Here is a 57671-nt window from a genome sequence, read left to right as displayed (position 1 = left end):
ATTATCATTGAGATTATAGCGGTTATCACTTGGATGCTATACACAGTAAGGGCACAGCAATGCTGTGCCCCTAGGAATTGTCTGTATTATATGCAATTTAGAACTGCGAAAAACACTCTTTCAATTGCAATAGTACCTTCAAGGGTACTATTACTTTACTTACAAATGTATTATCATAATCTTTAAAGTATATTTAAAAACCCACAAAAGTAAAACTTTGCCGTTATGACTTAGGTTAAGGGCTACGAAAAATAAAGGTTTTAGCCAGATACTGAGATGCTTTGCTGTGGTAGGCGATGAGAGCAAAAGGCTTGTTTAAAATATTCTCTAAACGTCGAAAATAATTATTTTATTTAGCGGCTACAAATTATTGAGGATTAACTATGGAACCTATTTCTCTGATTATTGCGGCTTTGGGTGCTGGTGCGATCGCAGCTGCTAAGGATACCGCAGGAACAGCTGTGAAAGATGCCTATCAGGGGTTGAAAACCTTGATTAAGAAGAGGTTTGAAAGTGAACCAAAAGCACAAATGGTTCTGGAAGAACACGAAACAGACCCCGAAACCTATGAAGCACCACTTAAAAAGAAATTAGCTGAAGCTGGTGCTGATAAAGATGCAGAAATTATTAAGTTAGCGCAGGAGTTGCTGAAACAGTTAAAACCTGAAGAGTCAGCAGCAGGTAAATACAATACCGTGTTCCAAGGAGAAGTGAAGGGCGTTCAGGTTGGCGATAGCAACACCCAAACAAATACATTTAGCTAAAAGCCATTGGAGTACCTAGATGGCTGAAGATATTTCTAAATACCAATCTACCTTTGAAAATGAAGTAAAAGGTGCTGTAGTTGGTGATGGAAACATTATCTATAACTATTTCTACTACAGAGAAGAGGTAAAACCTACATCTGTTGATGTTGCTGATGAATCTCTCCCCTGTCCTTATCGGGGTTTGTTTCATTTTGGCCCCAATGATGCGGATGTTTTCTTTGGGCGGGGAATATTTATAGAAGAACTTTATAGTGCAACTAAAACCCATAATTTTATTCCGGTACTAGGTGCATCAGGAAGCGGTAAATCTTCGGTGGTATTAGCGGGATTAGTCCCGAAGTTACAAAAAGAAGGTCATTGGCAGTTTACTCACTTTCGTCCTGGTTCTGTACCGTTTTATGCTTTGGCTGAGGCACTTGTTCCTCTTTATGCACCAGAGTTAGATCGTACTGACCAAATTGCCCAAACACGAAAACTAGCTGGCTACTTGTTCAATAGCACTGTTTCTCTAGCTGATGTTTTCCGAACAATTCAACAAAATCACCCTAATAATCGGGTGCTACTGATTGCTGACCAATTTGAAGAAATTTATACTCTCTGTAACAATCCGGAAATTCGCCGTAAGTTTCTCGATTGCTTATTAGGTAGTTTAGAAACTCCGACTTCTCTGTCTGCATCAGCTAGGGTATTGGTAGCAACGATGCGAGCAGATTTTTTAGGAAATGCTCTCTCTTATCGTCCCTTTGCGGATGTCTTGCAAAATGCTGACTGGAAACTGGGGCCGATGAATCGGGAGGAACTAACACAAGTCATTGAAAAACCTGCTCAAAAATTAGGGGTGACATTTGAAACCGGACTGGTAGAACGCATTTTGAATGATGTAGAAAACCAACCGGGAAATTTACCTTTGTTAGAGTTTGCTTTGACTCAGTTGTGGAATAAGCGATCGCGTAAACAATTAAGTCATAAAATCTATGAAGAAATTGGTCGAGTAGAAGGCGCATTAGCTCGTCATGCGGATGAGAAATATGGCAACTTGACAGATGAGGAGAAGGAAAAAGTCCGGCGGATTTTTATTCAATTAGTGCTTCCGGGTGAGGGAGCAGAAGATACTCGACGAGTTGCCATGAAAACGGAATTGGGAGAGCAAAGCTGGTCTTTGGTCAAACAATTAGCTGATGCTCGGTTGGTAGTGACAAGTCGCAATCTTAGCGCTCAAGAAACAGTAGAAGTAGTCCATGAAGCTTTAATTCGCAATTGGACAGAACTGCGAGAATGGATGAATAAAGACCGCGTTTTTAGAGCTTGGCAAGAGCGACTACGAGCAGCAAAAGGACAATGGGAAGCAACGAATCAAGATTCTGGTTCATTGTTGCGGGGTGCAGCATTGGCCGAAGCAGAAGAACAACTCAAGGAACGCCCAGAAGACTTAATTAATGAGAAAGAATTTATTGATGCTAGTCTTAAGGAAAGTCAACGAATAGAACAGGAAAAGGAAGAACAACAGCACCGAGAATTGAAAGCAGCACAGGAATTAGCACAAGCTAACGACAAAGCCCTTCAAGAGTCAAAAAAACGAGAAGAAGAACAAAAAACAGCCAATAAAAAACTTCTTCAGGGGGGTATATTGTTGGGATTTCTCTTTCTTGCCGCTAGTGGTTTGGGTTTGACAGCATGGAATCAGACGCAACAGGCACAAATCAATCAAGCTGAATCTCTGAGTAGATATTCCTTATCTCTAAATAATGAAAATAAAGACTTAGAAGCTTCCGTCACAGCAATAAAAGCAGGAAAAATCCTACATAGCCAACACAAAACTCAACCAGAAGCTGTGAATGCTTTGCAGACAGTTCTTGTTGGCGCAAGAGAACGAAACCGCTTAGAAGGGCATCAGAGTTCTGTCAATAGTGTGAGTTTCAGCCCCGACGGCAAAACCATCGCCACCGCATCAGCTGACAAAACAGTGCGGTTGTGGAACTTACAGGGGCAACTGCTCCAGGAATTTCAAGCGCATCGCGGTATAGTCAATACTGTGAATTTCAGCCCCGACGGCAAAACTATCGCCACCGCATCAAAGGACAATACAGCGCGGTTGTGGAACTTGCAGGGCCAACTGCTCCAAGAATTTATTGGGCATCAGCGTGATGTTAATAGTGTGAGTTTCAGCCCTGACGGCAAAACCATCGCCACCGCATCAAATGACAATACAGCGCGGTTATGGAACTTGCAGGGGCAACTGCTCCAGGAATTTAAAGGACATCAGAATGCTGTTATGAGTGTGAATTTCAGCCCTGACGGCAAAACCATCGCCACCGCATCAAAGGACAATACAGCGCGGTTATGGAACTTGCAGGGGCAACTGCTCCAGGAATTTATTGGGCATCAGAATGCTGTTATGAGTGTGAGTTTTAGCCCCGACAGCAAAACCATCGCCACCGCATCAAAGGACAAAACCGCGCGGTTGTGGAACTTACAGGGGCAACTAATCCAAGAATTTAAAAGATATCAGAATGCTGTCAATAGTGTGAGTTTTAGTCCCGACGGCAAAACCATCGCTACGGCATCAGCTGACAAAACCGCGCGGTTGTGGAACTTGCAGGGGCAACTGCTCCAGGAATTTAGAGGGCATCAGCTTTCTGTTATGAGTGTGAGTTTTAGCCGCGACGGTAAAACCATCGCCACCGCATCAGCTGACAAAACCGCGCGGTTGTGGAACTTAGAGGGAGAACTGCCCCAGGAATTAAAAGGGCATCAACGTTCTGTCAATAGTGTGAGTTTCAGCCCCGACGGCAAAACCGTTGCTACAGCATCAGATGACAAAACGGCGCGGTTGTGGGACTTGCAGGGAAAACAGCTCCAGGAATTTATTGGGCATCGGGGTATAGTCAATATTGTGAGTTTTAGCCCTGATGGTAAAACTATCGCTACAGGAGCAAATGACAAAACAGCGCGGTTGTGGAATTTGCAGGGACAACAGATTCAGGAATTTATTGGACATCGGGGTACAGTCTTGAATGTGAGTTTCAGCCCCGACGGCAAAACCATCGCGACGGCATCATCTGACAAAACAGCGCGGTTGTGGAACTTGCAGGGAAAACAGCTCCAAGAATTTATTGGGCATCAGAATTCTGTCAGGAGTGTGAGTTTCAGCCCCGACGGTCAAACCATTGCTACGGCATCAGCTGACAATACAGTGCGGTTGTGGAACTTGCAGGGGCGACTGCTCCAGAAATTTAAAGGACATCAGGGTGATGTCAGGAGTGTGAGTTTCAGCCCCGACGGCAAAACTATTGCCACCGCATCTTATGACCATACAGCAAGGTTGTGGAACTTGCAGGGAGAATCATTCCAAGAATTTAAAGGGCATCAACTTCCAATCAATAGTGTGAGTTTCAGCCCTGACGGCAAAACCATCGTTACCGCATCAGCTGACAATACAGCGCGGTTGTGGAACTTGCAGGGGGAACTGCTCCAGGAATTTAAAGGGCATCAGGGTGATGTCAATAGTGTGAGTTTCAGCCTTGACGGCAAAACCATCGCCACCGCATCAGATGACAAAACTATTAAGCTCTGGGATATGGATTTAGACTCTTTAATGCAGCGCAATTGTGATTCGGTACGCAGTTATTTAACTTATAATCCTTTAAAAAATAATCCTGATGTCGGCGAGAGTGACAGGCAGTTATGCGACGGTATTAGCAGATTCAGATAGTTGCACTTTTGTCAAGATAAAAGTTTGGACTTCTCTGCCAGAGGCTGCGCCAACGACTCCGCTCAGCCCTCGACGCTCAGCAAGTGCGTTGATCTGAGATGAAACCCACGCTCCTAGATATCAGGTACTTTATTTCCATGCATTTTGGGCAAACATTAAAAAGATTTCCAGGCAAAATAGAGAAACAGCAAACATTGAGAAGGTAGCGATGGAAATTGCCCAATACATTACCGTAGATCCTGCCATCCACCACGGTACCCCAGTCATTAGCGGAACCCGTGTTCCCGTTTCTATCATCATCGGTTCTCTAGCTGGTGGTATGAGCAAAGAAGAAGTTATGCAAGAATACGAACTCAGTAAAACCCAAGTAGAAGCTGCTCTTAGCTACGCTACAGATCTGGTAAAACAAACTACAGTCACCGCCTTGGGAGCCTAAGCTTTGAACTTCCTCGTCGATGAAAATATGCCCCGCTCCCTTGCACCCCAAATCGCCGTCCTTGGATTTACGGCGCAAGATGTGCGTGACATCGGTTTACGTGGGCATCCTGATGTTGAAGTCATGGAAGCTGCCGTAGCTACGGATGCTATTATCATCACCCGCGACAGAGGACTTGCCGATCCCAGAAGCTGGCCTGAAGCCTTCACCGCCGGAGTCATTTTCATCAACCTTCCCGAGGACACCCCCGCCAGCACCGTCAACGCCAAAATTCTCGAATTGCTAGCCAACCGTTTACCTGTCTCTCTCTTAGGTGCCTTCACAACCCTTGAATCCCGTCGCGCCCTTTGTCGTCCCATTCGCCGTAGATCTTAGATATCTGCCATTGAGTGCCACCTGTAAATGTTCTAATGCGGTGCGATCGCACTATCGCTGCTTAACTTTGCCGTTACCAATCATCTTCTTGTGACTGACGCTCAATTTGCGCGATCGCTAATTTAGTCAAAACCCGCACTACCTCTTGTTGATCGTTGAGTAGTGGCTGTAATGGTTCTAAAGCAGTGCGATCGCCAATTTTACCCAAAGAATTGATTGCTGCTTTCCTCACGTCTAAATCGGAATCGTGAATTGCCAGAATTAAATGCGGCACAGATGGCGGATAATTTACTTGTCCCAATGCTGCTGCGGCTTCGGTGCGGATCAGTGCTTCTGGATCGGTCAAAGCAGAAACTAGCAGGTTGCAAGACTTTTCATCTGACTGTTCTTGCGCTACATGGCCAAGCGCCCCAATTACAGCGCATCGCACATCTAAAGAGGCGGCGTTCAAAGCTTTGTATAGATGCTCTGCTGCTTCTGAGCCAATAAACGCCAACGCCCAGGCTGCGTGACCTTTAATATCTTCTGGATGCTCGTTGGATGCTAAAATATCCAGCAACGCTGGTACAGACGCTTCTCCAGTTCTTGCCAATGCCCCAGCGGCTGAACTTCTGACTACTGTATCCTCATCATTGAGAAAAGCATGAAGCAAGTCTGGTACAGCACTTGGATCGGAGATGATGGTGAGTGTCTTGGCAGCAGCTCTTCGCACCACTACATTCGGATGATTTGCCAGTGCTTCCACCAGAAATGGCGTTGCAGGTTCACCAATTTCACCCAAGGTTTCAGCAAACCGCAGCCGTACCATTCCCCGTGTGTCTCCCAACCCCTCTACAAGTTGTTTGAGGACTGTATGATCACAAGAGTCAAAGGTTTCTAGGGAAATCTGCTCATTCACCCTTTGAACCAGATCATCATTTTCAGCTTGAATTCGCAGGATTGGATCTTCCAGCCCTGGAGTTTGGGAGTTGAGGGATTGACTCATGACAAATTCCTTATCACCGTTATTGTGCAATTATTTTAGTTACCAGCACTCAGAGCAGACTGCTGCACTCGGAGTGCTTCCAGGGTGGCATCAATCTGGATCAGCTGAGGTTCGAGACTAGCAAGTGCTTGTGCCTTCATGACTTTAGCCTTTTGCGCCATTGACAAGGTGTCGCTAACCAGGCGCTCCCGATATTCTTCTAATTCAGCGATCGCTACAGTCAGTTCTTCTGAGATGTCTTGAACATTTGAGGTGAGTTCTGGACTATCAGCCATATCCGTTGTGTTTCCTAAAAATAGATTTTAAATATCCATGTTTGATTTTCTCAGATTCAGTTACCAACAGACAAACCTTTTCGAGCATTTTGGGTAAGCAAATATGCTTATGGTTATTCATCTATGTCGCCAAAATACTCTCGCACACCAGCAATTTTGTCACCGTTGATATCGAAGGAAACGACATTCCGTCCTGTAAAAGGCTGGTTGCGAATAATTCCCTGACTTTCAAACTCAAATGTCACAGTGGTGTCATTACTGGTAACTAGATCAGGTGTACTGAAAATCAGGCGATCGCCCCTGTCTTTGCGCGCCTGTAGTCTAGCAATCAGCTGTTGCTTATCCTCATATCCAAAGGATGTATCTCGCTGCTGACCAACCGGTAGCCAGAACATCACCTCCAAAGCCAGCATATCAATGAAAGGCTGAAAGTTTCCTGTTGCCCATCCTTGACCAAGGTAGTCAAATGCTTGCTGAGCAGTCTGAATTTTTGTACCCTCCATTTGCTTTCCTATCTATATACTGCGCTATACTGCGCTCAATTTTGACACTCCCCGCTCTAAAGAGGCGGGGATTCTACATTCACCGACTCGCCATTAGACAACAGGCTTGCGCCAATTGCCCAAGAGGGCAAATCTCCTGTAGCGTAAGTTCCCGTGTGCCCCACGGTACTGAGTCCTAATCTCAAGATATTGATTGCCGCGTTGATATCTCTGTCTACTGTGTACCCGCAATGAGGGCATACATGAGTCCTAGTAGACAGAGACTTTTTCACGTTTTCGCCACAGCTAGAACAATTTTGGCTTGTGTTATGTGGGGGAACTGCAACAGTTACTTTCCCATATTTATGACCAAGATATTCTAACCATTGCCTGAAAGTGTACCAACCAGCATCACTAATGGATTTAGCCAGTTGTGGGTTCCTCACAAGCCCTTTGACATTTAAATCTTCATAGGCTACCAAGTCGTTAGATTGGATGACGGAGTATGCCAACTTTTTGCAATACTCTTTTCGCTGCCTACTTACTTTTAAATGCTTACGGGCATATAGATTTCTAGCTTTGTGGTAATTGTTAGATTGCTTTTGTTTGGCTTTTCTCTTTTCTGTGCTAAATTTTTTGGACTTCTTGCGATTAGCACGGTTTAACTGTTTTTCCGACTTGCGGTAGAACTGGGGTGATTGTTCCACATTGCCCTTATTGTCAGCAATGAAGTATTTCAAGCCTAAGTCAATACCTACAACCTGATTAGTAGGTTGACTTTCTATTTTGACATCAACATCAACTGCAAACTGGGCATAGTAACCGTCAGCGCGACGCACTAAACGGACACGCTTAAAGAGCTTTATATCGTAGTAGTTAAGGTCGTAGGTTCCTTTTAACTTCAGAGTTCCAATGCCTTTTTTATCTGAAAAAGTGATAGCTTTTCGGTTTGTTGAAAGTTTCCATCCTGTTGATTTATACTCAACCGAACGGCAGTTTTTCTTAAACCTTGGAAAACCTTTCTTTCCTTTGACCTTCCGCTTACAGTTGTCGTAAAACCTAGCTATTGCTGACCAAGAACGCTCAGCAGCAGATTGTCTTGCCATTGAATTAAGTTCATCAGCGAAGGGAAATTCCGCAGCCAGCACCGCACAATGTTTATTAAGGTCATATCTGCCAACCTCTTTGTTATCCATCCAATAACGCAAGCACTTATTTTGGATGAATTGAGATGTACGAATAGCCTCATCTATGGCGCGATATTGCCTGTCTTTTCCTTTAACTTTGAACTCGTAGACAATCATGGCATCGACCAATTAACCACAATCTTATGTTAGCACAAAATACATAAAACCGTCCTTCTAGGACGAGGTTTTAGACCCAATTTTTTGATAACGGTATTGGGCATTGGGCATGGGGCATTGGGCATTGGGAAGAGATGGGAAAAAAACTCCCCACACTCCCTCATCTTCCTTGTCCTCCTTGTCCTCCCTGCCCCCCTTCCCTAGTCTCCAGTCCCCAGCCCCTAGCCCCCATTTTCCAGCTAGGATAAACCCACCTTCACGATGAGGAATTTAATCGCTTTATTGTCACCTTATTAATGGGAGATTTCGCCGCAAACTGATAGGCTAAACCATACTTTTAAGAAACTGCTGATTTTTTATTACAGTTTGTAAAGTTTTTCAGAAAAAAAGAAATCAAAATCACATTTTTTCGGCGATTTTTGTGTTTTTCAAAACATTTTTTATGAGAGAATGTTGTTTCTTCATAAAAGAATGACTAAATGATGATATTTTTTTAATCAAAAAATGAATTATATTTATTTTCAGTTCATCGATTTAAAAAACATAAATTTTGCCTACAATCCTTTACAGGCAGAGCTTCAGGGTTTTCAGCTATAGATTTATACTTGCTTTTACACAGATTATTTTTTTTATAAATCAATTTATTTAAGTATAAATAAAAATGATTATACATATTAGAATAATTATGAAACATTTCTTAACAAAAAATTGGTTCTAGGCATTATAAAAATAATTTGTAAGGGTTTAGAGTAAAACAAAGTAAATGAAAACTCTAATTTGTTGAGCGTTCATTGCTTTGGGTTAATGATTGAAAAGCCTTCACAAAAGATGAAAGTTTTATCAGTCTTACCACTAATACTCATGTCGCAATAAAATCGAAGATTTGAATTTTTGAGGCATGATTATCTATTGGTAAAAAAGCAAAAGCTGAAGAATTCAACTTTTGATTTGAACCCTCATCAATAATTCTCAATTAATCAAAATTTAGGAGATTCACACTATGGTGCAGGATGCTTTTTCTAAGGTTGTTTCCCAAGCTGACGCGAGAGGAGAATATCTCAGTGATGGTCAGTTAGATGCTCTCATCGGTTTAGTTAAAGACGGTAACAAGCGCGTTGATGTTGTTAACCGGATTTCTAGCAATTCGTCTTCCATTGTTGCTAACGCGGTTCGTTCTTTGTTTGCTGAACAACCTCAATTAATTGCGCCTGGTGGGAATGCTTACACCAACCGTCGTGCTGCGGCTTGTATCCGGGATTTGGAAATTATCCTTCGCTATGTTACCTACGCAATTTTTGCAGGTGATGCTAGCGTTCTAGACGATCGGGCGCTGAATGGATTGCGGGAAACCTATCTGGCGCTGGGAACTCCTGGAGCATCTGTTGCAGTTGGTATTCAGAAGCTGAAAGAAGCTTCAATCGCCATTGCTAATGATCCTAACGGCGTTACCCGTGGAGATTGCAGCAGTCTGATTGCAGAAGTTTCATCTTATTTTGATCGTGCAGCAGCAGCAGTTGCTTAAACATCAAAACACCTACTATTAGGCCTCTTGCAGAGAAGCAAAATTGAGTTTAAAAATCAATTTTTGCAAGAAGTCTATTCAACAAATTTTTTGTAAAAGCAATTAGGAGAAAACGTTCAATGACTAAGACACCATTAACTGAAGCTGTTGCAGCTGCTGATTCCCAAGGTCGTTTTTTGGGTAGCACCGAAATCCAAACTGCATTTGGTCGTTTTCGCCAAGCAGCTGTTAGCTTAGAAGCAGCAAAAGCAATCTCTAAAAAAGCTCCTAGTCTTGCTGAAGCAGCTGCTAATGCTGTGTACCAAAAGTTCCCCTACACCACCACCACATCCGGCCCCAACTACGCTTCTACTCAAACTGGAAGAGACAAGTGCGTCCGTGATATTGGCTATTACCTGCGGATTGTTACTTACGGTTTAGTTGTGGGTGGTACAGGCCCAATCGATGATTATTTGATTGGTGGTTTGGCTGAAATCAACCGTACCTTTGAACTATCTCCTAGCTGGTACATTGAAGCTCTCAAATATATCAAAGCTAATCATGGTGTAACCGGTGACCCTGGTGTTGAAGCTAATTCCTACATTGATTACATCATCAATGCTCTGAGCTAATATAGCTTGGTTGATTTCCTGGATCAAATAGTAGCCATGAATTCTCACAAGCTTTTCAGTTTTGTGTAACACGGGTAAGAAAATAATTTGGTAATTTTGCAATCCCGATGAAACTGATTACCAGATAATTTTTGTGAGTATGTAATCCTGTTGCATAAAAACTGAATGTAAAGTTTGCAGCGGTAAAACGTTGCAAAATTGCAAAAGCGTCAAGCATTTGCGTAGTAAGTTTGGAAAGTTTTAAACTCTGACTTCATATTGTGTTAGTTAGTAGGGGCGGGTTCACAGATATGCTCCAATCATTCACGACTATCTGGCTCAACCCGCCCTTACTGACTCAAATACTTGTGTTGTCTGCGTATATAATTTTTCATCTTACTATGCAAGGCTTTTCTTAATGATGAATAAGGTTTATTAAATACTTCGTAGTCAGCACTATAATCCTGTAATTTGAAGCATGAAAATGCTTGCTACGAATTTGACCGTTTTTAGCTGTAACTTAAGAAATTTTTACGTTGAGTCTGATGCCGACAGATTTCTAGAAAATAAGGAACAGATAAGATTATGGCACCGTTAACAGAAGCGAGCCGATTGGGAATTCTTCCGTTTACAGACAGTGAAAAAGTTGAATTGCGCTTTGTGAAAACGGCAGAAGAAGTAAAGTCAGTTATTTGGGGTGCATATCGCCAAGTTTTGGGAAATGAGCATCTGTTTGAAAGTGAGCGACTGACTAGCGCAGAATCACTATTGCAACAGGCGCAGATTTCCGTGCGGGATTTTGTGCGAGCGATCGCGCAATCAGAACTGTATCGTCAAAAGTTCTTTTATTCCAACTCACAGGTTCGCTTTATTGAACTGAATTATAAGCATTTACTCGGTCGTGCGCCCTACGATGAGTCAGAAATTGCTTACCACGTTGATATCTATAATTCTCAAGGTTACGAAGCCGAGATTGATTCTTACATTAATTCTGTCGAGTATCAACAAAACTTTGGAGATGCTATAGTTCCTTACTATCGCGGCTACAAAACTACAGTTGGACAAAAAACCGCTGGATTTCCCCATTTCTTCCAGTTGTACCGAGGCTACGCCAATAGCGATCGCGCCCAAAACAAGCCCAAAGGACAATTAACCTGGGATTTAGCAAAGAATTTGGTATCTCCTATCTATCCTGCTAATGCTGGTTCTTTAACAGGTGTCTCAACGGGGAATCGTGGTGGTAATACCTATCGGATTCGTGTCATCCAAGCGGCTTCCCCTAACTCACCGCGCATTCGCCAAAGTATCACCGAAGTAGTTGTGCCATACGATCAGTTATCAAATCGCTTACAACAACTCAATCGCCAAGGGCGCAAGGTAATCAGCATTGCTCTTTCATGAAAATGGGGCATTGGGCATTGGACATAGGGCATTGTTCCCCACACTCTCCCACACTCCCCACACTCCCTCATCTTCCTAAGCGCTAGGGCGTGTTTTCAAACTACTCATTATTCCTAACATTCCTCTTCGATCCCCCTAAATCCCCCTTAAAAAGGGGGACTTTAAGACTCTCTTTGCCCCCCTTAAAAAGGGGGGTTGGGGGGATCTAAGACTTTGAAAACACGCCCTAGCCCATATTTTCAAATCAGAAGCTTCCTTCTGCCCTCTGCCTTTGTTTATAAAAGTTGTTTACCCAGGAGATTTTTAGATGGCTATTACAACAGCCGCATCCAGACTCGGAACCTCTGCGTTTAGTGACGCTGCTCCTATTGAATTACGTTCCAATGCTGGTAAAGCAGAGATTGCACAGGTAATTAGTGCTATTTATCGTCAGCTTTTAGGTAATGATTATTTGTTAGAATCTGAACGGTTAAAAGGTTTGGAATCGCTGCTGACTAATAAGAATATTACAGTCCAAGAATTTGTTAGGCAGTTAGCGAAATCAGAACTGTACAAATCTAAGTTTTTTTCTAATAACTTTCATAGCCGTGTTACAGAACTAAATTACAAACATTTGCTAGGACGCGCTCCTTATGATGAATCTGAGATAGCCTATCATTTGGATTTATACCAAACTAAAGGCTACGACGCTGACATTGATTCTTACATAGACTCACCAGAATATCAGAGCAATTTTGGGGATAATATTGTGCCCTTTTATCGGGGATTCAGCAATCAATTAGGACAAAAAACTGTCGGCTTTACCCGAATTTTTCAACTATATCGCGGTTATGCAACCAGCGATCGCTCCCAAATTCCTGGCAATTCTTCGCGTTTGGCTAGCGAATTGGCAAGAAATAGCGCCTCAACAGTGATTGCACCTGCGGGTAGTAATAATGGCTTTGCTTATCGTTCTTCCGTCAGAGGACAAACCCCCAGCACCGCATTTCAAGGTTCGCAAACCTTTGGTGGCGGAAGACTTTATCGTGTTGAAGTTGCCAGCATTTCTCAACCTGGTTATCCCAAAGTTCGCCGCATCAACAAGGCAGTAGTTATCCCCTACGAAGAGTTATCCAATTATTTGCAACAAGTTCAACGTCGCAATGGCAAAATTGCCAGCGTTACGCCACTTTAGGGGCTAGGGGTTAGGGGTTAGGGGCTAGGGACTAGGGAGACAAGCAGACGCGGGGACGCGGGGACGCGGAGAAATAATTAATAGACTTCTTGCAAAAGTCCTAATTTTCGCGTTCTTCTTTGCGTCTTTGCGGCTTTGCGTGAGCTTTTGAAACGAATACTCAACAACGCCAAAATATTTATGCAAGAAGTCTAATGAAAAATTGCCCAATACTTCGACTCCGATCAGTACAAGTGCCCAATGCCCACTTGCCCTGAGCGAAGTCGTTCGCGTAGCGTCTCGCAGAGAAGGGATGCCCAATGACAAATTTTCCTTAATAGGTAGGATATCAAATGGTTTATCAAAATCGGAGTTTTCAGGTTGAAGTGTCGGGATTGCAACAAAATGACGTTACAAGTCAAAATAATTACCCGATTCGCTCTAGTGCTAGTGTGTTCATTACAGTACCTTTTAGCCGTTTTAATGAAGAACTCCAGCGGATTAATCGTTTAGGGGGCAAAATTGTCAATATTCAACCGCTGACGTTGAAGATTGATGAAAATTAGTAGTCTAATTTGAAAATAGGGACGTTTGGGCTAGGAAGAGAGGTTTTCATTTTTGTTTGTGGGATTGTCCTGTGATTGACTGTCGTATGAATTTAATTTGAACAACAAATCAGCCCGGACACTACCTCAAGGAAGTTAGTGTGGAATAATTTTTGATTTCTACAAGCCGGCTATGACGCACTTAAAACCTGTTTAAGAGTGTTTATTAATTCCTGAATAGTGTATGGTTTGGATAAAAATGCTTGGACATTAATATTTTTAGCGTCTAAAAGCTGTTGGTTAGATCTGAGTCCGCTGATGACAATAATTTTGACAGAGGGATTAATTTGTTGAAGAACGCGAATAGCTTGTAATCCATCTAAAGAAGGGATTTGTATATCCATTAGCACCACACTAATTTCAGTTTTATGTTGGGCGTAGAGTAATAACGCCTCAATACCATCACTGGCAATCATCACTCTATAGTTGAACTCTTTTAGTGAAGTTTTGGCAACATCCTGAATAAATACTTCGTCATCCACAACCAAAATTAATTCGCCATTTCCTCTAGCTAATATTTGTGAGTCATCAGCTTCTTCTGTTGCCGATGTGTCAATGGCACTCAAGTACACCTGAAATTGGCTGCCGATTCCTAACTCGCTATGGACTTTGATAAAACCACTGTGATTTTTGATTATACCAATAACAGTTGAAAGTCCTAATCCCGTGCCTTTGCCTAGCTCTTTGGTGGTGAAAAAGGGGTCAAAAATTCGCTCTAATAACTCTTGTGGGATACCACATCCTGTATCAGACACAGTGATAACCACGTATTCACCAACTTTTGCCTCCAGATTCATCCTGGCATGGCTGGCATCAACGTGGAAATTATCGGCAGAAATAGTGAGAGTACCGCTATCAGGCATGGCATCAAGAGCATTTACACACAGGTTCATCAACACCTGATGTATTTGCGTGGGATCTGCCAAGATTGTAGAAAGATTTGCTGTTGCTAGATCAATGCAGATTTCAATTGATTTGGGAAATGTACTTTTGATCACCTGCTCAATTTCTTTGAGCAAGTGTCTTGGTTGTAGAGGAACGCGCTTACCTTCTGCTCCCCGTGCAAAGGCTGTAATTTGCTTGACTAGTTGGGCACCACGTTTAGAGTTTATTTCTAGGATTTTCAGTAGTCGCTGATTTTGCTCATTAATATTGGGAAACTTAAGTGGTAGCAGTTGAGCAACTGCCAGCATGGGTGTCAGTATGTTGTTTAAGTCATGGGCAATACCGCTTGCTAGGGTACCCAAGCTTTCTAAACGTTGTGCCCGATAAAACTGTTGCTCAATTTGTTTTTTATCAGTGATGTCGGTATTGACGACTAGAATTTTTTGGGGGTTTCCAGATTCATCGCGTAATAGAGTCCAACGTCCTGCCACGATGATTTTCCTGCCTGATCTGGTAACTTTACGAATCTCACCACGCCATTCGCCCTGCTCAAGCACCGTTTGGATAATTTCTGCGATCTGAGCGGCATCCTCCTGCCACAGTTCATTGGCTTTCTGACCCACTGCTTCTGATGCCAAATAGCCATACATCTGCTCAGCACCCTGATTCCAGTAAAGAATGTGGTGGTTTAAGTCGCGTACAAAAATCGCGTCGGAGACAATGTCCAACAGTTTTGCTTGCTCGCGGATTTTTTGTTCCGCTAGTTTGCGATCGGCTAGTTCAGTTTGGAGGTGGTGATACAGCTCAGCTTGTTGAATGGCAATGCTAACCTGGGTGGACAGGCGTCGCAGCATTGCAATTTCGCCAGGTTGCCATTGATGGGGAGCAGAACAATGCTGGGCAATTAATAACCCCCAAAGATTCTCTTCCTGCAAAATTGGCACGACCAGGTTAGCTTTCACCTGAAATGATTTTAGTAACTCAATGTAACAGGGTTTGAGATCTGCGCGATCGATGTCATCCATCGTGGTAATGCGCCCCTGCCGATATGGTTCGATGTAGCGATCGCTAAAACACGGATCGAAAATGGTAGTAGATAAAATGGGTGTCCACTCTGCCCCAACTGATTCTTTAATTACGTCTCCTTGCCAGTCGGGGCGAAAACGAAAAATAATGACGCGATCCGTGTTGAGAAATTGCCTCACCCGTTGAACAGTGCTGGACAACACCTCATTGAGATCGAGCGATCGCCGAATATCCTGAGCAATATCACTAAGCAAATGTTCTTGTCGAATTTGTTGCTTTAATGTAAATTCAGCTTGTTTGCGAGCGCTAACATCCTCTGTAATTCCCATCAGCGATACAAAAACACCATCCTCTCCCAGTTCGGAGATGATGTGGGAAATGAAGTGTTTGTCAGCTATGCTATATTCTACCTGCGTCACCTCTTTGCTGGCGATCGCTTGATGACATGCTGCCTCAAACATATCACAGACATCTGCGGGTAATCCCAACTCTCGTCCAGTCTTGCCCAAAAATTGCTGTGTGGTGATGCCGAATTCATCCATCACTGAGGAACTGATATACATATGGCGCAGGTCGCGATCCAGCTGGAAAATTACATTAGGTGAGTTCTCCACCAAGGTAGAGAATTGCTGTTCCCGACGATGTAAATCTTCTGCCAGTTGCTTGCTTTGCGTGATATCTTGAAAAACACAAATAAAATATTCTGGTTCACCAGATGCTTTGCGAACTAGGGAGACGGTCAGATTAATCCAGACTTGCTTATTATCTTGACAAATATAACGTTTCTCTACGGAATAAGTTTGAATTTTACCAACCAACATCTGGCGAACATCATCCAAATCGATATTTAGATCAGCCGGATGTGTGATGCCCTGCAATCTTTGCCTTAGTAATTTCTCGCGAGTATAACCCACCAGATCGCAAAGTCTCTGGTTCACCAGCAACAATTTTCCATCTAATCCTACATGGGCGATACCAACAGCTGCTTGGTTGAATGTAGCCGCAAAACGTGCTTCGCTCTCTTCTAACTGCCTACTCAGGCGAGTGTTTTCTAGTACATTTTGAATAGCAACATCTAAACGAGTTGATGTTGTATTTCTTTTAACTAAGTAATCGGCAGCACCACTTTTCATTGCTTGTACTGCTATCTGTTCATTACCCTGACCCGTTAGTATGATAACAGGAAGGTTTGTTTTTCCTAACAGAGTCTTTAATTCGTTAAGCAACTCCAGTCCATCTTTATCTGGTAGCAGATAATCAAGCAAAATCACATCGGGAAATTGCTGCCTACACAGTTCCAACGCCTGTTTCCCTGTCTCCGCTTCTAAAATCCTGTATGTCTGTTGTTTATCCCGCAGTAGGTAGCGGCGATAAGTTTCTCGGTCTTCCAAGCAATCATCGACAATAAGTACTAACTTGGTAACTATAGTCACTTTCCCCCCCCGAAATGTACCCAGGAAAACTGACAAAATCAACTAACGTTCAAGGATAGCTTTCAAGGATTGCGTCAAGACTTCAATTCATTTAGGTTAGCAGACTTTTGTTCTTTCAATTTTTAATTATCTTTGCCACTGACAAAACTCAATTCCCTTGTGGGCGGAGTTTTTATTCAGAAATAAACCCGACACTGTAGCTTTAAGAAGCCAGTATCGGGTTGAATTTAGATAAACAATAAAATTCAGGTCTGAAGTCCTGAGTACGAAATTAATCATCAGGATGTTGAGCGATCGCTACTGCTAGTTCTCGATAGCGGCGTGGATCGCCTTCTGCAAATGTTTGCCGTTCTTGTCCCTTGCGTCCGTACAAGCCTTCCATAATCTTCTGCCAGTCCATAGAGGACAATGGTGAGGGGCGATCGTCGGTTTGCGGTTGAACGGTAGCTGTCGGTACCTTGAGGTTTTGTTGTGCCATCAAGATACGGGCACGTACTGCCCAACTGTCATCTTTGACGGCAATTTGCTCAAGCTGTGACTCGATTTGCGATCGCCATTCTGGATAAGTCACAGCAACTGCATCGGCAAGAAACTGTAAGCCAACAACGGCTGAATAGCGTACCACCCACTCGTCGTCTTCCTGTGCCACAAATAGCAGGGCTTCCATCGCTTCTGCTTGGGCAATTTCCAAGAGATCGTCGGGGAACCAGTGCCACTTCATCATTCCTAAACCCCTAGCGGCTGCACGCCGGACACTGAGGGCAAAGTCAGCGGTGGCTGCTCCCAACAAGGTAACTAATCCTCTGGGATCACCAATTCCTGCTAAGGCACGAATTGCCCAAGATCTGGCGGTGTAGTTATGCAGATCTAGTAGCTCTAAAAGCGCTGGTACTGCGGGTTCGCCAATTTTGATTAGCCCATCAACAGCCGCGACTGCTGCACCCGGATTGTTATAGCTCAAAGAGGCAATTAATGTGGGAATAGCTCCTTCTAAACCCGATGCTGCTAAGTTTTTTACAGCTTCTTGCAAAAGGAGAGAAGAATCTGCGTCTTCTACTGCACGAATTAGAGTGTTAAGGTAATCAGCCATGAGGGAGAAGAGACACAATAAGTTCTACCTTTTACATTTTCCCTCTTTCTGCTACAATAACGCATCCATTAATTGCATAACTTTTATTGCTCCTGGCGATAAATCCGGTGGTGTCGCCTGTTGCAATTGCTTTTCTAGTAAACCTTTGAGGGATATCAGCTTGAGGCTGTTTTCTGCGAGAGTTTCGGCGATCGCCTCGGCAGCTGGTAAATATCCAATCGCCCCCAAATCTGATAAAACGGCTCGACGTAGTTGCAAATCATCGTTACCAAGTGCTTGGATCAGGCGATCGCCATACTGATCGCATACTTCTTCAGAACTTAGCTGATACATTGCCCGGGCGGCAGCAAACTGAATCCGGGGAATGAAGTGATCTAAAAATTGCTCAATCACAGGAATGGCATCAATTGCCCCTAAGGTTCCCAAGGCTTCGATAATGGCATCAAAAGGTTGGGCTAACTGTGGCGGTTCTGGTGCTGGTAGGGTTCCAGGAATTTGATTATTGAGTAACTCGATTAATCTGCCAATACAGGACGAATCTCCTAACATTTCCAGAGATTGTGCTGCTGCTTCCCGCACGTAAAAATCCGAACATTCCAGCGCTCGTACTAATGCCGGCACTGCCCGTTTTTCCCCTAGTTTGCCTAATGCTCTGGCTGCGTTTCTGCGTAGAGGATAACCACCAGCATTAGTGCGATCGTCTTCGTCTTCTAATGCCGCAATTAATACATCAATAGCTTCTGGAGCATCCACCCGAAAGCGCCCTAACCACCAGGCTGCATACACTCGCAATCCCAAATCTTCACCTTGGAGATTAGCGATCGCCTGTTCCACAGTTAATTGGCTATCATCCTGAATATTAGCTTTGTTTTCCATAGAAAATCGAGGCAGCGAGATTAGGGGGATGAGGAGACTGTTGACGGTTGACTGTTGACTGTGGCCTGTTGCCTCTTTACAAATGACAAATTACAAATGACAAATGACCAAAAAAAACAATACCCGGAGAGGTAAACAATCACTAACTTCTGTCAGTCATTGTACACCCCTCCGGGTCAAACCATCTAATTAGCTTAATGCGTTGATGGCGTAGTCAATGTAGGAGTTAGCTTCAACAGCAGGATCACCGCTCAAACCGTGGTTAGCTTTGACATACTTCAAAGCTTCAACATACCAGCTGGGAGATAGATCAAAGGTGCGGTTGATTTCAGCGATACCACCGATGAGGTAGTCATCCAATGGGCCTGTACCACCAACAACTAGGCAGTAAGTAACCATGCGGAGGTAGTAGCCGATGTCACGAACGCACTTGTCTTTGCCTGTTTGAGTAGAAGCAAAGTTGGGGCCAGTTTGGCTGGTGGTGTAGGGGAATTTGCTGTATACAGCATTAGCAGCACCAGAAGCTAGGCTAGAAGCTTTGGAACTTAGTGCTTTTGCAGCTTCCAGGCTGGCTTTAGCTTGGCGGAAACGACCAAATGCGGTTTGGATTTCGGTGGAGCTTAAGAAGCGTCCTTGGGAATCAGCAGCAGCTACTGCTTCGGTCAAAGGGGTTTTCATGTCAGATTTTCTCCCAATATCTTGTTTGATGAAAGAGCTTTTAGCAATTGTTGTTAGCTATCTGAGGCTGATAGAAAAAACTGATGATTCTTTGGTTAACCAACCGCAGAAGCAGCTTTATCAAAATAGCTGGACACTTCAGACATTAAGCTGGCACAGTCGCCTCTGGTTACACCGTTGGTGTCACCAGCAATAGCGAGAGCAGCTTCTTTCATCTTGCCAACGCCAACTGCTACGGAACTACCAGGGGTTCCTAGAGCCAAGTAGGTTTCTTTCAAACCGTTGAGGCAGCGATCGTCTAGGATGCTGGAATCGCCAGCGAAGATAGCGTAGGTGATGTAGCGTAAGATGATTTCCATGTCACGCAAACAAGCAGCCATACGACGGCTGGTGTAAGCATTACCACCAGGAGCGATCAACTGGGGCTGTTCTGCAAACAGAGAACGAGCTGCATTAGCAACGATTGTGGAGGAATTGCTGGTAATACGGTTGACAACGTCCATACGCTTGTTGCCATCAGCAACCATAGCGCTCAGGGCATCAATTTGAGAACCACTTAGATATTCACCGCGTGCGTCAGCTTGGGAAACTACTTTTGCAAATGCGTCAAACATACACTCAATGTCCTAATTCGTTTAGTCGAGTATGGCTTGGATTAGGTTACAACCCAGTTTGATTTGGCTCGGCAACAAAGCTGCCCCTATAGCCCGATCAACTCAAAGCAGTAGGTTGAATAACTGCTGAAACCTTTCCGATTCTTTCCCTCAGGAAACTTTGGAAGATTTTATATTTCTTCAACAATTGAAGAGCCTGTCTCATGTCAGATGAATGGCTAACCGGTCATCTGCCCTGTTCATCTCTTCTTTGTTGTTTATACTATATCGTTGGATCGGTTGTTTATTACAAATTGTCAAGTTGATGATGTCATAACTTGAAACCCTTGTTTACCAAGCTTTTTGTGCCGATTACCATTCATCTTTTTTCTTAACATTTCTTAATCAAGACTCATTTGTATGTACTTTCTCTAGCGGTAGCGTAGCCAGATCTTCTTGATTTACAGCCCAACACAAAATGATTACCATGTGAATAAATATTAACAAACTGAGTATTGCTGGCTTCAGGTGTTAATAGTCATTGGTCATTTGTCATTGGTCATTTGTCATTGGTCATTTGTCATTTGTCATTTGTCATTGGTCAAGCTGAAGTATGAAGTATGAAATTACCCCACCCATAAAGGGATGGGGCGAGAATTAAGGAAAAACTTATTTTTTTTTGCCCACAATTCCACTCGGCTCCTACTTCAATCACTTCATCCTTCATCCTTCATCCTTTCTTTTGTCAACAGTCAACAGTCAACTGTCAACAGTCACCTAAGTAGTTCACTTAACCATTGCTAGCTTTCTTTCCAAATCGAACAAAAAGCCGTGGATATATTCTTCTGTCCACTCAGCACCGTAAAAACGGGTGAACATTCCCCTTGCTGGGTCTTTTTCTGCACGGTAGCCCAGATAACGCAGTTGAGCTTGCTCAATTTCTGCTAAATACTGGGAGTCGGTTACTGGTTCGGCTTGGTCAACAAAATCCAGGTATGCTTGCAGATAATCCTTAAAGGCTGCAAAGACATGGGTTTCCACTACTTCAGTTTGCTGGGGGCGCGTCCAAAGAAAGGCTGGTGAGAAAAAGGGCTGGGCTTCTTCGGGAAAGTCGCCTCCCCAAGGTAGATGCTGTTGATGTGACTGGAAAATTGGCAAAATGGGCTGGGTATACTTCGCCTGATATCCCAAATTATCCCGAAATAAGGGTTGCATATCGAGGGCGATTAAGTGCCCTCCTGGCAAAGTAACCAAATCTGCGCCAAAGAAGGGCAAATCGTAATTCAGGTGGGGAAAAATCACGAAATTTAACACCTGAAGTGAGTTACCCCCCTGGACATGGGCGGCGCGAATTTGCCGGAGTTTGCTAGTTTGATAGGCGTGGCTAGTCGTTAATACTTCTTCTTGGTGTTTACCTTTACCCACTGTTGCTTGCTTCGACTCAAACCCAGCGGGAATTGGATAAGGCTGCACATTCAAACGTTTCTGCAAAAGCGCGATCGCGTAATCTAAAAATGGCTGATAGAGAGTCATGGCAAATTAAAATTTCTCAGGACTTACGCAACTGGCATGTATATCTTCTGTGATGGTAGTCCGATTATTTTTTAGCTGCACTAGCGGCTAATGGCACAGCGTCCTCAAATAAAAATTCATGCAAAAACCGCTCTGACCATTCATGTCCAAAATAGCTACTGAACAAACCAGATGCTGGATCGCGATCGGCACTATATTGATCGTAATCTTTTTGGGCTTTGACAATCCGTTGAATATCTGACTGGTCGATCAAAGGTTCGGCTTCGCCTAGCATCTGCCAGTACAAATTCAAATAATCTTTAAATGCCTCAAATACCCGCGTTTTCACGGTTTCTGCATCGGTTTTGGCAAACAACAGATATTTTGAAAAGTACTGGTTAGCGTCGTAAAATTTCATTTCCAGGCCTTGCGCCAAGTCTGGATATTTATCATGCAATGTCTGCAATGGGTGGATATACTTACGCAGATAAGCTTCGTCTTGAAATAAAGGCTGAAAATCCATCACAATCAGGTTTTTCACCTGACCGAAAGACAGAAAGTCAATGCCAAGTAAGGGCAAATCATAGTTATGACTGGGATAAATCACACTATTAAAGATCTGGGCACTTGCGCCTGCATCAATGTATGTATAGCGGATTTTGCGAAACTCAGGGCATTGATAGCACCAGCTCTGAATTGTAGCGGGGTTTCTGCCGCGATCGCTCACCTGATACTCCAGTCCTGCTGGAATTGGGCGACTCTCCAATGTAAACCGTTGCAAAAGCGATTGTTCCAGATGCTCAAGGAAGCACTTATACATAAAATTTAGAGACTAATTTGCCTTAATCCCAGAGAATAGGGGATTAAGAGATACGCCGTCTCGAATATGTTAAACAAAGTAACGATCCTTAACGTTATCAATATCAATGAATTTTAGATCTTCGTGTGCGATCGCCCATCGGTGAGAAATTAAAACAAACTTACTTCTGTCAATGAGAAATTATGCTGAAAATTGAGGTAAATGGAGGTATTGTAGGAAGAAGGTCGCATGTTCATTCGCCTTCTCCCGAATGCCAATTTTTTCCCGATATCGCTAGCGCTCAGTTAACTTTGTCGGTGTGGTTAACCAATAGCCCACAATTGCGATCGCAATTGTGATTATGGACGCTACAACATTTGGATAAATCGAGATTCCAGCTAACTCAGGTTCACGGATATTGCCCAAAACCGGATCATTAAGAAAACCATAGGACGTTCCCGGCCAAAATCCGGCAGCAATCAGCCCAATCCAGAACGCAGAACTGAGAAATGCAGCGATCCCCATTGAAAAGCGATCGCTCGTCGGACGCACCTTCAAAATTGCTAAGGCTGCACTTCCGAGGGATACAGCCGCAAAGAATGACATGGCACAGTGGAGCTTGGCGTGAGGCAACCAGGCAGGGTTGTTCATGTGACCGTTTGCCAATAAAACTGCATCAACTCCAATCGGAATAGTCACGGTTGAAATCGCAGCAGCAACAAGCAGCCATTTAGCGAGTTTTTCTCGATGCATATTGGTATATTTTGGTTCAATTATTAGGGTCAGGAAACGAAGTGAAGCCTACCTAAACCGTCTAACTTACTCACAAAGTGTACTTTATTTATGGGATGGAATATAGGTGTTTCTTGCGAAATTTAGGGAATAACTGAGGTTATTCTTGCTATTGTGCGCTCAAAAGGAAAGTTCTAGATTGCAGAATCAACTAAAGTTGTGGCACATTATGGCAACTTTTTACTTAGCAACGCCCCTGGCGTAACTCCAAAATGCTTCTTGAATTGTCTGGCAAAGCGGCTTTGATCAGTACAGCCAACGAGCAGAGAAATTTCTGCAATATTGTGTTTCCCTTGCTGCAATAGTTCTTTTGCTTTTTCCATGCGCTGTTGAAGCACGTATTGATAAGGCGCGATACCTAGCGACTGCTTAAACAATCGGCAAAAATGATACTGGCTCATACCCACAATTGCTGCCAATTCAGCTAAATGAAGCGGTCTATCCAAATAGTTGTGAATGTAATCCAACACAGGCTGAAACCTATGCAGAGGAAAACTTTTGGTAATATGCTGAATTTTGGGTTGGAGCGTACAGTATTGTCTCAGCAGGTGAATAACCAATACTTGCATCAGTGATTCTGTGTAAAGTAATCCGCCCATGCCACCTGTGTCAAGCTCTAGCTGAAACAAGCGAGCGATCGCGTCAATATGTGGATCTCGCGCACTGATCGTACTGCGCAATTCAACATGGCTGGCATCCAATCCACTTACTTGTGCCGCTGTTCGACTGAGAAACAGTGGATCAATTATAAACATTAGTGATTCATCAGTGCTATCCCATGCCCAAAGCCCTGATGTCTTAGCAGCACAGATCCAGAAATCTCCTTTGATTTGAGATTTTTCCGATTCCTGCTCACCGATACGAGTCATTTTTTGTTGATTACCATCGCTTAACAGAAGGCAAAGCAGATGATGGTTGCATCCTGGGAAGTCAAGCTCAGTCGGTTCTGAGATATGGTGATCGACGGTCAATCCAGATAATTGAAGGGTGCGGCGCTGAGAAATCCATGTTTCTTTCATGGGAGTCTATTGAGTTCAGGAGGATGCTCTAGATAAATTGTGTTGCACCATTTGTGCTAAATTCGCCTCAGTTAAATAGCGTCGTTCAGAACAATAGGTCATCAAATATACACCATTCAGCATCCGCACTGTGCTGACACGCACCCGAAAATCATCGGTCATGAACCAGCAGCGTTCCTGACCTTGGTTGGTTTCATATTCGGTATCGATGGTTAAAATGCCGTCTTGACCAAACCAGTAACGACTAACTACCGGAATTCTTTCCACATAGCCTTGGTTGCGGAGCAATTTTCCCGATCGCCCCGTTTCATCATCTGGTACATCAATTAATACAGCGGCATGATCCGGATTCGGTTCGCGATCGTCGTCGTGTTCTTGCCACATAAAGCTAGCACCTCCCTGAGCACGAGCTGGATCAATACCTTGCGGTTCGCAGATTGCTTTCACCCGTGGATCATCGAGTGTCAGCACACCCACATAAAGCTTTGATTCTCCCGACTGATCCGCCACCATATCAAAGTGATGTACTGTGCGCTCGGTAAACCAGACTCCTTCACTCTTACGGAAAAAGTCCATCATCGTCATCGGTGGTACAAACGGCATAACTGATCCTCAAATAAAACAGAGGCTGGAAAACGCCTAACTCTAATGATTGTAGATATATCGCGGTACAATACCCCTAAAATAATCTCACGATTTCAACCCATGATCAGCAGGGAGACTTACAAGACACCCCAAGACGTTTTGGCTGTCCTCAAGGCAGGATTTGCTCTAACTCAGGAAGATTTATACCAATTAAACCTCAGTGGTTTAGAACTGCAAAGAGCCAATTTGCATAAAGCTACTTTGATTCGAGCGAATCTCAGCAAAGCGGATCTGAGTGCAGCTGATCTCAGTGGTGCTGATTTACGGGGAGCCGATCTCAGTCAAGCCATTTTCAGGCATGCCAATTTACAAGCAGCTTGTTTGTACCGAGTCGATCTCAGTGGCGCAGATTTACAGGGAGCTATTTTAACCGACACCAAGCTGCAAGGAGCAAAATATGATAGTCAAACTTTGTTTCCTGAAGGCTTTAATTATAAATCTTCTGGGGCAATTGGCCCAAATGCCTATTTGAATGGTGCCCAGCTAAATACAGCCAACTTGCGTCATGCTGATTTACAGGGTGCAAGTATGTTGGGAGCTTATTTAGGGGGAGCCGATCTAACTCGTGCTAATCTTCAGAGGGCGAGGTTAAGTCAGGCTGACTTGCGCAAAGCCTGGTTACCTGGGGTATCTTTACGCCATGCTCGGTTGAATGGAGCTAACTTAGCAGGAGCAGATTTACGAGCAGCAGACTTGACTGGCGTTGAGTTTGAGTCATTAGAAAGCATTGCCGGAGCAGATTTTACCCATGTTCAGGGACTGAGTGAGGAAATGCGATCGCGCCTCCTCAGCCAACCTGCACAAGAGCTAGATACACCTCATGCTTTAACCCGTCGCACTACACGCGCCAGCCTGGAAAGTATACGTGTATGAGAATGGAAGAAGACAAGGATGACAAGGAGGATAAATGACTATTGTCTATTGCCTTCTTGCCAAATGACCAATGACCAATGACAAATGACAATTAAGATTTAGTAGCTGTCCAATCTTTTTTCAGCAATGCCAAAAAGGTCGCAATTCCTTTAGAAAATCCTTGGGGGTCGGGCATAAAATACTGCGGAAATTCTTCATACGGCCGCCACGGCTCTGAGGAATTATGCCGCAGGTACAAAACGCGATCGTCCCCTTCCATTTTCCAGAGCATTTGACCGCCTGTGGGAATTTCAGCCATGTGTTTCTCCTATAGTGCAAACAAAAATACTCAGTAACAGTTTGCTCTTTACAGATTCTGCCAGTCTAAATATTAATTTCTGTCAACATTGCTACAATACCCCTAGACTATTGTGATGAATTGCTGTAAGAGCATGGATACATTATAGGTGTCGATGACTCAGTTAGGTATGACTCCAAGAAATAGTTTTCTTCTCCACCAGGCGATGGAGTCAGTTGTCAGTTGTCAATTTTAACAAGGCAATAGGCAATAGTTATTTCTCCTCTGCCCCCGGTCGCCGAGAGGAGTCGTACCCTACGGGAAGCAAGCTACGCGGAGCGTCTCGTCCCTTGCGCGTCTCCCCTTGGGAAAAGAGAGGCGCTGCCCCCTCAATACCCTTGCCTCTCAAGAAATTAAATTTTCCATTGCCGCCCCGACTACCCGATGATTGGCATCCTGTCTCAGTTGTGCCAGGGCTTCTTTGGCTTCAGGAGTATTAAAGTGCTTGAGGGCATAAGCAACTCGTACCCGGATATATTCATACTCAGAATTTTTTAGGTTCAGGAGTTGAGATAAAGCCGCCCCAGATTGACGGGAAGTCCCTAACCACCCCAGGCCATCTACGGATGCTTCTTGCACTGCTGCATCATCACCTTCTAGCCCCAGCAGACAAACCTCTAGCACTTCTTCAGGGCAATCCATTTCTACCAAGGCTGCTAAAATACTGCGACGTACCAACCAGTGATCGTCTCGCAAAAATGTCTGCACCAGATGAGAGGCGGAAATTCTGCCGAACAAGGACAGGGAATTAGACGCTTCTGCGCGGACATTAGGCGTGTTATCAAACTTTATAATTTGCAGTAGGGCAGCAAAGGATTCGGATGTTTTTTGTTTGCCCAATTCTCTAGCCACAAAGGTTCGCACCAGAAACTCTGGGTCTTGGATATGGCGGTTGAGTAAAGGAACGGCCACATCGGCCGGATAATCTTGCAGGGCAGAGATTGCCTTCAGGCGGTATTGAAAATCTGAGTTTTGCAGATCGGTTTCGATTTGACTGAGATCCATAGAATTGACACGCTGAAATTACGTTACAGCCCTTCAGGAATGGGAAAGCTTTCTCCTTTTAGGTAAGCCGCAAAGTGCTGCTTAAAGTACAGTGTACTGGTCATATTTGGTTCTTCACTCTCGTCAGGAGTAAATTCATAAATGGGTACTTGTTCGCGAATCAGCTTAATCAAGTTGGGATGGAGTTGTTCAAAGGATTCAACCCGAGTCGTGGTTGTCTCAAATCGTAAGCGGGCTGGATGACCATAACCTAATTTCATCCAGGGTAACCAGGGACAGTCTCGCGCCCAGGTAGCTGGCGGAAGATCCTTCACCCCAGGTCGGCAAATGTGGCTGGTAAAGTACTCTGTCCCATTAAAGGTTTCACCGGGACAATAATCTTGGTATTTGGGATCACCCGCTAATGGATGAGGATAGGTTAGGGGAATTTCTACAACAGAGCTAACATAGTCTTGCCCTTGGGGAATCACCGTCATCTTCGGTCGGACAGTCCCCTGCACTATGCGATTGGCAATATGCACGATCGCAACCGCCGGACGGGTTGCATCAGGCTGCCATGTATGCAAAATTTCTTGAGTCTGCGGATCGCAAAATAAACCTAACTCCCGATTGATCCGGTAACCCACCTGCTCAAATTCAGAATCGGGACGAATGAAAACCTTGGTTGCATTCATGCCAATAATCGAGAATAATTTCTCAGATTGGCCATACTCTGTCTCCTGCCACCAGACTTCCCCTTCCCAGCGATAATAAAGCTGCTGACCATGATACTTCCTATAGAAATCAAGGTTATTAACTGTGTAGTCTTCTAAATTGTTCATACTTTCCCTGTTAAGTTTCTCAACAAGTTACCACTACAGTGTTATTGATAACGTAATTTGCTAATTATCTGGTTATCACGACAAATCAATCATAGGGAGATAAAACAGACGAGCCATCCAGGGCAACGGTGAAATGACAAATGACAAATGACAAATGACAAATGACAATTAACCATGACTCAGCCACAATTGAGTGAAGCAGTTCGAGAACTGATTAATAAAGCCAGGATTGTCAGTTTTGCCACCTGGGACAATACTCACCCAGCAGCAGCGATTCAGCGCTTTCAGGCTGCTGATGATGAGGGACGGTATCTCACGGATGAAGACTTAGAGCAGATTGGGCAGGTTGTGCCCGCAAATACAGCACTCATTGCTGTAAGCCAGGGGCTACGCGATCGCGTCCATGAAATTGTCGATGAAGCCAGAAGCCAGGTATTGGCTACATTCCCCAACATCACCCAACCCGGTGGTGGACTCTACCCGTCAATGAGGGCAGATGCTTGTTGGCGTGATTTTTGGCACTTCCTACGCTGTATTACTTATGGTATTGCTGGACAGCATACCGACTATACAAGCACTGAGGGATTACATTATATGCAATTGTTGTATAAAGAATTGCAAGTACCTTTAGATGCAATGGTGGTGGGGTTAGAAGGTATAAAAGCTGCTAGTTTAAAGCGAGTCGAACCGGAACAGCAAGCAACCCTTGCGCCCTATTTCGATCGTTTAATTGAGCAATTAAAGCAATTTCGTTAATTTTTGCAGCGAATGCTTAGCGGCTTCGGCTACCAGCGGATGACTATCTTGCTGCAAATAATTCAGTGCGGCTTGAGTTTGGGAATCGGGAAGATTACCCAAAGCTTCTGCTAGGCGTTTTCGCAGCATCCAGTCATTTGCATTCACAAAAGTCAAAAGGCGAGCGATGCCTTCGGCAAGCCGCGATCGCGTCTGCGCATTTGCTCCTCGCAGTCGTAAGTCCCGCGATCGCATCTACCCAGATTTCCTTATATCCCCCGCAAACTACTCCTACTGCCAGACATTGGGATTTAGCAACCGCCCCGATACCCGCGTCTGGCCCAATCAGCTTTATAATAATTTATTAAAATAATTCAATATAGTCAGTTAGTATTTTGATAATTAGACTCACACATAAGACAAATTATTTAGCTTTCACTACCTGAATAGGTTGTTTTTCCTAAATTTTTTTATAAGTTATTTTTTCGGTTCTGAAAAATTTGCAATTTTATTAACTAAATCATTAATATGAGCTATTGTGTAAACTCTAATTGTTATAAACCTGAAAACCCTTATGGAACAAATTATTGTCAAACCTGTGGCTCAAAATTGCTCTTGAAAGACTGCTATCGTGCAATTAAATTAATCGGTTCAGGTGGATTTGGTAAAACATTTTTAGCTTTGGATGAGCGTAGTGGCGATAATTGTGTAATCAAGCAACTTTTACAACATCATCAAGGAAATGAAAAAATTAAGGAACTATTTGAGCTAGAAGCAAAGCAATTGAAAAAATTAGGTGATATTCACTCACAGATTCCCACCCTCTTTGATTACTTAGAGCAAGGTCTCGAAAAAGTGAATCAACCAGCCAGTAAAACAGAGCAAAAGTATTTATATTTAATACTGGAGTTGATTGAAGGACAGACTTTGCTGCAAGAGTTAGAACAAGGAGGAACTTTTAGCTCAAGACAAATTATAGAGTTTTTGCAGGAGTTTCTACCAATTCTCAAGTTTGTTCATGATTGCGATGTTATTCATCGGGACATTAAACCGGAGAATATTATGCGTAGAAACAGTGATAATAAATTAGTTTTAATCGATTTTGGAGCCGTTAAGGAGTCTACTCTAACTAAAGCAGGTAAAACAGGTACAGAAATATGTACAATCGGATATGCTTCAAGCGAGCAATTGAGAGGTAAAGTTTATCGAGCTAGCGATCTCTACAGCTTAGGTGCAACCTGTGTTCATTTATTGACGGGGATTCACCCTCTGGAACTATATGATGATGATAATTGCTTGAGGTGGCAAAAACATCTTAAAAAACCTATCAACAAACATTTGCAACAAGTTTTAGATAAGCTGCTGAAACAGGCTGCGAAAGAACGCTACCAGTCGGTCGATGAGGTACTACCAGAAGTGTTACCAAAAGCTGAATTGAGCTTATATAGCATTGAATTAACAGCTACAAAAATAGGTGAAAAGCTAACTCAAAACATTAATATTACAAACCCGATACCCGAAACTTTACTACAAGGTAGCTGGCATATAGTTCCACATCATAGCGATCTAAAATTCACGCCTAATAAAAATGTTTGGATATCTTTTACATCTACAAAATTTGCTGGTAACTCATTAAATAACAAAATTATTGTAGATACAAGCAAGCTAATGGCAGATAAAGTTTATCAACGACAAATTTCTTTACAGACAAATTCATATAAAGAAAACGAGATTTTAAATCTTAAAGTCAAGACTGCTCCTTTGCCTTATAAAATTACAAAAATTCCTATTTTTATTATTACTGCAATTATTATTGCATCTTTTTTTAGTATTATTGGTAGTTACATTATTGTAGAGTATTTACCTGTAGCTTTTAATTGGTTAAGTCCATTATTTAAAGGGCTAATATATTTTATAACATATGAGGGTAATTCGGCAGGTTTTCAAAGTGCTAATAATGTAGCGAAGCTGATATGGATATTGCTAAGTCCATTTATTTGTTTAATATATGCGGTCTTTCTTTTGTTCGGCCTTTTCATGTCCATACCTTTTGCTGCTATTGCTGCAATCCTCTATAGTGTTGGGCTACTAGGAGGAATAAATATTACAAATGAATTTAATGGATTGATTAATTATTGTAAAATTATTATATTATTTTTAATAAAAGGATGCGTTGGTATTTTCATTGAAATTTCATTTATTAGCATACCTATTTGGTTCCCAAATATATTGCAAACCACAATAGACATTGTAGTTAATATACGCAAAAATTTTATAGAAATAGTAGATAATATATCACGAGAAGGATTTACATTAAAAATAGCTTGGTCTGTTACACTGTTATCAAGTACTTTAGGTCTTAATCTTGGACTATGGTTTTTTATAAAATTAACTAATTCATTTTTTTTGGGAGTGATTATTGTCAATTTTGTTTTATTAGTATTTCTCCTTATATACTCACCACTAAATCGACTTAAAGCAATTTCTAAATATCGGCAATTAGAGCGTAAGAAATATTTGATTCAACCATAACTAGTTGTGCCGACCTTAATTATGTTGAGTTTTCGGTAAATTAAATCCTAGAATTACAAATTATGAATCAGTAATTAATTGTTAAAGCAATTTCGCTAATTGTTGCAGCGAATGCTTAGCGGCTTCGGCTACCAGCGGATGACTATCTTGCTGCAAATAATTCAGTGCGGCTTGAGTTTGGGAATCGGGAAGATTACCCAAAGCTTCTGCTAGGCGTTTTCGCAGCATCCAGTCATTTGCATTCACAAAAGTTAAAAGACGAGTAATAGCATCAATAGCCCCAATTTCACCCAAAGCCATAATTGCGGCTTCTTGTAGTAAGGGATAGTTGCTATCAAGAGCTTCTAGCAAAACTGCTTGAGCCTGAACATCCTTCAAATTTCCCAAAGCCACCGCCGCACTAAATTGCACTAACCAGCTGGTATCTTCGTAAAAAGCGCGACGCAGCGGTGCTACAGCCTGCTTATCCTCTAAATATCCTAACGCTCCTGCTGCCATAGCCCGCACGTTATAGTCCAAGTCTGATTCTAGTATATTCACTAGTATTTCTCGGTTTGCAGCAGTCTTTTTAATACCCAAAGAAAAGACAGCCATACCCCGAACCTGAACGTTGTGATCGTTGAGCGCTTGTTTGATGAGAGGATAAGCATCAGAGACAGGCATTGTCTCTTTTTGCAGTTCAATCATGGCTAAAATACGCTCGCTCACATTTGAGCTATTCAACTGTGTGGCAATTTGTTCTAGGCTGGGTTGGTTCATGGTGTGTATCAAATCACATTAACCCCACCCTATGAATAAATTCAGGGTGGGGAATTTTGCGATCGCTTAAGGAACTTCTATCGGAATTAAAGCATTTTCCGGCAGATAGCTGTCAAATCTGCCATCATCTGACAACACAAAAATCAGACGCAGTGGGTAATCGGGCGGAACTTGTAAATCTGCCCAGGGCACTGCTATTTCTAAACAAGTATTAAAAGCAACTTGAGCGCGGCTAAACCGGGGGTGCCATTGATAATTCTCTCCCGCTTCGCGAAACTGAATCGATTGTGTTAATAAGTTAATTTCCAGATGGTGGTGAAATAAGTAATTTAGTGGCGCGCCATCGGGCACTTCTGCCAAGGGAATTGGACTATTAAGCATGGTTTTTTCAGGATAGAACCATAGCAAGTTCAATTCTGATGGCAAACCTCGCCCTGGAAAAATGCCGCTTTTTAAGTCCATCCGCAAATAAAAATTGAGGTGATCTACCCCATACCAGAGTCGCTGAACGGGACTGCTGCTGTGCATTGTTCCCCTGGCTCCGCCTATTTCTAAGCGTCCGGCTTTGTCCCAGTCCTGTTCATCACCCTTACCATCAATAATCGGATGAATAAACCCTTGTGGGCTATGGTCTGCTTGGGCTGCATGTACCTCCAGTGGTTGTTTAAGATATGGGGGTACAGGTTCATTTAAGGCTTTGTAAATGCCATAGAGATGTTCCCGAAACAACTGGTCAAAAATTGCATCTTGATTTGAGGAATGTCCTTCGCCGAACCACCAGAACCAGTCGGAACCTTCAGCAGCGTACAATGCTTCCCATGCTTCTGGGTTATTTTCTTCTGTAGCTTCTGGGTGAGAGGCTAGGGTTTCTCTGGCTTGTGTCAGGTAGTCCCAAGCACGATTTTTCACAGGATCGCCAATCCAGGTGGTAAAACTACCATCTACCCAAGAACCGCTATGGAGTTGTTCGCCGGGGATAGTTGCTGTGGCAGGGAATTTTTCGAGAAATTCGGAGACAGTGACGAGTTTTAAGTGAGGTTCTAGCTCTAGACTTTGATATAGGGCTTCCAGGAAGGGTTTACCGTCTTGAGGATAAAATTCCCAGCAATTTTCGCCGTCTAAAGCAATGGTGACTAACCAAGGTTGTTCACTTTGCCGCTCTCTTTGCATTTTAGCGATCGCTTGCAGGTGTCCGACTAAGTTGGCGGCTGCTTGTTTTGCTGGCATTGCTCCGTAAGTGAAGCCAATCAAATCTGATAATCTATGATCGCGAAAGACAATTGCCAAATCACCTGCTCTTGTTTGTAGGCGGTAGGGTCGATAGAGTAATTCTGGTTCCTCTACATTCCCCGCCCCATCGCGATGGAAAAAGTGCTTAAGCGTCCATCCTAGGACAGCTTCATCTGAGCAAATCCACTTAAATCCTTGTTTTATAATATACGGTAATATCGCTGGACTAACTGACTGTTCGGAAGGCCATAAACCGCGTGGTTCCTGTCCAAAGCGGTCTGTATACAAATTCCAAGCTTTTTGCAAGTGACGGGGAATGTCTTCTGCCCACTGAAATCTTTGTTGTGGCAGATTCATGTGCGGTACAGCTACCCGACCGGCATTAGTATCAGCTAGTAAGGGCAAAATCGGGTGGGTGTAGGGAGTGGTTGTGACTTCTAGCTGCCCTGCTGCTTGCATTTTCCGGTGTTGGGGAATAATGCGGCTGAGGATTTCTCGTTGTTTGGAATAAATGCGCTGGCGATCGCTTAAAGTAAAATTTCGACCTTGTTTTAACCACCCGGCAATTTCTGGGTCATCCCAAAACAGTGGGTCAATCCACGCCAGATTGTGCCAAGCTAGCAAATCACTGTAATCTTGCTGTTGCCAATTTTCCAAACACCAAGGTTGACCGTATTCTTGCCTTTGATGATACAACTGGCTATAGCGGGGATGGGGATCAATCAGGGTGTGGTGATTGGCATCAAAAAAGTGTTGGACAATAAATTCCCGCTGTGGCTGAGTTAGTTGTTCGACTGGTGTCAAACTGGCGGTGAGATAAGGATCTAAAGCCGTACCCGCAATGTAATCTTCCAGTTGCAATATCAAAGAGGGAACCAGATTCACGGTTTGGTGTAACTTAGGATACTTTTCTAGGAGTAACACCAAATCTAGATAATCCTTGGTGCCATGCAACCTGACCCAAGGTAAGCGGTACTGTTGGCTGGAAGATAGCGAAACGCCGCTGTCAGGAGATTTGTACAGCGGCTGATGTTGATGCCAAATAAAGGCGACGTAAAGAGGTTGGGTCATAGGGAATGATGGGGTATTGGGCATGGGGCATGGGGGAGCCACTGCGTTGGACGGGTTTCCCGGCTTGAAGCAAGTGGCGTCATGGGGCATGGGGCATGGGACATGGGACATGGGGCAAAAGTCAAAACTCAGTTGTCCTCCTTGTCCCCCTCATCCCCCTAGTCCCTAGTCCCTAGCCTCTAGTCTCCTAGTCCCTACATAACTTGCTCAACTTCAGCAATTTCGGGAATCATTTCCCGCAGGCGGCGCTCAATACCCATTCTTAAGGTCATGGTAGAGCTAGGACAAGAACCACAGGCTCCTTGCAGCCGCAGTTTGACTACAGGCCCATCCAGTTCTACTACTTCGACGTTACCGCCATCAGATATCAGATAAGGGCGCATTTCATCCAATACTGTTTCCACGTTTTCAATTGTCAGTTCCATAGTTTTAGACCTGTAAATTAACTGAGGGCATGGGTAATTAGTCTATAGTGGAGCTAACGCACAACTAAAAAGCTAGTTCCCAACATTTTATTTCTTTTTGTTAAAACGATCCTAGATCTAATTGCAGCTAGTTGTTGGTTATTAGTAACCAGTTGTCTGTTTGTGATAACTTTTAAATATACCAAGGCTAAGTAATTGAAAATATGGCGTTGTATAATTACGGGATAATTGTGCGGAAAATAGCGCCAAAGCCCAAAATAAAATTGTTTTAATTTTTGATTTTTGATTTTTAATTTTTGTCGAGCAGTACTAGCAAAATTAATTCCCACAACCCTTGACTAACAGATGATATTTTGGAAATCGTTGTCACTAGTGGAAACAATTACCGGTTGTTGATACAGGGGTACTGTAAATGTGACTGTTGAGCCAAGTCCCTCACCCAGACTGTAAAAGTGTACCTCACCACCCATTGCCTCTACTAGCTTTTGTGAGATTGCCAATCCCAAACCTGTGCCTCCATATTGGCGGGTGCGAGAGCCATCAACTTGGGAAAATAATTGAAATAGTTTGTCTTGCTTGTCTAAAGATACACCAATACCAGTATCTGCTACGCGCACTCTCACCATACCGGGATATTGCTGTTCTTGAAATTTTGCCTTTTTAATGACGATATCGGCACTGATAGTAATACCACCTTCTTGGGTAAATTTAATTGCATTACCCACCAAATTGAGCATCACCTGAAGCAGCCGTTGGTAGTTACCTTGAACAATAATTTCATCTGATGTATTCGGTAATTGCATCTGGAAGCTCAAGTTTCTCATCTGGGCTTGAGGACGCATAAAATTGTCTACATCACTAAATAACTCAGCTAATTGGACTGGAGCGCAATCTAGCTCCATTTTGCCAGCTTCGATTTTGGCAATGTCCAAGATATCGTTGATGATATTCAGTAGGTGAATTGATAAGTGGTGAGCTTCTTTGAGAAACTGATCTTGTTCTTCTGGATCATCTGCCATACCCTCCAAAATCAGCTTCAAAAAACCAATCATGCCATTGAGGGGGGTACGAATTTCATGGGATACGTTAGCCAGAAACTCGCTTTTGAGACGGGAAGCATCTTCGGCTTTTTGCCGAGCTGCTTCCAGTTCTTTGTATAAAGTAGCATGAGCGATCGCTGTTCCCAGCTGATCTGCTACCTCTTTGGCTAGTTCGATTTCCGATTCTGTCAATGGGTAGCATTCATCTCGCAAACTCAAAGCTACCAATCCATTGGCTTGGTCTTGATAGGATGTGGCTACCACTAAAACTTTCTGTTGCGGACATAGTGTATTATGTCCTTCCATCACCATCGGTTCTAAAGTTGCCAAAGCTTGAGCAAAAGCAGGGTGAGAAGCTAGATCTATTTCTTGACTCAGTACGAGTGTGCTTTCTTGCTGGTGATACTGTGCTTTCACCTGCACTTTTGGGCAAGAAGGCTGGTAGGAACAAATAATACAGTGTTCTAGCCGCAGCACTTTCCCCAAACTATCAACTGTTTGTTGCCAAATAATGTCGAGATCCAGATTGCGGCGAATATTTTTGGTAATTCTAGTCACCAGTTTCTGGTGTTGCTGCGAGCGTTCAGCTAAATCTGTCTGTGTAGCTTTTGTCGCCATCGCATCGATTGTCGCGCTGTTGACTTTAGCTTGCACTAAGCGTCCCATGACCAAAACAGTTGTAGCAGCTTTACCCAACTTTGGCATAATCGGAGCGATCGCCAACTCCAACTCAAATAACTCCTGGCCATAACTAAACCAACACTGCAATTTTTCTGGCACTAAACTTGTCAAAATCTGCTGTACTCGTTCCAAATAGGCAACCTTATCCACTGGGAAAAAGGTCTGCTTATTATCGAACTCATCAACTATGTCATCAGGATTTAATCCCAGAACTTCACTGTGCTGCCAATAAAAAGTCAGGTAACGTCCTGACCCATCTTGTGTATATACCAACTCCGCTCCTTGAGTTGGTAGCATGTAATCAGTCTGAGTATTAATAGCTTTTCGATTCTGGGAGAATAAGTTCAGCAATTGAGAATTGGCAGTAATAGTCATTATCAAGTTGGATAGACAAATAGCAGCCGACAACATGATCACTAAAGCTGCTTAAAGTTTGGCATAAATTATTACAGCTTTGAAGCCCTGAGTGTGGAGTTTTGGCAATTCTATAGGCCAAAGTGGCAAACTTTACAATCTTTTGATTTTATATTTACAATTTACTTATAAATTTTTAATCATTCCATTCTCCCCTGGGTGGAATAGGAGCGCGCATAGGAGTACGCGTCAGTTCGTCGTCTCTAGGAACTTCACCTCGTAACCATTGCCGAATCGCTACTTCAATCACTTTACTAGGGTCATTGGTTAAATGCTGAATTTGCTCTACTAACTCGGAGTCTAAGCGGACAGCAATTTCTACCTTATCGACTTGTCTGTGTTCCGCATCGGTAGGTTTTTCTTTCATATTCATAGGTTTATATACTCAGGAATTTTGGGTTCAAAAGCTTTATCAAGCAGTTCTATTATGGATTGGGGATTAAGTTACTGAAACAAATGCAAAAATTTATAGTTACATAGTTCCCCGAAATCTTACCAAATTAACAGCCGCTGCATACAAGTAGAGGTTTTCTGGGAATTTACCAGAAAATAGCTAATAAAGTTTTGTCAGTAAATCAATCGTTACGAGCGATTACAGGTTGAATTACCCAATAGCTCTACACTATCTACTTATACATATTTATTGTACGCTTCTAGTTGATCAATACCAGCAGCGAACAATAGACTTTTATTGGGGCATTGGGCTTGTGGCGGGACAAGGGATAAGGGAGATGAGGGAGATGAGGGGGATGAGGGAGATCGGAACTTACGCAAAACAGAACGAAAGTAGCGGTAATTCCTGAAAGGGAGCAACGCAAGAATAAGGTTTTCGGTCACATATTGCCTCAGTCCTAGAGATGATGGAGACAAGGTAACGCGGTGACGCGGAAGGCGACAAGGAGGACAAATGACTATTGCCCAATGCCCCATGCCCAATGCCCAATGCCCCATGCCCAATAACAAATGACAACTGACAACTGACCATTGACTAATAAAGCATTAAAATACATTAAGTAAATTGCTCTCTCTACCTTGGTTGCTTTTTCAGCAAAAATAGTATATGACTGACGTTCCCGCAGTTCGCATTCGCAATTTTTGTATTATTGCTCACATCGACCACGGGAAATCCACCCTTGCCGATCGCTTACTCCAAGCTACTGGTACTGTTGAAGATCGGCAGATGAAGGAACAGTTTCTCGATAATATGGATCTGGAACGGGAGCGCGGCATTACCATTAAGCTGCAAGCTGCCCGGATGAACTACACGGCTAAAGATGGTCAGCAGTATGTGCTGAATTTAATTGATACGCCGGGACATGTTGATTTTTCTTATGAGGTGTCACGCTCTCTTGCTGCTTGCGAAGGGGCGCTGTTAGTGGTAGATGCTTCCCAAGGCGTAGAAGCGCAAACTTTGGCTAATGTCTACTTGGCGCTGGAACATAATCTGGAAATTATCCCGGTGTTGAATAAAATCGACTTACCAGGAGCAGAACCAGACAGAGTTATCGGCGAAATTGAAGAAATTATTGGTTTAGATTGCAGTGGTGCGATTTTAGCCTCAGCCAAAGAAGGTATTGGCATTGATGAAATTTTAGAAACAATTGTCGAGCGCATACCGCCAGCCCCCAATACTGTAGATCAACGCTTACGGGCGTTAATTTTTGATAGCTACTACGACAGCTACCGGGGAGTGATTGTTTACTTCCGGGTAATGGATGGTAGCGTCAAAAAAGGCGATCGCATTTATTTAATGGCTTCTGAGAAAGAATATGAAATTGACGAGTTAGGCGTTCTCTCTCCGACGCAAAAGCAAGTTAACGAACTCCACGCCGGGGAAGTAGGCTATTTGGCAGCCGCAATTAAAGCTGTAGCTGATGCGCGGGTAGGGGATACAATTACTCTTGCCAATGCTAAAGCGCCAGAAGCTTTACCTGGTTACACAGAAGCTAACCCAATGGTATTTTGTGGGATGTTCCCTATCGATGCCGATCAATTTGAAGACTTGCGGGAAGCCCTAGAAAAGCTCAGACTCAATGATGCGGCGTTACATTACGAACCGGAAACTTCTAGCGCGATGGGATTTGGTTTCCGTTGTGGCTTCTTAGGTTTGTTGCACATGGAAATTGTCCAAGAACGCTTGGAAAGGGAATACAACTTAGATTTAATTATTACAGCTCCTTCAGTAGTTTATAAAGTGACTACTGTTAAGGGTGAGGAACTGTATATAGATAATCCTAGCCATTTACCCTCTCCCAACGAGCGCGAAAAAATTGAGGAGCCTTACGTTAAGGTAGAAATGATTACACCGGAAATCTACGTCGGCACGTTGATGGAATTGTCCCAAAATCGCCGGGGTGTTTTCAAGGATATGAAATATCTTACCCAAGGGCGGACGACGCTAACATACGAAATTCCTCTAGCAGAAGTAGTCACTGACTTTTTCGATCAGATGAAATCGCGATCGCGTGGTTATGCCAGCATGGAATATCACCTAATTGGTTACCGCGAAAATCCTTTGGTGAAGTTGGATATTATGATCAATGGCGATCCGGTAGATTCTTTAGCAATGATTGTCCACCGCGATAAAGCTTACAACGTCGGGCGCTCAATGGCGGAGAAACTCAAAGAACTGATTCCACGCCATCAATTTAAAGTACCGATTCAGGCAAGTATTGGTAGTAAAGTCATCGCCAGTGAACACATCCCCGCTTTGCGCAAAGACGTACTAGCCAAATGCTACGGTGGTGACATCAGCCGCAAGAAGAAACTTTTGCAAAAGCAAGCAAAAGGTAAAAAGCGGATGAAATCCGTAGGTACGGTAGATGTTCCGCAAGAAGCATTTATGGCAGTTTTGCGACTAGATCAAGACTAATTCAGGGAAGAGTCAAGGGTCAAGGGTCAATAGTCAGTTGTCTTCCTTGTCCCCCTTGTCCCCCCTGCCCCCCTGCCCCCTCATCCCCTTCATCTCTTCACTAGGTAAAAACTACTGACAGCAAACCTATATAAAGGCTTGATTATTGTTAATTTTTATAAAATAGGTCAGGGTTTACTGACTCGATTTATGGAGATTTATATTCTTTGGTATTTGTGTAAACTTGCTGTATGATTGCAAGTCATTGAATGTAAATTGGAGCTAAATCTAAAAATTAGCAAAGCAAAATTTTTAGATTTTAGGAGTATTAACCAAAAAAATGTTGAGAAATTTAAACTTTTAGTATATATACTCAATGTAATAGTCACACTAATACCTTATAAATATAAGTTTTTAGCTATTTCTTATTTCTCAATCATTGGGGAGTCTAGTAAATGAAGATATTGGTATTAAGTTGGGAGTTTCCACCTAGGATAGTTGGCGGTATTGCTCGTCATGTGGCAGAGTTATATCCAGAATTAGTAAAGCTAGGACATGAAATCCACTTAATTACTGTGGAACATGGTCAGGCTTCGATGTACGAATTAGTAGAAGGAGTGCATGTACATCGAGTCCCAGTAGCTGCTAGTAAAGACTTTTTTCACTGGATAGTTAACTTGAATGACAGCATGGGTCATCATGGTGGGAAGCTGATACTTGAAGAAGGCCCTTTTGATTTAATTCATGCTCATGATTGGCTAGTTGGAGATGCAGCGATCGCTCTCAAGAATAACTTTAAAGTACCCTTAGTTGCGACAATTCACGCGACTGAATATGGACGCTACAACGGTATTCATACTGATATCCAACGCTATATCAGTGGTAAAGAAAATTTATTAGCTTTCAACGCTTGGCGAATTATTGTGTGTAGCGAATATATGCGCCGAGAAGTAGAAAGAGCGTTACATAGCCCTTGGGATAAAATTGATGTAATTTACAACGGTATTCGCCCAGAAAAGAAACAACATCACGAAAATTTTCATGCTCCAGCTTTTCGCCGCCAATTTGCTGAAGATTATGAAAAAATTGTTTACTATGTTGGGCGTATGACCTACGAGAAGGGTGTGCCTTTATTACTCAATGCTGCACCCAAAGTACTGTGGGAAATGGACGGTAATGTTAAATTTGTGATTGTTGGTGGCGGTAATACCGACCATCTCAAGCGTCAAGCCTGGGATTTGGGAATTTGGCATAAATGCTATTTTACAGGTTTTCTTTCTGATGAATACTTAGATAAATTTCAGACTGTAGCTGACTGTGCGGTTTTCCCCAGTCTTTATGAACCCTTTGGTATTGTTGCTTTAGAAAGCTTTGCGTCTCGCGTTCCTGTGGTAGTTTCTGACACTGGTGGTTTTCCCGAAGTAGTGCAACACACCAAAACAGGCATTGTTACCTGGGTGAACAGTCCCGATTCGATTGCTTGGGGTATTTTAGAGGTGTTGAAAAATCCTAGTTATCGCCAATGGCTGATTGATAATGCTTATGAGGACTTAGAGCGCCGCTTCAGCTGGCCTAAATTAGCTCAGCAAACACAAGCAGTATATCAGCGAGTAGTCAAAGAGCGATCGCGAGTAGATTGGTTTTAAATTGCACAAGCAAGGAAAAATCAAACAGAGAATAAAATATTACCCTGCATTTTTGGCGTTAAAAAACAGTACAAGCCTTGTACGCTGGGAATTACACCCCTTCTGGTGAGAGAGTTAGCAATAATTGCAGTTTGCACCAGAAGGTTAGCATGACCAAGGCCTTTCCAAATATAGCAAAGTGGTTAAAAAATGTAGGAACCATGTTGCTGAAGATGGGAACCACCTTCATAACCCATATTACAGCAAACTTGAGACGCTACTTTCAGGACATTACCGAGGATGTCGATTCTCCCTTACCGCCCTACCCTTCCTTACCTGCTTTACCTGCCTTACCTTCCCTAGCTGGGCCTGTTCATAACTTGGGTGGGGGTGGAATAGATGTAGAGGAGGCGATTCAATGGATGATCCATCAGGTAAGGGGTGGTATTAACTGCTCTACCAAAGTTAATGTTGTAGTCTTGCGCACCTATGGTAATCACGATTACAATCGTCTAATTCAGGGAATGAAAGGTGTGAATTCCGTAGAGACGCTGATTATTAGCAATCGCCACGATGCCAACAAAGCGGAGATTGTTGATAAAGTCCGCAAAGCTGATGTGATTTTCTTTGCTGGCGGCGACCAATGTCAATACATCCGTAACTGGAAAAACACTAAGCTACAGGCTGCGGTTCACTCAGTTTACCAAAGAGGTGGTGGAATTGGCGGCACTAGTGCCGGTGCTATGATCCAAAGTGAATTTGTCTACGATGCTTGTGCTTCTTCTGAAGAAGGCATTGAAACTAGAAATGCACTGGAAGATCCGTATCAGGATATTACCTTCACCTACCAGTTTTTTCAATGGAAGCATTTGGTAGGAACCATTGTTGATACCCACTTTGACAGGCGTAAAAGAATGGGGCGAATTATGGCTTTTATCGCCCGCCAAATTCAGGATGGCAGATCTCAACGTGCTTTAGGTATCGCCGTTAGTGAGGAGACATCGGTTGTCATTGATAAATACGGTATGGCGAAAGTGATGGGGAGGGGTGCAGCATATTTTATCTTGGGAGATCACCCCCCAGAGATATGTAAACCCCGTACACCTCTAACATTTTACGACTACAAAATTTGGCGTGTTCCCCGTGGCGATACCTTCGATTTAAAAAACATTCCTACAAGGGGTTATTATCTCCGCAGCGTCAAGCGGGGAAGGTTTAGTTCAGATCCATATTAAAAGATGGGCATGGGGCATGGGGTAACAGTCAACAGTCAACCGTCAACAGCCTCCTCTAGCCCCTTCCATTTCCCTCACACCAGGGTAGTTTGTTTGCGTAAACTTTGAATTGTGGCGATCGCATGTTTTGCTACAATATCAATCTCCTCTGGGGTATTGAAGCGGCCAATGCCAAAGCGCACTGATGCATAAGCTAGCTTTTGAGGATGTCCCAAGGCGGTGAGAACATGGGAAGGTGCTGTAACTGCTGAGTTACAAGCAGAACCTGAAGAAACCGCCATTACTGACTGTAATCCTAAGCCCAATGCAGCCCCGTCTAATCCGTCAACACTAATACTCAGGTTTCCCGCTAGGCGTTGGGTAGGATGTCCGTTGAGATGAACTCCTTCTATTTGTGAAAGCTGTTCCCACAGTTTTAACCGCAGTTGCGTGAGGCGTTGGTTTTCTGTCGCCTGTTCTGCTAAAGCGATTTCCACAGCTTTACCAAATCCGACGATTTGCGGTGTATATAAAGTACCCGATCGCATTCCCCGTTCATGTCCACCGCCATGTTGCTGCGGAGCTAATTGCACTCTGGGGTTGCGTCTGCGGACATATAAAGCACCGATACCTTTCGGACCGTATACTTTATGTGCTGTCAGTGACATTAAGTCAATTTTTTGCGCTTGCACATCCAAGGGAATTTTACCAATAGCTTGGGCAGCATCGGTATGGAAAATAATATTGCGATCGCGGCAGATTTCGCCAATTGCTGACAACGGCTGCAAAACTCCAATTTCGTTATTTGCAGCCATCACTGACACTAAAATTGTCTCTGGACGTATCGCTTTTTCTAACTCAGTTAAATCAATTAACCCATCTTTTTGTACGGGAAGCACCGTAATTTCAAAACCGAGTGTTTTTAAATATGCACAGGGATCGAGAACAGCTTTATGTTCTGTCGCCACTGTAATAATATGCTGTCCCTTTTGAAAATAGGCTTCTGCTACACCTTTAATCGCTAAATTATTAGCTTCCGTCGCACCACTGGTAATGACAATTTCTTCTGGTTCGGCGTTGATAGCTGCTGCTAAAATTTCCCGCGTTTGTTTCACAGCTGCTTCTGCTTCCCAACCGTAAACATGGCTGATACTTGCTGGATTACCAAACTTTTCTGTGAAGTAGGGAAGCATTGCTGCTAATACTCGTTCATCGACGGGGGTGGTAGCATGGCAATCTAGGTAGATGGGACGATTAGACATAATCAACTCAAAATTTGACTTAATTTTTTTAATATCCTGAGAACTTGATACGATTCATTTTCTCGCTTGGATAAAGTAAATTTATCAGACAAAGCATACTCAGATTTATCTTGCTGGAGTAGCTTGATAAATTGGAAATCTTCCCCACTGGTTACACAGCCAAACACAGGTTTGTCTGGGTGAGGATTAGCTAGCATATAAGCGATCGCTTGAGGTATAGCTTCTAAAAGGGAAAAACTAGCTCTTTTAGATTCAATTACTAACAACCACAGTTGTTCTTGAATAACTAGAACGTCAATGCGTCCTCTAACAATTTCGTCTTTATCCTCAATGGCAATTTCTATAGACTCTTCTGTAGCTAGTAAAAATGGCTCACGATAAAATCCCGCTAAATCTAGTAAAGGAGATAATACCACCATTTTGACTGCATTCTCTAAAATTGGTGGGCGCTTTGCCAATCTGAGGAAATTAGCTTTAACTCTGTCGAGATATTGCTTTTCTAAATCTGTGATTTCTGGGAGAGAATCAAACCACTCTGGAAAAAAATCTTCACTTTGGGACTGTCTCAGAGCAAATCGTTCTTCTAAATAGGCAAGACCTACATTCTGGGCTGGGATGACTTGAACCATAATATATATAATAAAAGTGATATTATCATTTTAAAGCTTTACAAAAAGTTACAATTTTATAATTAATTAGCGAAATTTCCCGATTCCTGGAGAGTAGTCTACCGCAATGGCATACAGTGAATTTACTCTTTCTACAGTTAGAGAAAAATTTGGCTTAATTATAGAGGAAGCAGATAATTTATTCGTCGAAGTTTCTGGTATAGAACCCAGCCAAACCTTACAAACATTTCTGAAAGAGAATTTAAATTTAGCAACAGCAATTAATACAGAAAAGGCTCGTTCTGAGTTAATTATTACCCCAATTTTATTAGAAGTGCGACGAAATTTTAATTTTCAAGTAGGTTTTTTTTCAGGGACTGAGTTTAACGTAGATAGTGAATCGGGACTGAATGGATACTGCGATTATATACTCACTGCATCTGCGGAAATATATGAAATTCGCACTCCTGTAGTAACTTTGGTAGAGGCTAAGAATGAAAATATTAAAGCGGGTTTAGGACAATGCATTGCGGAAATGCTTGCAGCGCAAATATTTAATCAGCGTCAGGGAAATAATATTCCCAAAATTTATGGGGCTATAACTACTGGTACAGATTGGAAATTCTTACAGCTTGCTGATAAAAATTTATCTATTGATAAAAGGGATTATTATATTGTCGAAATTAATCAGATATTAGGGATTTTATCAGTTCCATTTTCAACTTAGTTTAAATTCGCCAGACTTCACCCACTCAACCTCCTTCTCCTCACAGGAGAGGGAGGAGTAAGAAAATTATAATTGCATCACACTCACGTTAATTTAAAACTTGTCCTAGCTTTTTTAAGATAGTCAAAACAAGATATAATTCGTTTTCGCTTCTATATAAAGTAAATATCACACCATTCTGGAAAAAATTGCTCATCTTCCGATTTATGCAGAGCAAAGTTTTCCTTTAAATAGGACAAAGTGACATTTTCCCCTTGGCTAATTTGAACTATAGGTTATTGCACAACCTAATATTAGGTATGTGGAGCATTTTCTTAATTCTAGGATGATGCACTGGCGATCGCTGCCAATTCCTGCAATTTAGTTAAAACCTGTTGAGCATGATCTTTAACTTTCACATTTGTCCAAGTATAAGCAATGTTACCATCAGGATCGATGAGAAAAGTTGAGCGCACAACACCCATATATTCCTTACCCATAAATTTCTTTAATTGCCAAATTCCATAAGTTTCGGCTAAATCATGTTCTGGATCACTTAATAGGGTGATTGTTAAGTTATGTTTAGCGATAAACTTACAATGGGACTGACTCGAATCTGGACTTACACCGAAAATTTTCGCTCCTAGTGCGCTAAATTCTTGATTTAACTCGGAAAAATCTTTGGCTTCAGTAGTACAGCCCGGTGTATTATCTTTAGGGTAAAAATAAAGGATAATCCATTGACCGCTAAAATCTCCTAGACTAACGGGAGTTTCGTGTTCGTCAGGAATTGAGAATTCAGGGGCGGGTTGTCCAACTTGGGGCATATTACTCATATTGGGGAAAATAGCGATCGCTTTAAAATTCTACCGATATTTGTCAGCTGCAACAAACTTTCCCATCCCCTTGGGTGTGGCTCAGTAAATCTGGCGATAACTAATTAATAAAAGTGCTAATTTATACTTAAAATATAACTGTTGGTAAAATCTAAATTCGATAAAAATAACCACAGAATATTTATCTGTGGCTTGTTATCCAGAGGAATTGTCAGATTTACAGTTCTAGTTGCAAACTTGGATTGAAACTATATAGGATTGAACAGTTACAGATGGTACGCCATATAATCCGCCATTGCCAATTAACTAAATTGGCAGTTGAATGCAGAACTCGCTACCTTTACCCAACTCGGATTGCACTTCTAGGCTGCCGCCATGTTTTTCTACTACAATTTGACGAGCGATCGCTAATCCTAAGCCTGTACCTTTACCTACGCCTTTAGTGGTAAATAAATGGTCGAAGATTCTCGCTTTGATATCTTCGCTCATACCCTTGCCGTTATCTGCAATCGAGATGAGAACTTGATTTTCTAGCATTGCCGTGCGAATCGTGATTTTTTGCGGATGGGCGGCTATTTCTGGATATGATTGAGTTTTTGCCATCTCATCGAACATATCAATGGCATTAGCCAGGATATTCATAAATACCTGATTTAATTGTCCTGGAAAGCATTGTATTACAGGCAACTCGCTATATTCGGTAATTACTTGAATGGCGGGACGGGAATCATTAGCTTTCAGGCGATATTTCAAAATCAGTATTGTGCTGTCGATACCTTCATGCAGGTTAGCTCTGACTTTATACTCAGTATCAGCACGGGAGAAGGTGCGGAGGCTGGTGCTGATAGACTGAATGCGATCGCTTGCACCTTGCATAGAATTAAGTAATTTTGGTAAATCCTCGCTGAGATATTCTAAATCAATGTCTTGAGCCTTTTCTTGCACAGGTGGGGCAGCATCGGGATGATATTCTTGATAGAGGGCGATATAGTCGAGTAAATCCTGTACATATTCTTGGGCATTGCTGATACTGCCATTCAGGAAGCCGATGGGATTGTTGATTTCGTGGGCGACACCGGCAACTAAGTTACCCAAGGATGCCATTTTTTCACTCTGCACAATTTGCAGTTGCGATTGTTCTAGTTTTTGGGCGTAGGTTTGCGCTTTTTGATAAAGTCGGGCATTTTCTAGAGAAATCGCCGCCTGAGTGCAGAGAAAGTTAAGGACGAAAATGCGATCGCTAGTAAATACTCCACTAGTTGAGCGATTTTTTAAAGATACAATCCCAATTAATTGTCCGTGGCTAATAATTGGCAAGCATAACAAACTCTTTGGTTGTTGACGAATAAGATATTCATCTATGATTGGTAAATCAGTTTTGAGATTGTCAATCATCACGATTTGTTGCGTGTTCTTGACATACTGAATCAATTTCACAGGTAGGTTGGGATTACCATCGAGTAGTTCTGAACAAAGTTGTGTAGTTTCTGGTGTAGCTATAGCGACAACTTGCCATTCACCCTCAGAATTAGGACAGATTAAAGCACAGCGATCGCCACCTGAGTTTTGTAAAATAATTTTTGTGAGTTGATGTAGTAAATCATCGAGTTGCAGAGTAGCAGATAGACTTTGAGAAGCTTTGATCATAGTGGCAATATCAATAGCGTTATTGATGTTTGTGCTATGACCCAGGCTAGATTCTGAGGTATTCAGGGAAATATCTGGAATTGTGCTTGTCAAGCTTTCCCACAGGTTCAGGGGTTGGGAAACTGACTGCAGAATCGGACGCAGTAAATGGGGATAGCGATGTTCTAGATCGTTACTTTTTGCTTTCGCTCCCCAACGAGCATAGCAGTAATAAGCCTCCTGCATATAGACAGCAGCAATTTTTTCTTTGCCCCAACTAAGGTAGAATTTAGCAGTAAGTTCATTAGCGATCGCTTGTTCTGGGATATAGCCATTTTCCTCAGCTAGAGAAATAGCGCGATCGTAGAAATCTATTGCTTGTTGTGGATGTCCTAAAACACGCTGTTCTTCAGCACAAATCAAATCATATCGGTGCTGGCAATTCGTGGGTGCATAGGTAGCCCAATTTAGCAGCTTTTCTTTAGCATCCGCAATTAATGACCATAACTCATCTGTCTGAGAATTTGCTGACAACTGGGTGAAACAGGCTAAAGCTGTATAAAAATACAGTGTTGGTATATTGAGCATCCCAATACCGCCGCCAGCATTCAGCTTTGCTTGTTGACAATGATAAAGTGTCTGGTCATGGTACTCGAATAAATAAGTTAAAGTTACTTTGCACAGATGGAAATGCCATAACCCCGTTTTGTCGTTGGCTTGTTCCAGATTTGCCAAAGTTACCCCTTCATCAAAAATTGTGCCTACTAATTTGGTAGGGTTCTCACATTTTCCTAAAAGATTGGCAACGGTTTGGTGGACAATATGCAGGTAGCCTAAGAATGCTTGTTGTTTGATGTTTGCCAAGCCTATGCTGTAAGCCTGACATTCTGTTTCTAAAGCTGTGAGTTCTTTACCGACAAAATAAGCATGAAAGGCGTAGGTATAACCAGAATAGCCAGCATAAGTAAGAGCGCCAACTTTTAGTCCCAGGGTATAGGCTTCTTGTAATGGCTGGAGAGTTGTCGCCGCATTTTTCACCCAGTGAACAGTAAACTTGCTGGTCATGTATAAAACTTTAGCGGCATATTCTTGATTATTAAATTTATCTACTAACTGTAAAGCCAGTTGACCAAATTCATAACCTGTTTTAATGTCACCAACTACACCACAAAGTAATAATCCGTAAACCACATATCCAAAGCTAGAGGCGGGAATATTACCGTGGGTAACTGATAGCTGCACCTGCTGACAGCAAATTAAAGGATACAGGGATGGAGATGCTAAGTAAGTAGGGCCACTAATCTGAACTAACATTCGCAGCAGTGCTTGGAACTGAGGCGCAGTCATCACAGGTAAGTTTAACAGCTCATCTGTAGAACGTCCTGCCAATTGCTGTTGGGTTTGTTGGAGAAAATCAACAAAATCTTGTTTATTCGGCTGACTGGGAAATTCAATTCCAAAAGATTTGAGAAAGTTTAAACCCGTGGTGACAGCTTTGGTAAATTCACCTTGGCTTGTGTAAGCATCAATTTTAATTTCATACACCTTGGCAGCATCCAACAAACTCCGAGCTTGTTGCAAGACAATTTCCGCCAAAGTTTCCATCTGCACCAAATCTGTATTGAGATAAGCAGCTTCAGCCGCGCTACTATAGCAAGCTAATGCCAAATCATACTGAGTTTGCCAGCTATCAGTCGGCAGCAAATTACAGGCATATTTTAAGCAATAGGTAGCAGTATCATAGGCAGTAGTAGCGATCGCTTTTCGTCCGGCTCTCAAGTTTAGCTCTACCAGCCTTGCTTGCTCTAGGGTATCGCTGATGAGCGTACAGCCAATATTCAATTGGTTAACGATATCAAAAATTTGCTCCTCTAATTGTTCAGCAGATGTATGGTTTAATAAATGACGACCAATTGTCAGATGCACAACCTGTTTCTCCTCCTGGGGAATCAGGGAATAAGCAGCTTGCTGGACGCGATCGTGTAAGAATTTGTAAGCAACGGTAATCCCATCACTGTAGTTATCATTTAAACCATCCCCTTGAAAAAACTTGTAGGTTTCACTGATGGGTAAAATGAATCCTTCCTGTAACCCTTTCCACAAGTCAGTTGCTACCTGCTGCGGCAATTGTTCTGAGACAATCGCCAAAGTATTCAAGTCAAATTGATTACCAATACAAGCTGCCAGTTTGAGAATATTTTGAGTCTCATCAGGTAATTTTTGCAACTGCTTGGCCATGAACTCCACCACATCATCGGTTAATGCAGCCTCGCGTACCTGAGTAATATTACATTGCCAATGTCCAGCCTGGATATTAAAGGTAATGAATTGCTCTTGATGCAGAGTTTTGAGGAATTGCGTCGCAAAAAAGGGATTCCCCTGGGTTTTTTGATAGACTAATTCTGCTAGAGGTTGTGCCAAGACTTCAGCACATTTGAGCATATCTGCCACTAACTGATTCAGGCTGGTTCTACTCAAAGATGCTAAGGTAATTCTGTTAATTGTAGCTCCTACTTTGCTGACTTCATTTAAGGTCAGCATTAACGGATGTCCGGGAAATACTTCGTTATCCCGATAAGCTCCAATCAGCAGTAAATACCCCTGTTCCCGCTCACTCATCAACAACTGCATCAATTTTAAGGATGCGGAATCTGCCCATTGCAAGTCATCCAAAAACATCACCAAGGGATGTTCGGGAGTGGTAAAGACTTGAGTAAATTTCTGAAACAGCAAATTAAACCGATTCTGCGCCGCCGTACCCGATAGTTCTGCTACAGGTGCTTGTATGCCAAGAATACATTCCAATTCAGGGATCACATCAATAATTACTTGGGCATTATCTCCCAAAGCGTCAAGAATGCTGGCTTTCCACGCTTGTAGTTGGGTATCAGATTCTGAAAGCAACTGTCCCATTAAATCCCGAAATGCTTGGACAAAGGCAGAGAAGGGGATATTACGATTGTACTGGTCAAATTTACCTTTAATGAAATAGCCTCTCTGGCGGACGATTGGCTTATGAACTTCATTCACAACCGCTGTCTTCCCAATTCCAGAGAAACCAGCTACTAGCAGTAATTCTGAGGTACCGTTGCTGACTCGCGCAAAAGCATCTAAGAGTGTCTGAACTTCTGCTTCTCGTCCATAGAGTTTTTCGGGGATGGAGAAGCGATCGCAAATATCCCGTTGCCCAATGATAAACTGTTCAATCTGGCCTGTTTGGTTTAACTGTTCTAAGCAAGTTGCCAAATCATGCTTTAAGCCTAAAGCACTTTGGTAGCGGTCTTCGGCATTTTTACACATTAACTTAGCAACAATTTGCGCGATCGCTTCTGGTATTTGAGAGTTAATTTCATTTATCCTGGGTGCAGGTTTGGCAATGTGGTTATGCACCAGTTCTAAAGGATCATCACCAGCAAAAGGTAACTGTCCCGTCAACAATTCAAACAACGTCACCCCTAAACTATAAAAGTCTGTACGGTAGTCAACGCCACGATTCATCCGCCCGGTTTGCTCTGGTGCAATATAGGCTAATGTGCCTTCTAACACATTTGGGTGCTTGATTTCTTCGTTTTCTTTCGGTAGTAGGGAAGCGATACTAAAATCAATTAGTTTGACTTGTTTCGATTCTGGATGAATCAAAATATTAGCGGGTTTAATGTCTTTATGAATTACCCGATTTAGATAAAGGTGATGGAGAATCTCGGCTAGTTGCAGCGCGATCGCCAGTGAATCTAATAAATTTAATTTATGAGTTTGTGTATATTTTGATAAAGCTATACCACCAAAATCCTCCATTACCAGTGCATAGCCATTGCCATAAGGTAACAGACAATCGGGGCAAATCACACCAGGAATATTGAGATTTTTAGCAATGGTGTATTGATTACGAAAACGTAACAAATCATGGAAGCTGGGATAATCTTGTTGCAGCAATTTAATTACTACCGAACGCTGGCTTAACTCTTCGACTCCTCGATAAACTATCGTCCGATTACCCACATACAGTTGCTCAACGATTTCATAGCCAGGTAGGAAGGGTAACGGATTTGTGTAAGTATTCTTTACCAGCCTCATAGTCTTAAACAGAATTTCAAAAGAAATTGTTAACAAGCTTATGTTTCCCTAAAATTTGCTAAATAAAACAATTTCCTTCCACTTACACATCCAATTAATGGAAGTAACATTTTATTAACAAATCATATTTACTTTGCTGATTAAGTGTTGCACTGATATCCAAGTAATTTGAGGCAATATCGTCTGTAAACCCTTGTCCTCACTGGCTTAGAAATTTGTTACTTCCTAGTCAAAAAAGCCTTTATTTACAATAAAAGCTGATGCACGACTTTTTGTATTCACAACCGGAAATGAAGAACTGGTAAGGCTTGTGCAAAATTTTTCGGTTTACTGAATTTCCCTTTGCCAAAGTATCTCTGCTATGCGGGTCATTCCCGCTTTCAGGTGACGGCGGTAGGTACTAAAGGGTAAATCTAATAATTCGGCGGCTGTTTCTTGGGTTGGGGCGGGTTGTAAATAAGTGCGATGGATGACGCGGTACAATTTTTCGTCACGGGGTGATGATTGCAAGGATTCTGCTGCTTGTTTGAGGAGAGTTTGCAAAGCTGCAACCTTTTTGGCTACACTACCTGATTCTGTAACTTGTTCTTCTACTAAACGCGAGAGTACTTCGTACACGCTTCGCGATCGCAATAATAAATTCTGATGTAATGCGTCAGAACGTGTAAAGTTACGCAAAGCATCTTGTACTGCTGCCATAAATTCTGATTGACTGAGAACTAATAGCGGTTGACTTGCGGGTGTGGTGGCTGCAACTACCTCCGAGGCGGCAACTTCTCTTTGTGCTAAAAGTTCTTGCCATGCAATAGGTGAAACTATCCGCCAATCATGGCTGTATACGCCGTAGTTTCGTCCCCCGACTGTAAAATCGGCAGCAGGCGATCGCGCTAAATCAAAGTATGTTAGCATGGGTGCCCATTCTTCTGGTTGGGCACAGGGTAAAAATGTATATGCTAATCCTGGGGTTTTTTGGAAATATTGCACAAAATTGACGAAAATTAGGCTTTGGATTGGCGAAACGCTTTGATAGGTATCCCGCGCCATCCAAAACCTGAAGATTGTTGCACCTTCCTGTGGGCGTAAGGGTGCATGTTTTTGCAAATATTCCCAAGCGGCAACAGCCCCAGGATCAATATTAATCTCTTCTCTACTAGCTTCATGTAACGCCACCATAATTGCAAATCCGGCTGGTGTTGGCTGGGAATCACGAAATACTAAGACATTCTGGGGTTGATGCTGTAACCAATGGGCTGCAATTCGCGCTGATTCTTCACCTTCATTGGTGGCGATCGCTTCTAAAATTGTATCTTTGTCAGTTTCTTTAAATCCATCAGTTAACAAACTACTCTGTTCACCCCAAGTAAAACGGGGACGAATCGCCGGATTATCTCGATGGAGAAAAATATAATCAAATAACACCCGATGTTTTTCTAACCCTTGAGTTTGTCCTAAACGTTGGCTGTAATAGTTACGGGCTTGATGATGCAATTGGGCATAAAAATCAGGATTTCGCCAACGCAAATCGGCAATTAAAACTTCTCTAGCTAAATCATGGGGAAATAATCCTAATTGTCCGGTTTCAATAAACGAAAGTCCCCGCAACCATTCAAATAAATTATGAGTATCTGGTAACTGCAATATTTGGGTGAGTAATGCTTCGGTAGTTAGCCTGACTACAGCACAAGCTTGTAAAGCCATTCTATGTGCTGGTGTGGGTACTTCTTTGATAAATCTTTCGAGTAGAGTTGTGATAATATCAGGTGCAGTTTCCAATGGAAAAGAAATATCCTGCCCCTGTGCTAATACATCTGATACTAAGGATAATGCTAAAGGATATCCGTGGGTAAAGTTGAGAATTCCTGCGTGATGGTTAGCGGGAATCTCTCTTTTTTGCAAGTAATTTAAGCTTTCTTCGGGACTGAAGTTGCGTAAGGGTAAAATATAAATTAAAGCTTGCCATCCAGGATCGCTACGCCAATTTTCGGAAGGAGAATTACGTCCTGCCAAAACTACCAAAGTAGCAAAAGATAAGTGTGGTAAAAATTCTGCTTGCAGCCATTCATCTAATGGATAAATATTTTCGTATGTGTCAATAAAAATCACCTGGCGTTTTTCATTAGCAGCCAGTATTTGTAAGGTATAATCGCCTTCTGATAACCCTATACTAGAATTTACAGCATTTAAAAAAGATTCTGGTGCAGGTTCTAAGTTCCTGGCTTCGATGTTAATTGATGGGATTTCTAGCTGTTTACATAAATTTTTAAATTGCTGTATCAGGCTGGTTTTACCCACACCCCCAGGGCCAAAAATATGCAAAATATTGAAAGGCAACTCTTTCGATATAATTGTTTTTTTAAATAAATTTATTTCCTTTTCTCTACCTACAAATTTGCGATTTCTTTCCCAAGATAGCCGTTCTGATAGTGATGGCATAAACTTTATCTCCCAATCAATTTTTAGCGGGATGAACTGATGAGAAATTAATAGACATTTGCTGAAATTATTAATTTATTGTTAAATAATACTTAGAAAATCGTAAAGTTTACTCAAACACCTCACTTCCAAACCTCTTTCCATCTCCGCCCTCTCCTACCAGGATAGGCTTTGAAACCCCCATTTCCTACAAGGTACAGGGGGTAGGCAGGTTAGGTTTATAAAATTTTTGCGTAATAAAAAATACTTTTCCAACATCTTTTTAGAGACACAGATGAACAACCGCTAAAAAATCTTCAGCAATGTCTAAAAAATTAGAATTAGCAACATATACAAAAAAGTCTCTTGACTACAAATTATGCATTCGTAATTAAGAAACTTTTTTAAGTATCCCACAAAATTTTCAGCTTGATGATTTTAAATTGCAAAAATTTAAATTTCTCAATATAAGTAGCCGTCATGAATTGCATACACCAGGAAACATAAAAAAGGGACTAGGGCTAGGGGCTAGTATTTTTTGGAGTTCCCTTAGCGCGTAGCGTCCCCCAGGGTAGCAAGCCCAGTATGCAGCGATTGCTTCCTTCGTTCCTCTCTTCAAGACGCTGCGCGAACGCTGCGGACAGAGCATGTTATGTTGATTTAGTCCGATCTACTTATAATTCAAATAAGAATTACGAATTATTCTAAGCTGTTGCCCAATCTCGTAATGTTTTGCGGTGGATTTTACCTGTTAATCCTTTGGGTAGTTCTGGCAGAAACGCAATCTTTTCTGGGACTTTGTAAGCGGCGATTCTTTGATGCATAAATTCCATTAATTCGATTTTGCTAATAGAGTATTCTTCCCGCAGTACCACAAATGCTTGGACAATTTCACCCCAAGTTGCATCTGGTAAACCAATGACTGCTGCTTCTTTGATAGATGAATGTTGATATAAAACTGCTTCGACTTCTAAAGGTGAAATATTAGAACCACCCCGGACGATAATTTCTTTTTTACGGCTGACAAACCAGTAATAATTATCTTCATCCATCCAAGCTAAATCGCCTGTGTATAACCAACCATCTTTTAATACTGCGGCGGTAGCTTCTGGCTGATTCCAATAGCCAAGCATCATCGCTTCACTTTTGACTAAAACTTCCCCAACTTCACCTTGGGGAACATCTTCCCCTTGTTCATTAACTAGTCTTAGCATCACTCCTTGTGTAGCTTTACCAATCGAACCCAGGCGTTTATTTTCTTGAGGGTTCATGCTATAAGGAATTACTTCAGTCATCCCGCAGCCTTCGAGAATTTCTACCCCAAATATTTTTGTAAATTGTTGTTGTAGGGTTGGGGGAACTGCATCACCGCCAGCAAAACAAAGTTGCAAAGTATCTAGACTATATGCAGCTATTTCTGGGTAGTTCACCAAAGCATTGTACATGACTGGTAGTCCGTAAAGTTTGGTAACTCCATGTTGTTGGAGATTCTGCAATACTAATTCTGGCTCAAAGCGAGGCATAATCACTAATGTTGCACCCACACTAATAGCTGCAATCATCTGTAGAGCAAAGCCAAATATGTGACACAGAGGTAACATCACGCCGCTAATATCTGCGTCGGTTAAATTGGTTTGTTGACTATGATATGCGGCTGTAAGTTGTAACTGGAGTTTAGACTAAGCTATGCAAAACGACCCAGCAGGGCTGAGTTAATCACAGACTTAGCGAAATTATGAATAATCTTTAGTATTAAACCGCAACTGATGGCTCTTTACGTGGTCGTGTTACGGTTTTTTTAACAATCGGGCATCGGTTTTTACGGTGACGCTTTTTTCCGGGTTCCCAACCAGGGGACTTTCCGCGAGGTTTGGGTGGAAGGGCTGGAGTACCAATGGTGGCGAAAACTCCACCCATAGCTTGAGCAACTCTTCCAGGGGTTAAATTCCCCTGAGACTTCTGCCAAGGTAGAGGATTGTCAGTCACGATATCACGGGCTAACCACAATTCCCAAGTCATCACAGGCATGAGGTCACTCCATCTTTCACTTTGCTTGGGAGTGCTCAACTGTGGCACTGTCCAATGTAGACGTTGCTTTAAAAAGCGATACCAATGGTCAATGGTAAAGCGACGCAAGTAAAGACACCAAACTTCCTCTAGTGGTGGCATTTCTTCTCCAACCCAAGCTAACCACAAAGGTTTGGACACTCGTTCATTGCCTTGTGTGTCGAGACGTTCAACCCTGATGAGTAACATCGGACGCGCCGCCGCCTTACGGAAATGTAAATTCTTCCAAAGGCTAATCCTTACCCGTTGTAGTTTCGGATCATCCAATTCTAAAACAGATTCTGCATCACTCCATGTTGTGGGTTCATTAAGTTTGAATTTAGACCCGTGTTTCTTGGGACGTCCCTTACCCGAATAAGCTTCAGGCTGACCCCATAAACAAAGATTTGAGCGCAATCGTACCAAAATATCTGCGGGAATACTGGCAGTTTTTAAGACAAAAGGCGCACACCCATATTCACTATCCCAAACTGAAATCGGTCTAACAGGTAAATATTTACACACCTGTTTTAGTTGCCAAATCGCTTTTGAGATTGGACTTTCCCCACTTGTGATCCGTTCATGTCTCAAAGGTAGTGCCCAACTACCTGATTTTTCAGGTATCCAGGCAATTGTGCTATATCCTTGACCAATGGTAATCGGTTTATTTCCTGCTATGGATGCGCCACTATGCTCATAAGTCCTCTCTTGTAACGTTACTGCATCTGGGCGTGACCAGTTTGTATGATCTCCTGCTAACAATGGTCGTTCCTCTGCTGGGATATGTTTGATATATAGCTGCATCAATTTCTGTCTCTGTGGTCTGCTATCTTGTAAGGCTTCATAGATGCTTGGCCACTTGCGTCTAAATACTGGTGATAAGGATAAATCTGCTAAGGAATAAACATTGCGGGTTAGCAATATCGCATCTGTTAATTCAAAGGTCGCATCTTTGGCTCTACCTAAATATTTGTAAGCTACTTGACGAAACTCTTCAAGTCTGGCATTTTTCATGTTGGCAGGTGAGTAATGGTAGTTCTTTTCTCACCTTCTACCAAAAGGGGGACTGTATTCAATCAGACACCCCTTTTTGTTGCTCATTATCTGATAATGATAATCGAATAAGGGGGGTGGGAGAGAAACGAGCGTCGCTCGTTTCTCTCCCACCATTTTCATGATTATCATTATTGTATTATTTTCTCGGCAAGCATACTACACAAAAATTGTTCAAGGTCGCCGATGCTTTGAGACTGACAAGATAATATTTTTAACCTCTAATTCCATTTGGTTTGCGTTCTCTCATATCGCTTTTAGTCTAAACTCCAGTTGTAAAGAGCGATGGGTGTGGGTAACGCCTTTGGGACGGGCGGTAGTGCCTGATGTGTATAAAATTGCCGCGATACCTTCGGTAAGCTTCGCTAACGCATTTTCATCAATTTTTGGCACTTCTCGCTTTTCTTTCGGTTGCAATAGTTTTTCAAATGGATGCCCGTTTGTAATGTCTGTAATATCACTAACTATAAAGTAGGCTTC

At 42.5% G+C, this 57671-nt stretch carries 47 protein-coding genes and 1 pseudogene (1 of these 48 running past the window's edge); 16 read left to right on the top strand and 32 right to left on the bottom strand.

What is annotated here, in order from left to right; translation table 11 throughout:
* The first annotated feature begins 383 nt into the window (after positions 1-383).
* The 4 genes from AACU32_RS33295 (at position 384) to AACU32_RS33280 (ending at position 5290) form a co-directional block, all read left to right on the top strand.
* Positions 384-764 carry a hypothetical protein gene (locus AACU32_RS33295; protein WP_096606255.1) on the top strand — a complete coding sequence of 127 codons (381 nt, stop codon included), beginning with the start codon at positions 384-386 and terminating at the stop codon, positions 762-764.
* A 19-nt stretch (positions 765-783) separates the two neighbouring features.
* Entirely contained in the window at positions 784-4479 is a 3696-nt protein-coding gene (locus AACU32_RS33290) for a WD40 repeat domain-containing protein (protein WP_096606254.1), read from the top strand.
* Positions 4480-4687: 208 nt separating this feature from the next.
* Complete coding sequence (locus AACU32_RS33285) at positions 4688-4915, top strand: DUF433 domain-containing protein (protein ID WP_096606253.1); 228 nt, start codon at positions 4688-4690, stop codon at positions 4913-4915.
* Between the two features lie 3 nt (positions 4916-4918).
* Positions 4919-5290, top strand: coding sequence for a DUF5615 family PIN-like protein (locus AACU32_RS33280; protein ID WP_339378488.1), 372 nt, complete (start codon positions 4919-4921; stop codon positions 5288-5290).
* 73 nt (positions 5291-5363) lie between these two features.
* Here the strand turns inward: AACU32_RS33280 and AACU32_RS33275 are convergent, their stop codons facing one another.
* The 4 genes from AACU32_RS33275 to AACU32_RS33260 form a co-directional block, all read right to left on the bottom strand.
* Positions 5364-6275: a HEAT repeat domain-containing protein gene (locus AACU32_RS33275; RefSeq protein ID WP_096606251.1), complete on the bottom strand. Its 912-nt coding sequence runs from the start codon at positions 6273-6275 to the stop codon at positions 5364-5366.
* A gap of 35 nt (positions 6276-6310) precedes the next feature.
* Positions 6311-6550: a hypothetical protein gene (locus AACU32_RS33270; RefSeq protein WP_096606250.1), complete on the bottom strand. Its 240-nt coding sequence runs from the start codon at positions 6548-6550 to the stop codon at positions 6311-6313.
* Between the two features lie 113 nt (positions 6551-6663).
* Entirely contained in the window at positions 6664-7053 is a 390-nt protein-coding gene (locus AACU32_RS33265; RefSeq protein WP_096606249.1) for a nuclear transport factor 2 family protein, read from the bottom strand.
* 56 nt (positions 7054-7109) lie between these two features.
* Complete coding sequence (locus AACU32_RS33260; RefSeq protein ID WP_096606248.1) at positions 7110-8336, bottom strand: RNA-guided endonuclease InsQ/TnpB family protein; 1227 nt, start codon at positions 8334-8336, stop codon at positions 7110-7112.
* A gap of 1000 nt (positions 8337-9336) precedes the next feature.
* Here AACU32_RS33260 and AACU32_RS33255 point away from each other — a divergent pair.
* From AACU32_RS33255 to AACU32_RS33235, 5 genes are all read left to right on the top strand, one after another.
* Positions 9337-9858: a phycocyanin subunit beta gene (locus AACU32_RS33255; RefSeq protein ID WP_339378487.1), complete on the top strand. Its 522-nt coding sequence runs from the start codon at positions 9337-9339 to the stop codon at positions 9856-9858.
* 119 nt (positions 9859-9977) lie between these two features.
* Positions 9978-10469, top strand: coding sequence for a phycocyanin subunit alpha (cpcA, locus tag AACU32_RS33250; protein ID WP_096606247.1), 492 nt, complete (start codon positions 9978-9980; stop codon positions 10467-10469).
* A gap of 564 nt (positions 10470-11033) precedes the next feature.
* Positions 11034-11849 (top strand): phycobilisome linker polypeptide, encoded by an 816-nt coding sequence (locus AACU32_RS33245; protein WP_096606246.1) that lies wholly within the window; start codon positions 11034-11036, stop codon positions 11847-11849.
* 307 nt (positions 11850-12156) lie between these two features.
* The gene (locus AACU32_RS33240; protein ID WP_096606245.1) at positions 12157-13023 is read left to right on the top strand and encodes a phycobilisome linker polypeptide; all 867 of its coding nucleotides are present in this window, start codon (positions 12157-12159) and stop codon (positions 13021-13023) included.
* Positions 13024-13355: 332 nt separating this feature from the next.
* Positions 13356-13568: a phycobilisome linker polypeptide gene (locus AACU32_RS33235; protein ID WP_096606244.1), complete on the top strand. Its 213-nt coding sequence runs from the start codon at positions 13356-13358 to the stop codon at positions 13566-13568.
* 170 nt (positions 13569-13738) lie between these two features.
* On the opposite strand, the gene AACU32_RS33230 is transcribed toward AACU32_RS33235, so the two are convergent.
* The 10 genes from AACU32_RS33230 to AACU32_RS33185 form a co-directional block, all read right to left on the bottom strand.
* Positions 13739-16951 (bottom strand): PAS domain S-box protein, encoded by a 3213-nt coding sequence (locus AACU32_RS33230; RefSeq protein WP_339378486.1) that lies wholly within the window; start codon positions 16949-16951, stop codon positions 13739-13741.
* 271 nt (positions 16952-17222) lie between these two features.
* On the bottom strand, positions 17223-18041 hold the full coding sequence (locus AACU32_RS33225) for a HEAT repeat domain-containing protein (protein ID WP_096606241.1): 819 nt from the start codon (positions 18039-18041) through the stop codon (positions 17223-17225).
* Between the two features lie 51 nt (positions 18042-18092).
* Positions 18093-18917, bottom strand: a complete 825-nt coding sequence (locus tag AACU32_RS33220; protein WP_096606239.1) for a HEAT repeat domain-containing protein — start codon at positions 18915-18917, stop codon at positions 18093-18095.
* 189 nt (positions 18918-19106) lie between these two features.
* Entirely contained in the window at positions 19107-19595 is a 489-nt protein-coding gene (cpcA, locus tag AACU32_RS33215; RefSeq protein ID WP_096606237.1) for a phycocyanin subunit alpha, read from the bottom strand.
* A 95-nt stretch (positions 19596-19690) separates the two neighbouring features.
* Entirely contained in the window at positions 19691-20209 is a 519-nt protein-coding gene (locus AACU32_RS33210) for a phycocyanin subunit beta (protein ID WP_096606235.1), read from the bottom strand.
* A 765-nt stretch (positions 20210-20974) separates the two neighbouring features.
* Entirely contained in the window at positions 20975-21721 is a 747-nt protein-coding gene (locus AACU32_RS33205; protein ID WP_096606233.1) for a phycoerythrobilin:ferredoxin oxidoreductase, read from the bottom strand.
* 64 nt (positions 21722-21785) lie between these two features.
* A complete protein-coding gene (locus AACU32_RS33200) occupies positions 21786-22520 on the bottom strand; it encodes a 15,16-dihydrobiliverdin:ferredoxin oxidoreductase (RefSeq protein WP_096606231.1) in 735 nt (244 codons plus the stop codon).
* 273 nt (positions 22521-22793) lie between these two features.
* Positions 22794-23252 (bottom strand): hypothetical protein, encoded by a 459-nt coding sequence (locus tag AACU32_RS33195; protein ID WP_096606229.1) that lies wholly within the window; start codon positions 23250-23252, stop codon positions 22794-22796.
* A gap of 206 nt (positions 23253-23458) precedes the next feature.
* Positions 23459-24310: a helix-turn-helix domain-containing protein gene (locus tag AACU32_RS33190; protein ID WP_096606227.1), complete on the bottom strand. Its 852-nt coding sequence runs from the start codon at positions 24308-24310 to the stop codon at positions 23459-23461.
* A 15-nt stretch (positions 24311-24325) separates the two neighbouring features.
* Complete coding sequence (locus AACU32_RS33185) at positions 24326-24913, bottom strand: phycobiliprotein lyase (RefSeq protein WP_096606225.1); 588 nt, start codon at positions 24911-24913, stop codon at positions 24326-24328.
* A gap of 102 nt (positions 24914-25015) precedes the next feature.
* Here AACU32_RS33185 and AACU32_RS33180 point away from each other — a divergent pair, with 102 nt between their 5' ends.
* Positions 25016-25828: a pentapeptide repeat-containing protein gene (locus AACU32_RS33180; protein WP_096606223.1), complete on the top strand. Its 813-nt coding sequence runs from the start codon at positions 25016-25018 to the stop codon at positions 25826-25828.
* Between the two features lie 91 nt (positions 25829-25919).
* Here the strand turns inward: AACU32_RS33180 and AACU32_RS33175 are convergent, their stop codons facing one another.
* From AACU32_RS33175 to AACU32_RS33165, 3 genes are all read right to left on the bottom strand, one after another.
* Positions 25920-26126, bottom strand: coding sequence for a hypothetical protein (locus tag AACU32_RS33175; protein WP_096606221.1), 207 nt, complete (start codon positions 26124-26126; stop codon positions 25920-25922).
* Between the two features lie 384 nt (positions 26127-26510).
* Positions 26511-27170, bottom strand: coding sequence for a HEAT repeat domain-containing protein (locus AACU32_RS33170; protein WP_096606219.1), 660 nt, complete (start codon positions 27168-27170; stop codon positions 26511-26513).
* Positions 27171-27193: 23 nt separating this feature from the next.
* A complete protein-coding gene (locus AACU32_RS33165; RefSeq protein WP_096606217.1) occupies positions 27194-27991 on the bottom strand; it encodes a DUF1838 family protein in 798 nt (265 codons plus the stop codon).
* Between the two features lie 174 nt (positions 27992-28165).
* Here AACU32_RS33165 and AACU32_RS33160 point away from each other — a divergent pair, with 174 nt between their 5' ends.
* Complete coding sequence (locus tag AACU32_RS33160; RefSeq protein ID WP_096606215.1) at positions 28166-28747, top strand: phycobilisome protein; 582 nt, start codon at positions 28166-28168, stop codon at positions 28745-28747.
* On the opposite strand, the gene AACU32_RS33155 is transcribed toward AACU32_RS33160, so the two are convergent.
* Positions 28730-28981 (bottom strand): hypothetical protein, encoded by a 252-nt coding sequence (locus tag AACU32_RS33155; RefSeq protein ID WP_096606213.1) that lies wholly within the window; start codon positions 28979-28981, stop codon positions 28730-28732. The genes AACU32_RS33160 and AACU32_RS33155 overlap by 18 nt on opposite strands.
* Positions 28982-29254: 273 nt before the next feature.
* Here AACU32_RS33155 and AACU32_RS33150 point away from each other — a divergent pair, with 273 nt between their 5' ends.
* Complete coding sequence (locus AACU32_RS33150; RefSeq protein ID WP_096606211.1) at positions 29255-31258, top strand: serine/threonine-protein kinase; 2004 nt, start codon at positions 29255-29257, stop codon at positions 31256-31258.
* Between the two features lie 81 nt (positions 31259-31339).
* On the opposite strand, the gene AACU32_RS33145 is transcribed toward AACU32_RS33150, so the two are convergent.
* The 5 genes from AACU32_RS33145 to AACU32_RS33125 all read right to left on the bottom strand — a co-directional run bounded on the left by AACU32_RS33145 (position 31340) and on the right by AACU32_RS33125 (position 37251).
* The gene (locus tag AACU32_RS33145; protein ID WP_096606209.1) at positions 31340-32017 is read right to left on the bottom strand and encodes a HEAT repeat domain-containing protein; all 678 of its coding nucleotides are present in this window, start codon (positions 32015-32017) and stop codon (positions 31340-31342) included.
* A gap of 66 nt (positions 32018-32083) precedes the next feature.
* On the bottom strand, positions 32084-34318 hold the full coding sequence (locus AACU32_RS33140; RefSeq protein WP_096606207.1) for a glycoside hydrolase: 2235 nt from the start codon (positions 34316-34318) through the stop codon (positions 32084-32086).
* Positions 34319-34512: 194 nt separating this feature from the next.
* Positions 34513-34743 (bottom strand): NifU family protein, encoded by a 231-nt coding sequence (locus AACU32_RS33135; protein ID WP_096606205.1) that lies wholly within the window; start codon positions 34741-34743, stop codon positions 34513-34515.
* A 338-nt stretch (positions 34744-35081) separates the two neighbouring features.
* Positions 35082-36839 (bottom strand): ATP-binding protein, encoded by a 1758-nt coding sequence (locus AACU32_RS33130; RefSeq protein WP_096606201.1) that lies wholly within the window; start codon positions 36837-36839, stop codon positions 35082-35084.
* A gap of 175 nt (positions 36840-37014) precedes the next feature.
* Positions 37015-37251, bottom strand: a complete 237-nt coding sequence (locus AACU32_RS33125; protein ID WP_096606199.1) for a hypothetical protein — start codon at positions 37249-37251, stop codon at positions 37015-37017.
* Between the two features lie 687 nt (positions 37252-37938).
* Here AACU32_RS33125 and lepA point away from each other — a divergent pair.
* The 3 genes from lepA (at position 37939) to AACU32_RS33110 (ending at position 42589) form a co-directional block, all read left to right on the top strand.
* Complete coding sequence (gene lepA / locus AACU32_RS33120; RefSeq protein ID WP_096606197.1) at positions 37939-39750, top strand: translation elongation factor 4; 1812 nt, start codon at positions 37939-37941, stop codon at positions 39748-39750.
* A 434-nt stretch (positions 39751-40184) separates the two neighbouring features.
* Positions 40185-41375, top strand: a complete 1191-nt coding sequence (locus tag AACU32_RS33115) for a glycosyltransferase family 4 protein (RefSeq protein WP_096606193.1) — start codon at positions 40185-40187, stop codon at positions 41373-41375.
* A gap of 149 nt (positions 41376-41524) precedes the next feature.
* Positions 41525-42589: a cyanophycinase gene (locus AACU32_RS33110; protein WP_339378485.1), complete on the top strand. Its 1065-nt coding sequence runs from the start codon at positions 41525-41527 to the stop codon at positions 42587-42589.
* A 74-nt stretch (positions 42590-42663) separates the two neighbouring features.
* Here the strand turns inward: AACU32_RS33110 and AACU32_RS33105 are convergent, their stop codons facing one another.
* Together AACU32_RS33105 and AACU32_RS33100 are read right to left on the bottom strand one after the other, a co-directional pair.
* Positions 42664-43830: a cysteine desulfurase family protein gene (locus tag AACU32_RS33105; protein ID WP_096606191.1), complete on the bottom strand. Its 1167-nt coding sequence runs from the start codon at positions 43828-43830 to the stop codon at positions 42664-42666.
* A 2-nt stretch (positions 43831-43832) separates the two neighbouring features.
* Positions 43833-44459 (bottom strand): type I restriction endonuclease, encoded by a 627-nt coding sequence (locus AACU32_RS33100; protein ID WP_096606189.1) that lies wholly within the window; start codon positions 44457-44459, stop codon positions 43833-43835.
* A 106-nt stretch (positions 44460-44565) separates the two neighbouring features.
* Here AACU32_RS33100 and AACU32_RS33095 point away from each other — a divergent pair, with 106 nt between their 5' ends.
* Positions 44566-45165, top strand: a complete 600-nt coding sequence (locus AACU32_RS33095) for a hypothetical protein (protein ID WP_096606187.1) — start codon at positions 44566-44568, stop codon at positions 45163-45165.
* 320 nt (positions 45166-45485) lie between these two features.
* Here the strand turns inward: AACU32_RS33095 and bcp are convergent, their stop codons facing one another.
* From bcp to AACU32_RS33060, 7 genes and pseudogenes are all read right to left on the bottom strand, one after another.
* Positions 45486-45980 (bottom strand): thioredoxin-dependent thiol peroxidase, encoded by a 495-nt coding sequence (gene bcp, locus AACU32_RS33090; RefSeq protein WP_096606185.1) that lies wholly within the window; start codon positions 45978-45980, stop codon positions 45486-45488.
* A 306-nt stretch (positions 45981-46286) separates the two neighbouring features.
* The gene (locus tag AACU32_RS33085) at positions 46287-51680 is read right to left on the bottom strand and encodes an ATP-binding sensor histidine kinase (RefSeq protein ID WP_096606183.1); all 5394 of its coding nucleotides are present in this window, start codon (positions 51678-51680) and stop codon (positions 46287-46289) included.
* Between the two features lie 327 nt (positions 51681-52007).
* The gene (locus AACU32_RS33080) at positions 52008-54113 is read right to left on the bottom strand and encodes an AAA family ATPase (protein WP_096606181.1); all 2106 of its coding nucleotides are present in this window, start codon (positions 54111-54113) and stop codon (positions 52008-52010) included.
* A 683-nt stretch (positions 54114-54796) separates the two neighbouring features.
* On the bottom strand, positions 54797-55144 hold the full coding sequence (locus tag AACU32_RS33075) for a class I adenylate-forming enzyme family protein (protein WP_339378723.1): 348 nt from the start codon (positions 55142-55144) through the stop codon (positions 54797-54799).
* A 78-nt stretch (positions 55145-55222) separates the two neighbouring features.
* Positions 55223-55723, bottom strand: a pseudogene (locus AACU32_RS33070) (class I adenylate-forming enzyme family protein); the annotation flags it as partial.
* A gap of 121 nt (positions 55724-55844) precedes the next feature.
* On the bottom strand, positions 55845-57152 hold the full coding sequence (locus tag AACU32_RS33065) for an NF041680 family putative transposase (protein ID WP_096597113.1): 1308 nt from the start codon (positions 57150-57152) through the stop codon (positions 55845-55847).
* 285 nt (positions 57153-57437) lie between these two features.
* Positions 57438-57671: the 3' portion of an AMP-binding protein gene (locus tag AACU32_RS33060; RefSeq protein WP_096606177.1), read on the bottom strand. It continues 366 nt past the right edge of the window; 234 of the gene's 600 nt are visible here — the last part of the coding sequence; the start codon falls outside the window, past its right edge; its stop codon occupies positions 57438-57440.

This window comes from Calothrix sp. NIES-2100, assembly GCF_963875285.1.
Classification (GTDB): domain Bacteria; phylum Cyanobacteriota; class Cyanobacteriia; order Cyanobacteriales; family Nostocaceae; genus Aulosira.
The sequence above is the reverse complement of the archived record's forward strand: the minus strand, read 5'-3'. Positions and strand labels throughout refer to the sequence as shown.

Bases quoted from the DNA above. Each gene is read 5' to 3' on its own strand.
- AACU32_RS33295 (WP_096606255.1), top strand. From the start codon at position 384: ATGGAACCTATTTCTCTGATTATTGCGGCTTTGGGTGCTGGTGCGATC.
- AACU32_RS33290 (WP_096606254.1), top strand. From the start codon at position 784: ATGGCTGAAGATATTTCTAAATACCAATCTACCTTTGAAAATGAAGTA.
- AACU32_RS33285 (WP_096606253.1), top strand. From the start codon at position 4,688: ATGGAAATTGCCCAATACATTACCGTAGATCCTGCCATCCACCACGGT.
- AACU32_RS33275 (WP_096606251.1), bottom strand. From the start codon at position 6,275: ATGAGTCAATCCCTCAACTCCCAAACTCCAGGGCTGGAAGATCCAATC.
- AACU32_RS33270 (WP_096606250.1), bottom strand. From the start codon at position 6,550: ATGGCTGATAGTCCAGAACTCACCTCAAATGTTCAAGACATCTCAGAA.
- AACU32_RS33265 (WP_096606249.1), bottom strand. From the start codon at position 7,053: ATGGAGGGTACAAAAATTCAGACTGCTCAGCAAGCATTTGACTACCTT.
- AACU32_RS33260 (WP_096606248.1), bottom strand. From the start codon at position 8,336: ATGATTGTCTACGAGTTCAAAGTTAAAGGAAAAGACAGGCAATATCGC.
- AACU32_RS33255 (WP_339378487.1), top strand. From the start codon at position 9,337: ATGGTGCAGGATGCTTTTTCTAAGGTTGTTTCCCAAGCTGACGCGAGA.
- cpcA (WP_096606247.1), top strand. From the start codon at position 9,978: ATGACTAAGACACCATTAACTGAAGCTGTTGCAGCTGCTGATTCCCAA.
- AACU32_RS33245 (WP_096606246.1), top strand. From the start codon at position 11,034: ATGGCACCGTTAACAGAAGCGAGCCGATTGGGAATTCTTCCGTTTACA.
- AACU32_RS33240 (WP_096606245.1), top strand. From the start codon at position 12,157: ATGGCTATTACAACAGCCGCATCCAGACTCGGAACCTCTGCGTTTAGT.
- AACU32_RS33235 (WP_096606244.1), top strand. From the start codon at position 13,356: ATGGTTTATCAAAATCGGAGTTTTCAGGTTGAAGTGTCGGGATTGCAA.
- AACU32_RS33225 (WP_096606241.1), bottom strand. From the start codon at position 18,041: ATGGCTGATTACCTTAACACTCTAATTCGTGCAGTAGAAGACGCAGAT.
- AACU32_RS33220 (WP_096606239.1), bottom strand. From the start codon at position 18,917: ATGGAAAACAAAGCTAATATTCAGGATGATAGCCAATTAACTGTGGAA.
- cpcA (WP_096606237.1), bottom strand. From the start codon at position 19,595: ATGAAAACCCCTTTGACCGAAGCAGTAGCTGCTGCTGATTCCCAAGGA.
- AACU32_RS33210 (WP_096606235.1), bottom strand. From the start codon at position 20,209: ATGTTTGACGCATTTGCAAAAGTAGTTTCCCAAGCTGACGCACGCGGT.
- AACU32_RS33205 (WP_096606233.1), bottom strand. From the start codon at position 21,721: ATGACTCTCTATCAGCCATTTTTAGATTACGCGATCGCGCTTTTGCAG.
- AACU32_RS33200 (WP_096606231.1), bottom strand. From the start codon at position 22,520: ATGTATAAGTGCTTCCTTGAGCATCTGGAACAATCGCTTTTGCAACGG.
- AACU32_RS33195 (WP_096606229.1), bottom strand. From the start codon at position 23,252: ATGCATCGAGAAAAACTCGCTAAATGGCTGCTTGTTGCTGCTGCGATT.
- AACU32_RS33190 (WP_096606227.1), bottom strand. From the start codon at position 24,310: ATGAAAGAAACATGGATTTCTCAGCGCCGCACCCTTCAATTATCTGGA.
- AACU32_RS33185 (WP_096606225.1), bottom strand. From the start codon at position 24,913: ATGCCGTTTGTACCACCGATGACGATGATGGACTTTTTCCGTAAGAGT.
- AACU32_RS33180 (WP_096606223.1), top strand. From the start codon at position 25,016: ATGATCAGCAGGGAGACTTACAAGACACCCCAAGACGTTTTGGCTGTC.
- AACU32_RS33175 (WP_096606221.1), bottom strand. From the start codon at position 26,126: ATGGCTGAAATTCCCACAGGCGGTCAAATGCTCTGGAAAATGGAAGGG.
- AACU32_RS33170 (WP_096606219.1), bottom strand. From the start codon at position 27,170: ATGGATCTCAGTCAAATCGAAACCGATCTGCAAAACTCAGATTTTCAA.
- AACU32_RS33165 (WP_096606217.1), bottom strand. From the start codon at position 27,991: ATGAACAATTTAGAAGACTACACAGTTAATAACCTTGATTTCTATAGG.
- AACU32_RS33160 (WP_096606215.1), top strand. From the start codon at position 28,166: ATGACTCAGCCACAATTGAGTGAAGCAGTTCGAGAACTGATTAATAAA.
- AACU32_RS33155 (WP_096606213.1), bottom strand. From the start codon at position 28,981: ATGCGATCGCGGGACTTACGACTGCGAGGAGCAAATGCGCAGACGCGA.
- AACU32_RS33150 (WP_096606211.1), top strand. From the start codon at position 29,255: ATGAGCTATTGTGTAAACTCTAATTGTTATAAACCTGAAAACCCTTAT.
- AACU32_RS33145 (WP_096606209.1), bottom strand. From the start codon at position 32,017: ATGAACCAACCCAGCCTAGAACAAATTGCCACACAGTTGAATAGCTCA.
- AACU32_RS33140 (WP_096606207.1), bottom strand. From the start codon at position 34,318: ATGACCCAACCTCTTTACGTCGCCTTTATTTGGCATCAACATCAGCCG.
- AACU32_RS33135 (WP_096606205.1), bottom strand. From the start codon at position 34,743: ATGGAACTGACAATTGAAAACGTGGAAACAGTATTGGATGAAATGCGC.
- AACU32_RS33130 (WP_096606201.1), bottom strand. From the start codon at position 36,839: ATGACTATTACTGCCAATTCTCAATTGCTGAACTTATTCTCCCAGAAT.
- AACU32_RS33125 (WP_096606199.1), bottom strand. From the start codon at position 37,251: ATGAATATGAAAGAAAAACCTACCGATGCGGAACACAGACAAGTCGAT.
- lepA (WP_096606197.1), top strand. From the start codon at position 37,939: ATGACTGACGTTCCCGCAGTTCGCATTCGCAATTTTTGTATTATTGCT.
- AACU32_RS33115 (WP_096606193.1), top strand. From the start codon at position 40,185: ATGAAGATATTGGTATTAAGTTGGGAGTTTCCACCTAGGATAGTTGGC.
- AACU32_RS33110 (WP_339378485.1), top strand. From the start codon at position 41,525: ATGACCAAGGCCTTTCCAAATATAGCAAAGTGGTTAAAAAATGTAGGA.
- AACU32_RS33105 (WP_096606191.1), bottom strand. From the start codon at position 43,830: ATGTCTAATCGTCCCATCTACCTAGATTGCCATGCTACCACCCCCGTC.
- AACU32_RS33100 (WP_096606189.1), bottom strand. From the start codon at position 44,459: ATGGTTCAAGTCATCCCAGCCCAGAATGTAGGTCTTGCCTATTTAGAA.
- AACU32_RS33095 (WP_096606187.1), top strand. From the start codon at position 44,566: ATGGCATACAGTGAATTTACTCTTTCTACAGTTAGAGAAAAATTTGGC.
- bcp (WP_096606185.1), bottom strand. From the start codon at position 45,980: ATGAGTAATATGCCCCAAGTTGGACAACCCGCCCCTGAATTCTCAATT.
- AACU32_RS33085 (WP_096606183.1), bottom strand. From the start codon at position 51,680: ATGAGGCTGGTAAAGAATACTTACACAAATCCGTTACCCTTCCTACCT.
- AACU32_RS33080 (WP_096606181.1), bottom strand. From the start codon at position 54,113: ATGCCATCACTATCAGAACGGCTATCTTGGGAAAGAAATCGCAAATTT.
- AACU32_RS33075 (WP_339378723.1), bottom strand. From the start codon at position 55,144: ATGGATGAAGATAATTATTACTGGTTTGTCAGCCGTAAAAAAGAAATT.
- AACU32_RS33065 (WP_096597113.1), bottom strand. From the start codon at position 57,152: ATGAAAAATGCCAGACTTGAAGAGTTTCGTCAAGTAGCTTACAAATAT.